Origin of the sequence: Stutzerimonas stutzeri, assembly GCF_024448955.1 — a bacterium.
GTDB classification, from domain to species: Bacteria; Pseudomonadota; Gammaproteobacteria; order Pseudomonadales; family Pseudomonadaceae; genus Stutzerimonas; species Stutzerimonas stutzeri_AQ.
Genome location: NZ_JAMOIH010000019.1, coordinates 1 through 57,010 on the forward strand (window position 1 = coordinate 1; position 57,010 = coordinate 57,010).

The 57,010-nt window shown below is 61.3% G+C and carries 52 protein-coding genes (1 of these 52 cut by a window edge); 30 read left to right on the plus strand and 22 right to left on the minus strand.

What is annotated here, in order from left to right; translation table 11 throughout:
• Window positions 1–36: 36 nt before the first annotated feature.
• A complete protein-coding gene (locus NA645_RS18025; protein ID WP_256050109.1) occupies window positions 37–375 on the minus strand; it encodes a GNAT family N-acetyltransferase in 339 nt (112 codons plus the stop codon).
• Window positions 376–518: 143 nt separating this feature from the next.
• Here NA645_RS18025 and NA645_RS18030 point away from each other — a divergent pair, with 143 nt between their 5' ends.
• Both NA645_RS18030 and NA645_RS18035 read left to right on the plus strand, forming a co-directional pair.
• Entirely contained in the window at window positions 519–2,459 is a 1,941-nt protein-coding gene (locus NA645_RS18030) for a sodium:solute symporter family protein (protein WP_256050110.1), read from the plus strand.
• 259 nt (window positions 2,460–2,718) lie between these two features.
• A complete protein-coding gene (locus NA645_RS18035; RefSeq protein ID WP_256050111.1) occupies window positions 2,719–3,234 on the plus strand; it encodes a hypothetical protein in 516 nt (171 codons plus the stop codon).
• An 87-nt stretch (window positions 3,235–3,321) separates the two neighbouring features.
• Here the strand turns inward: NA645_RS18035 and NA645_RS18040 are convergent, their stop codons facing one another.
• From NA645_RS18040 to NA645_RS18050, 3 genes are all read right to left on the minus strand, one after another.
• A complete protein-coding gene (locus NA645_RS18040; RefSeq protein ID WP_131648275.1) occupies window positions 3,322–4,113 on the minus strand; it encodes an SIR2 family protein in 792 nt (263 codons plus the stop codon).
• Window positions 4,114–4,122: 9 nt separating this feature from the next.
• On the minus strand, window positions 4,123–4,671 hold the full coding sequence (locus tag NA645_RS18045) for a non-canonical purine NTP pyrophosphatase (RefSeq protein WP_131648276.1): 549 nt from the start codon (window positions 4,669–4,671) through the stop codon (window positions 4,123–4,125).
• Between the two features lie 112 nt (window positions 4,672–4,783).
• Window positions 4,784–5,233, minus strand: coding sequence for a group II truncated hemoglobin (locus NA645_RS18050; protein WP_256050112.1), 450 nt, complete (start codon window positions 5,231–5,233; stop codon window positions 4,784–4,786).
• Between the two features lie 128 nt (window positions 5,234–5,361).
• Here NA645_RS18050 and NA645_RS18055 point away from each other — a divergent pair, with 128 nt between their 5' ends.
• Window positions 5,362–5,793: a universal stress protein gene (locus NA645_RS18055; protein ID WP_256050113.1), complete on the plus strand. Its 432-nt coding sequence runs from the start codon at window positions 5,362–5,364 to the stop codon at window positions 5,791–5,793.
• A 70-nt stretch (window positions 5,794–5,863) separates the two neighbouring features.
• Here the strand turns inward: NA645_RS18055 and NA645_RS18060 are convergent, their stop codons facing one another.
• Both NA645_RS18060 and NA645_RS18065 read right to left on the minus strand, forming a co-directional pair.
• The gene (locus tag NA645_RS18060) at window positions 5,864–6,208 is read right to left on the minus strand and encodes a YajD family HNH nuclease (RefSeq protein WP_131648279.1); all 345 of its coding nucleotides are present in this window, start codon (window positions 6,206–6,208) and stop codon (window positions 5,864–5,866) included.
• 31 nt (window positions 6,209–6,239) lie between these two features.
• The gene (locus NA645_RS18065; protein WP_256050114.1) at window positions 6,240–6,944 is read right to left on the minus strand and encodes a YebC/PmpR family DNA-binding transcriptional regulator; all 705 of its coding nucleotides are present in this window, start codon (window positions 6,942–6,944) and stop codon (window positions 6,240–6,242) included.
• A gap of 215 nt (window positions 6,945–7,159) precedes the next feature.
• Here NA645_RS18065 and NA645_RS18070 point away from each other — a divergent pair, with 215 nt between their 5' ends.
• Entirely contained in the window at window positions 7,160–8,056 is an 897-nt protein-coding gene (locus tag NA645_RS18070; protein WP_256050115.1) for an EamA family transporter, read from the plus strand.
• A 50-nt stretch (window positions 8,057–8,106) separates the two neighbouring features.
• Here NA645_RS18070 and NA645_RS18075 read toward each other — a convergent pair whose 3' ends face one another.
• Together NA645_RS18075 and NA645_RS18080 are read right to left on the minus strand one after the other, a co-directional pair.
• Window positions 8,107–10,029: a methyl-accepting chemotaxis protein gene (locus NA645_RS18075; protein ID WP_256050116.1), complete on the minus strand. Its 1,923-nt coding sequence runs from the start codon at window positions 10,027–10,029 to the stop codon at window positions 8,107–8,109.
• Between the two features lie 175 nt (window positions 10,030–10,204).
• On the minus strand, window positions 10,205–10,393 hold the full coding sequence (locus NA645_RS18080; protein ID WP_256050117.1) for a hypothetical protein: 189 nt from the start codon (window positions 10,391–10,393) through the stop codon (window positions 10,205–10,207).
• 120 nt (window positions 10,394–10,513) lie between these two features.
• Between NA645_RS18080 and dgt the strand changes: the two genes are divergently transcribed.
• A complete protein-coding gene (gene dgt, locus NA645_RS18085; protein ID WP_256050118.1) occupies window positions 10,514–12,010 on the plus strand; it encodes a dGTPase in 1,497 nt (498 codons plus the stop codon).
• A gap of 52 nt (window positions 12,011–12,062) precedes the next feature.
• On the opposite strand, the gene NA645_RS18090 is transcribed toward dgt, so the two are convergent.
• A complete protein-coding gene (locus NA645_RS18090) occupies window positions 12,063–12,725 on the minus strand; it encodes a TetR/AcrR family transcriptional regulator (RefSeq protein WP_256050119.1) in 663 nt (220 codons plus the stop codon).
• Window positions 12,726–12,820: 95 nt separating this feature from the next.
• Between NA645_RS18090 and NA645_RS18095 the strand changes: the two genes are divergently transcribed.
• Together NA645_RS18095 and NA645_RS18100 are read left to right on the plus strand one after the other, a co-directional pair.
• Window positions 12,821–13,918 (plus strand): efflux RND transporter periplasmic adaptor subunit, encoded by a 1,098-nt coding sequence (locus NA645_RS18095; RefSeq protein ID WP_256050120.1) that lies wholly within the window; start codon window positions 12,821–12,823, stop codon window positions 13,916–13,918.
• Window positions 13,919–13,923: 5 nt separating this feature from the next.
• A complete protein-coding gene (locus NA645_RS18100) occupies window positions 13,924–16,998 on the plus strand; it encodes an efflux RND transporter permease subunit (protein WP_256050121.1) in 3,075 nt (1,024 codons plus the stop codon).
• Between the two features lie 21 nt (window positions 16,999–17,019).
• On the opposite strand, the gene NA645_RS18105 is transcribed toward NA645_RS18100, so the two are convergent.
• A complete protein-coding gene (locus NA645_RS18105; protein ID WP_256050122.1) occupies window positions 17,020–17,580 on the minus strand; it encodes a TetR/AcrR family transcriptional regulator in 561 nt (186 codons plus the stop codon).
• 150 nt (window positions 17,581–17,730) lie between these two features.
• Here NA645_RS18105 and NA645_RS18110 point away from each other — a divergent pair, with 150 nt between their 5' ends.
• The 5 genes from NA645_RS18110 (at window position 17,731) to NA645_RS18130 (ending at window position 24,180) form a co-directional block, all read left to right on the plus strand.
• The gene (locus tag NA645_RS18110) at window positions 17,731–18,330 is read left to right on the plus strand and encodes a glutathione S-transferase family protein (RefSeq protein WP_256050123.1); all 600 of its coding nucleotides are present in this window, start codon (window positions 17,731–17,733) and stop codon (window positions 18,328–18,330) included.
• A gap of 11 nt (window positions 18,331–18,341) precedes the next feature.
• Window positions 18,342–19,271: a pyridoxamine 5'-phosphate oxidase family protein gene (locus tag NA645_RS18115; RefSeq protein ID WP_256050124.1), complete on the plus strand. Its 930-nt coding sequence runs from the start codon at window positions 18,342–18,344 to the stop codon at window positions 19,269–19,271.
• A 3-nt stretch (window positions 19,272–19,274) separates the two neighbouring features.
• Window positions 19,275–20,024 carry a Zn-dependent hydrolase gene (locus tag NA645_RS18120; RefSeq protein ID WP_256050125.1) on the plus strand — a complete coding sequence of 250 codons (750 nt, stop codon included), beginning with the start codon at window positions 19,275–19,277 and terminating at the stop codon, window positions 20,022–20,024.
• A 226-nt stretch (window positions 20,025–20,250) separates the two neighbouring features.
• Window positions 20,251–23,265: a transglycosylase domain-containing protein gene (locus NA645_RS18125; protein ID WP_256050126.1), complete on the plus strand. Its 3,015-nt coding sequence runs from the start codon at window positions 20,251–20,253 to the stop codon at window positions 23,263–23,265.
• Between the two features lie 135 nt (window positions 23,266–23,400).
• Window positions 23,401–24,180 carry a PhzF family phenazine biosynthesis protein gene (locus tag NA645_RS18130; RefSeq protein ID WP_336605278.1) on the plus strand — a complete coding sequence of 260 codons (780 nt, stop codon included), beginning with the start codon at window positions 23,401–23,403 and terminating at the stop codon, window positions 24,178–24,180.
• 32 nt (window positions 24,181–24,212) lie between these two features.
• On the opposite strand, the gene mapR is transcribed toward NA645_RS18130, so the two are convergent.
• Window positions 24,213–25,622 (minus strand): GntR family transcriptional regulator MpaR, encoded by a 1,410-nt coding sequence (gene mapR, locus NA645_RS18135; protein WP_256050128.1) that lies wholly within the window; start codon window positions 25,620–25,622, stop codon window positions 24,213–24,215.
• Between the two features lie 87 nt (window positions 25,623–25,709).
• Window positions 25,710–27,125, minus strand: a complete 1,416-nt coding sequence (ccoG, locus tag NA645_RS18140; protein WP_256050129.1) for a cytochrome c oxidase accessory protein CcoG — start codon at window positions 27,123–27,125, stop codon at window positions 25,710–25,712.
• A gap of 401 nt (window positions 27,126–27,526) precedes the next feature.
• Between ccoG and NA645_RS18145 the strand changes: the two genes are divergently transcribed.
• The 9 genes from NA645_RS18145 to mdoH all read left to right on the plus strand — a co-directional run bounded on the left by NA645_RS18145 (window position 27,527) and on the right by mdoH (window position 38,515).
• Entirely contained in the window at window positions 27,527–27,892 is a 366-nt protein-coding gene (locus tag NA645_RS18145; protein ID WP_256050130.1) for a CidA/LrgA family protein, read from the plus strand.
• Window positions 27,889–28,599 carry an LrgB family protein gene (locus NA645_RS18150; RefSeq protein ID WP_256050131.1) on the plus strand — a complete coding sequence of 237 codons (711 nt, stop codon included), beginning with the start codon at window positions 27,889–27,891 and terminating at the stop codon, window positions 28,597–28,599. Before NA645_RS18145 ends, NA645_RS18150 begins: the two co-directional genes overlap by 4 nt.
• Window positions 28,600–28,664: 65 nt before the next feature.
• Window positions 28,665–29,540 carry an alpha/beta fold hydrolase gene (locus NA645_RS18155; protein WP_256050132.1) on the plus strand — a complete coding sequence of 292 codons (876 nt, stop codon included), beginning with the start codon at window positions 28,665–28,667 and terminating at the stop codon, window positions 29,538–29,540.
• A 129-nt stretch (window positions 29,541–29,669) separates the two neighbouring features.
• On the plus strand, window positions 29,670–30,368 hold the full coding sequence (locus NA645_RS18160; RefSeq protein ID WP_256050133.1) for a pirin family protein: 699 nt from the start codon (window positions 29,670–29,672) through the stop codon (window positions 30,366–30,368).
• A 63-nt stretch (window positions 30,369–30,431) separates the two neighbouring features.
• The gene (gene wrbA, locus NA645_RS18165) at window positions 30,432–31,031 is read left to right on the plus strand and encodes an NAD(P)H:quinone oxidoreductase (RefSeq protein WP_256050134.1); all 600 of its coding nucleotides are present in this window, start codon (window positions 30,432–30,434) and stop codon (window positions 31,029–31,031) included.
• A 240-nt stretch (window positions 31,032–31,271) separates the two neighbouring features.
• The gene (locus NA645_RS18170; RefSeq protein ID WP_256050135.1) at window positions 31,272–31,811 is read left to right on the plus strand and encodes a DUF3087 domain-containing protein; all 540 of its coding nucleotides are present in this window, start codon (window positions 31,272–31,274) and stop codon (window positions 31,809–31,811) included.
• A gap of 209 nt (window positions 31,812–32,020) precedes the next feature.
• Window positions 32,021–34,312, plus strand: coding sequence for a beta-glucosidase BglX (gene bglX / locus NA645_RS18175; RefSeq protein WP_256050136.1), 2,292 nt, complete (start codon window positions 32,021–32,023; stop codon window positions 34,310–34,312).
• Between the two features lie 134 nt (window positions 34,313–34,446).
• Window positions 34,447–35,991, plus strand: a complete 1,545-nt coding sequence (locus NA645_RS18180) for a glucan biosynthesis protein G (protein ID WP_272892140.1) — start codon at window positions 34,447–34,449, stop codon at window positions 35,989–35,991.
• Window positions 35,984–38,515 (plus strand): glucans biosynthesis glucosyltransferase MdoH, encoded by a 2,532-nt coding sequence (gene mdoH, locus NA645_RS18185; protein ID WP_256050137.1) that lies wholly within the window; start codon window positions 35,984–35,986, stop codon window positions 38,513–38,515. The genes NA645_RS18180 and mdoH overlap by 8 nt, the downstream gene beginning before the upstream one ends.
• Before the next feature lie 230 nt (window positions 38,516–38,745).
• Here the strand turns inward: mdoH and NA645_RS18190 are convergent, their stop codons facing one another.
• The 6 genes from NA645_RS18190 to NA645_RS18215 form a co-directional block, all read right to left on the minus strand.
• The gene (locus tag NA645_RS18190; protein WP_256050138.1) at window positions 38,746–40,695 is read right to left on the minus strand and encodes a DNA topoisomerase III; all 1,950 of its coding nucleotides are present in this window, start codon (window positions 40,693–40,695) and stop codon (window positions 38,746–38,748) included.
• A 154-nt stretch (window positions 40,696–40,849) separates the two neighbouring features.
• Window positions 40,850–43,339, minus strand: coding sequence for a glycerol-3-phosphate 1-O-acyltransferase PlsB (plsB, locus tag NA645_RS18195; protein ID WP_256050139.1), 2,490 nt, complete (start codon window positions 43,337–43,339; stop codon window positions 40,850–40,852).
• A 174-nt stretch (window positions 43,340–43,513) separates the two neighbouring features.
• Window positions 43,514–43,921, minus strand: coding sequence for an ester cyclase (locus NA645_RS18200; RefSeq protein WP_256050140.1), 408 nt, complete (start codon window positions 43,919–43,921; stop codon window positions 43,514–43,516).
• Between the two features lie 116 nt (window positions 43,922–44,037).
• A complete protein-coding gene (locus NA645_RS18205) occupies window positions 44,038–44,370 on the minus strand; it encodes a hypothetical protein (RefSeq protein ID WP_256050141.1) in 333 nt (110 codons plus the stop codon).
• Window positions 44,367–45,077, minus strand: coding sequence for a class I SAM-dependent methyltransferase (locus tag NA645_RS18210; RefSeq protein ID WP_256050142.1), 711 nt, complete (start codon window positions 45,075–45,077; stop codon window positions 44,367–44,369). The genes NA645_RS18205 and NA645_RS18210 overlap by 4 nt, the downstream gene beginning before the upstream one ends.
• Window positions 45,078–45,141: 64 nt before the next feature.
• Window positions 45,142–45,402: a hypothetical protein gene (locus tag NA645_RS18215; protein WP_256050143.1), complete on the minus strand. Its 261-nt coding sequence runs from the start codon at window positions 45,400–45,402 to the stop codon at window positions 45,142–45,144.
• A gap of 171 nt (window positions 45,403–45,573) precedes the next feature.
• Between NA645_RS18215 and NA645_RS18220 the strand changes: the two genes are divergently transcribed.
• The 8 genes from NA645_RS18220 (at window position 45,574) to NA645_RS18250 (ending at window position 50,971) form a co-directional block, all read left to right on the plus strand.
• Entirely contained in the window at window positions 45,574–45,984 is a 411-nt protein-coding gene (locus NA645_RS18220; RefSeq protein ID WP_256050144.1) for an SRPBCC family protein, read from the plus strand.
• Between the two features lie 137 nt (window positions 45,985–46,121).
• Entirely contained in the window at window positions 46,122–46,274 is a 153-nt protein-coding gene (locus tag NA645_RS20170; RefSeq protein WP_336605277.1) for a type II toxin-antitoxin system CcdA family antitoxin, read from the plus strand.
• Window positions 46,275–46,302: 28 nt separating this feature from the next.
• The gene (locus NA645_RS20175; RefSeq protein ID WP_336605279.1) at window positions 46,303–46,368 is read left to right on the plus strand and encodes a type II toxin-antitoxin system CcdA family antitoxin; all 66 of its coding nucleotides are present in this window, start codon (window positions 46,303–46,305) and stop codon (window positions 46,366–46,368) included.
• 69 nt (window positions 46,369–46,437) lie between these two features.
• Complete coding sequence (locus NA645_RS18230; RefSeq protein WP_256050179.1) at window positions 46,438–46,686, plus strand: CcdB family protein; 249 nt, start codon at window positions 46,438–46,440, stop codon at window positions 46,684–46,686.
• 387 nt (window positions 46,687–47,073) lie between these two features.
• A complete protein-coding gene (locus NA645_RS18235) occupies window positions 47,074–47,997 on the plus strand; it encodes an ABC transporter ATP-binding protein (RefSeq protein WP_256050145.1) in 924 nt (307 codons plus the stop codon).
• A complete protein-coding gene (locus NA645_RS18240) occupies window positions 47,994–48,725 on the plus strand; it encodes an ABC transporter permease subunit (protein WP_131648321.1) in 732 nt (243 codons plus the stop codon). The genes NA645_RS18235 and NA645_RS18240 overlap by 4 nt, the downstream gene beginning before the upstream one ends.
• A 10-nt stretch (window positions 48,726–48,735) precedes the next feature.
• Window positions 48,736–50,571: a GldG family protein gene (locus tag NA645_RS18245; protein ID WP_256050147.1), complete on the plus strand. Its 1,836-nt coding sequence runs from the start codon at window positions 48,736–48,738 to the stop codon at window positions 50,569–50,571.
• A gap of 190 nt (window positions 50,572–50,761) precedes the next feature.
• The gene (locus tag NA645_RS18250) at window positions 50,762–50,971 is read left to right on the plus strand and encodes a cold-shock protein (RefSeq protein ID WP_256050148.1); all 210 of its coding nucleotides are present in this window, start codon (window positions 50,762–50,764) and stop codon (window positions 50,969–50,971) included.
• 343 nt (window positions 50,972–51,314) lie between these two features.
• Here the strand turns inward: NA645_RS18250 and NA645_RS18255 are convergent, their stop codons facing one another.
• The 4 genes from NA645_RS18255 to NA645_RS18270 all read right to left on the minus strand — a co-directional run bounded on the left by NA645_RS18255 (window position 51,315) and on the right by NA645_RS18270 (window position 55,241).
• A complete protein-coding gene (locus NA645_RS18255; protein WP_256050149.1) occupies window positions 51,315–51,686 on the minus strand; it encodes a hypothetical protein in 372 nt (123 codons plus the stop codon).
• A 98-nt stretch (window positions 51,687–51,784) separates the two neighbouring features.
• Window positions 51,785–52,591 carry a putative RNA methyltransferase gene (locus NA645_RS18260; protein ID WP_256050150.1) on the minus strand — a complete coding sequence of 269 codons (807 nt, stop codon included), beginning with the start codon at window positions 52,589–52,591 and terminating at the stop codon, window positions 51,785–51,787.
• Window positions 52,585–53,733 carry a succinyl-diaminopimelate desuccinylase gene (dapE, locus tag NA645_RS18265; RefSeq protein WP_256050151.1) on the minus strand — a complete coding sequence of 383 codons (1,149 nt, stop codon included), beginning with the start codon at window positions 53,731–53,733 and terminating at the stop codon, window positions 52,585–52,587. Before dapE ends, NA645_RS18260 begins: the two co-directional genes overlap by 7 nt.
• Before the next feature lie 164 nt (window positions 53,734–53,897).
• Window positions 53,898–55,241 (minus strand): DUF2254 domain-containing protein, encoded by a 1,344-nt coding sequence (locus tag NA645_RS18270; protein WP_256050152.1) that lies wholly within the window; start codon window positions 55,239–55,241, stop codon window positions 53,898–53,900.
• Window positions 55,242–55,490: 249 nt separating this feature from the next.
• On the opposite strand from NA645_RS18270, the gene acs reads away from it, so the two are divergent.
• Window positions 55,491–57,010 carry the 5' portion of an acetate--CoA ligase gene (gene acs, locus NA645_RS18275; protein WP_256050153.1) on the plus strand. Its footprint extends 436 nt past the window's final position, so only the first 1,520 of its 1,956 coding nucleotides appear in the window; its start codon is at window positions 55,491–55,493; its stop codon lies beyond the right edge, outside the window.

Below are 57,010 nucleotides of genomic sequence, written 5' to 3' on the forward strand. Positions count from 1 at the left end.
GCAAAAACAGGCTCCGGCACGGCCGCGAACGAAACGTCAACAGACCCTAGCCTCGCTGAAGTTCAGCTGTCGGTAGAAGGCAATCACCTTGGGCTCACAAAACAGCCAGACAGGTCCGTCATTTGCGGCCAGTGCCTGGGTTATCAACCGCGTCGCCAGACCCTGGTTGCGCTGACTCGGGGCGACCAGCAATCCGGTCAACCAGTGACCACCGGCAATGCCGCTCAAGCAGAGACCGGCAACGAAATCGGTGTGCCCGACGACCCAGCAATGCGCACCGGCCGGTACTCGCATGTGGCTGCGATGGGCTCGGTAGAACTTGTCGAGTAGCGGCTGACATTCGGCGGGTAGCTGACGCGGTTGGAGTCCGAGCATGAGTGGTATCCGATGACGCAGCGCATGGTACCCGATGAGCGCCGTAACCTGCGCTAGCCGGCCCGTCCGATCCGTTTATCCGATGGCCGCAATTTTCGCTGTAGTGCAGGCTCTGAAGAGAACTACTCCACAGGGCCATAACAATGATAGATCTCCTGATAGTGGTGGTTTTCATCCTGTACGGTCTGGGTTCGGGCCTCCGTGCGCGCGGAAAGGCTTCTCAGAGCCTCGATGAGTATTTTCTCGCCGGCAAGACGATCAAGGGTTGGAAGGCCGGCTTCTCCATGGGGGCGACTCAGTTCGCCGCCGATACGCCGCTGCTCGTTACCGGCCTCGTTGCGACGGCTGGCATCTTCGCGCTTTGGCGATTGTGGATTTACGGCCTTGCGTTTCTGCTCATGGCTTTCGTGTTCGCGGTTGGCTGGCGTAGGGCGGGCGTGTTGACCGATGCAGAGCTGACCCGAGTGCGATACAGCGGCAAGGGTGTCACTCCGCTACGTTTGCTCAAGGCGATCTACTACGGCACGGTGATCAATTGCGTGGTGCTGGCAATGGTGCTGGTGGCTGCCATTCGTATCGCCGAGGTGTTCTTGCCATGGCACCTGTGGCTGCCCTCCGGAGTTTACGAGCCCATCGTGGATTTCATCGCTACTACAGGCATACAGCTCGGCGAGAGTATTACCGGGCTGGAGCCGGCAATGATGAGCGCCAATAACCTGATATCGATTCTGCTGATACTTGCGTTCACCGCGATGTATTCGATAACCGGGGGGCTGCGCGCTGTGGTCCAGACCGACGTGGTGCAATTCAGCCTGGCGATGATCGGCACGCTGCTTTATGCCTGGTTCGTCGTCGATGCCGCCGGTGGGTTGGGCGGATTGACGGATCGCATTGTGGAAATCTACGGAGCCGAGCAGGCGAGCAGGATGTTGTCCTTCGCCCCTCCAGCCGATGCGGGTGAGGCGCTGATGCCGTTCCTGGTCATCATCGGTCTGCAGTGGTTCTTCCAGATGAACTCCGACGGTACTGGCTATCTTGCGCAGCGAAGCATGGCGTGCCCGACCGACCGTGACGCTCGAATCGCCGGTCTGGTGTTCGCCTGGCTACAGATTTTTCTGCGCAGCCTGTTCTGGCTCGCGATCGCGGTTGGGCTGCTGGTGCTATACCCGTTCACTCCAGCCGAAATGGCCGGCGATGGTTTCACGGCTGGGCGAGAAGCACTGTTCGTGCAAGGTATCGAGGATTTGTTACCGCCCGGTGTGCGCGGCCTGATGCTGGTCGGATTGCTGGCCGCGTTGGCTTCTACCGTCGATACACACCTCAACTGGGGCGCGTCTTATTGGAGCAACGACGTCTATGGCGGCGTATTCGCACCACATGTGCTCAAGCGCAAGCCAAGGGATCGCGAGTTAGTGCTGGTGGCGCGGTTGTCCAACGTGCTGATTCTGGTGATCGCGATGATCATCATGGCCAATCTCGGTTCGATCCAGACTGCCTGGTTTATTTCGCTACTGTTTGGCGCGGGGATGGGTTCGGTGCTAGTGCTGCGTTGGCTCTGGGAACGAATCAATCTGTACTCGGAGCTGACCGCCATGGCGGTATCGCTGATTACGGCGCCTTTGCTCCTCTATTATTTGGGCACCGATCCGGAGCGCGAATGGATACGCCTCGGAATCATGGCCTTGACCACTACATCCGCCGCGATCCTGGTTACCTTCATCACTCCGGCGACCGACGACGCCACGCTCAAACGCTTCTATCGCCGTGTTCGCCCCTTCGGCTTCTGGCGGCACGCAGCGATGCTCAACGGCGTTGGGGCTGCGGTGTCGGTCAAGGCGTTGGGGACTCGGCTGTTCGCCGTGGTGGTAACCGCCGTTTCGCTTTTTTCATTGCTGGTCGGTGTTGGTCGCCTGATGTTCCCGCCGCCGCAGGGCAGCTCCCTTATTAGTTGGCTGTGTCTGGCGGTTGGGTTATTGCTGATACCGGTCTGGCTGCGAATCGCCATGGGGCGACAGTTCGATAAGGATCCAGAAGATGAACCATTGCCGGAAGATGTATCGGCGCGAAAAAGTGGCTCGGCGTGATTGGACATCCATTCTTGGGTCGGGCTTCATGTCGGCTGATCGGGTTGTATAGTTCGCTCCGTTTGTTGTTTGGCGAACTCAGCCCGATTAGGCGATAATTAGCGCAGCGGCGAAACAAATTAAATAATCAATAAAAATAACGGCTTACTTGATATACCTAAAATAAAATGAACAGTAGTTGTACTCCTCTTGTCATTAAAATACGCATCGCGTGAGCGTTACTGCGTATCCGCCATAGTAAGAACAAGAGGGTGTTGTCATGAAACGACTTTTCAAAACTTCTCTCCTGGTAGCCGCCATGCTTCCCGCTATCGCAGTTGCCGCTCCGGTGGCAGGTGATCGTGAAGTTACCTTGAGCGGTGCGGGAAGTAGCGATAAGGACTTCGACGATACGGTATTCTCGGTACAGGGTAGTTGGGGTACTTATCTTGATGAGCGATCCATGTGGGGCATTCGGCAAACGGTTAACGCCCGCGATTCTGAAGGTGAAAGCGTGCAGTTCGATGGCTCCACCCGAGTGTTTTATGACTATCACTTCGGTAGTGGAAACACTCGCCCATTCATTGGCCTGAGCGTGGGTGGAGTCTACGGCGAAGAAGTGGACGAGACCTTCATGGGTGGACCGGAACTCGGCATCAAATACTGGGTTCAGGACAAGACGTTCATCACTGCGATGGCTGAATATCAGTTTCTGTTCAAGAGCGGAAGCGATGCGCGAGATCGTTATGACGATGGAGCGTTCTTCTATAGCGTCGGTATTGGTTACAACTATTGATGCATGCGAGTGCGATGCCCGACGGCATCGCACTTTTATCGCTTCGTTTGTTTATTCTTTCGCTTCGCTTGATATAACCAAGGTCCGTTAGCCTTCAACCAGATTCCGCAAAAAATTCTGCAAGGCTAACCCCGGTTCGTCATCTTCCGAAGTGATCATCTGAATTCCCCATTGGCTGAGAATTTCTTCCTGCACCGGGTTGGGTTTGTGCGAGAAGACATAGGATATCGGCCGGACGCCAAGGGTTTCGTGTTCGTTCCAGATCTTCGATAGTTTGTAGAACAATAATCGAATGTTGGTATCCGAAAGGCTGTAGCCAATAAACAGAACGGCTTTGCTCAATGTGTCGGCGCGTAACTTGATATCCAGCGGCGTTTCGAATTGCAGGCGCTCGTAATAGCTCGTTTCGTCGAGCACGATCGAGTCATCGTCATCGAAGTCGCCGTGGAACTTGACGATTTGCCTGACGCCATCGCGGGCCTTTACCAGGTCACTGGCATTGGCGATCTTGATGTAACCAACGCCATGAGCATCATGGGCGTTCTCCAACCAGCGGTCGTAGTTGGTCGTGTAGATCGCTGGAAACCGACCTTGAACGATCAGCCGGTGAATCTCCGAATCGCGGATCTCGATGCTCTTGTGCCACTCCCGGTCCATCCAGCTGCGCAGTGGCCCGATGTTGCCTTTCCTGATGCGGTAGTACTCGGCAAGCGAGAGGAAGTTTCCATAGGTATCGAAGACATCGGGGTCGTAATCGAGTTGCTGGGCAATTTCGTTGATCAGGTCGCGCCAGGGCGGTAATCCGATATTGGCCGACACGCCGGAGCCTACGAACAGAATCAGGCGGTTATGCCGGTACGCCTCCAGAAGCTTCTGCATCTATACCTCTCAGACCCGGCGCAAGTGATTGATGAAGGCGTCCAACGCCCGCTTGCGCATGGAAAGCTCGTTATGGACGCCACCCAACTCGGCGAAGGTGCAGGAGTAGCCGTCGGGAATGAACACGTTGTCCCACTCGAAGCCCTCTGCACCCGCTGGTTCGCGGGAAATCCTGCCGGTAACTTCACCCTCGAAGAAATGCCGCTTGCGGCCGTCGCAGTAGCCGATCAGCGAACGTGCCACCGCGGAAGGATCGTCCAGATTGCCGATCAGTTCGGAGAAGCGCACGGCGTGCAAACGATCCCAGAACGTCTGGGTCAGGCCGCCGGGAAAGCCGTTCAGGCTATTGATGAACAGGCCCGAGTGCTCGACGAAGACCGGTTTGCCAATCATTTTGAAGGCGTCCATCAGCTTGTCACTGACTAACTGATGCAGATCTTCGGTTTGCTGTTCCACGATGCGCACCGGGAAGCTGATGATCTCGATACCGCTCTGCTCGAGAAATTCCCGTGCGTCGCGAATTTTCTGCTCGTTGACCGAGGCAAAGCGGATCTTCATCTAATCACCCTGACTGCTGTTCGAAGCTGCGGATGCCGCATCCGAGCATCGTTATCCCACAGAGTTATGACGCAGCGATGTGCCCAGGGTTCGGCCTGTCGATCCGCGTCGGTTATGGCAGGGGCGAGTGCGGGTGCGCCGGGCACGACTGTTGTCCGGCTTGGAGGATGCGTTCCGCCGGTACCCGCAACTGCACCAACAGGTAGTCGGCGAAGTCCGCTGAATAGTCCTGCTTGGCAATGGCGAGCGCCATGCATTCGAGCCAGGCGTCCCGCTCGGTTTCGCCCACCGTCCAGCGTCTGTGGAATTGCGGGATGCTGATGCTGCCGAACTTCTCGGCGTAACGGCGCGGTCCGCCCAGCCAGCCACAGAGAAACGCCGCCAAACGTTCGCGCGACTCACTCAGGTCCTGCGGATACAAACGGCGTACGCAATGGGCGGCTTCGTGCTCGTCCATGATCCGGTAGAAGTCCGCGACCAGCTGTTGGATGCCGGCTTCGCCGCCGGCTGCCTTGAAAGAGGCGTCGCCGATGCCGAACGGAGCGTTGGAGGTTGTACTCATCGATGTCTCGCAAAGGCGTTGATTGTTTCCGGTGCCGGGATTGATCCAGCGCAATGGATATGTTCCTGGCGCTAGGGGGCATTGGGCGGTGGTCTATGCTGTTCTCAAATGTTCAATGGAGACCCGCCATGCGCAATATTCTTTTAGCTTTCGACGGTTCGGACAACGCTAAACGGGCGCTGCGATACATCGTCGACTTCGCCGCCGATGCGCCTAAACCGCTTCAGGTGCACGTCCTGAATGCGCAGCAGGAACCGGTCATCTATGGCGAATTCGTCACCGCAAGTACGGTTGAAGACCTGAACAAGAGCTTTCTTGAAAAATCTCACCGTACTCTGGAGCAAGCCGCTACGGAGTTACAGGCCGCCGGCATACCGCATCAGACCCATGCCGTTCTAGGCGATGTCGCAGCGCAGGTGAATACGGCCGTGCAGCAATTCGGCTGCGACACCGTCGTCATGGGCACACGCGGACTAGGTAGCTTTACCGGCATGTTGCTGGGCTCGGTTGCCAACCGCGTGGTCCATGAGGTTTCGGTGCCGGTCCTGCTGGTCAAGTAACCGGGGCGTGTGAGCTGTTCCCGTTTCGTCGCGGCTCACGCGAAACGGGAACAGATTCGAGATCGCTGAATCAATCTGACTTGCCCTTGAGCAGGTCACCCAGGTTGGCGAAGGCCTTGAAGGTTTCCTTCGGGCCCAGATCGCTGCCGGGCCTGGCTTCGGCCTGGTACTGATTGTCCGTATAGCGTGAATGCTCGTTGTCGTGGCAGTACAGGCAGAGCAGTTCCCAGTTGGAGCCATCCTCGGGGTTGTTGTCGTGGTTGTGGTCCTTATGGTGGACCGTCAATTCGCTCAGCCGCTTGCCTGAGAACTCCCGCGCGCAACGTCCACAGACCCAGGGGTACATTTTCAGCGCCTTCTCGCGATAGCCCTGTTCGCGCTGGGCGTACGGCGTATTCGGTTTGTTCGTGCTCATGGTGTTTGCCCTCTACCGGAATCCAGACCCGTCAGCCCGCCAGGCCGACATAGACGTTCTGCACATCGTCATGGGCATCGATGGCCGCGAGGAAGGCTTCGACTTCTTCGAGCTCCGCATCGGAAAGCGTGGTGACGGGGTTCTTGGGTCGATAGCCGAGCTGTGCCGACTGTACGGTGAAGCCCTGTTCGGGCAGCGCACGGCAGACCACGTCCATGTCGCTGGGATCACTGATGAATAGCGTGGCCCCGTCTTCGGCGGCTTCGAAATCCTGCGCGCCGGCTTCGATGGCGGCCAGTTCCGGATCGGCATCAGCCGTGTCCGGCGCCGCTTCGATCAGGCCGCAGTGGTCGAAATCCCAAGCGACGGAGCCGGACGAACCGAGCTGACCCTTGCGGAACAGTACGCGGATTTCAGCGACGGTGCGGTTGACGTTGTCGGTCAGGCACTCGACGATCACCGGCACCTGATGCGGGGCGAAACCTTCATAGGTGGTGCGTTCGTAGTGGACGCTTTCACCGAGCAGGCCAGCGCCTTTCTTGATTGCGCGCTCCAGGGTTTCTCGCGGCATCGAGGCTTTCTTGGCCTGTTCCACCACCAGGCGCAAGCGGGGATTCATATCCGGATCGGCGCCGCTGCGGGCTGCGATCATGATCTCCTTCGACAGCTTGCCGAAGGTGCGTCCCTTGGCGTTGGCTGCCGCTTCTTTATGCTTCGCTTTCCACTGTGCGCCCATGCTTGTTCTCGTGCGGGTTGATTCGTTCGCTAGCGATTCTAGCTCTTTTGCAGCCGAAGCTGGCACGGAGTGCATGGCATCGACCCATGCCGGAAAGAGCCGTTCGCGGGGCAGGTTTACCGCGCTGCGACTGTATTGCCGAATCCTTTGCTCGCTGTATGAGTGCACGATTGCAAGAGAGGGCTTTAATGATTTTTTAACCCGGGAAGTGCGCCATGGTACCCAAAGACCTCCTGCTGGCCCTGGTGGTAATCATCGTCTGGGGCATGAACTTCGTGGTGATCAAGGTCGGTCTGGATGATATTCCGCCGATGCTACTGGGCGCGTTGCGTTTCCTGCTTGCAGCCTTCCCGGCGATTTTGTTCATCAAACGTCCGCAACTGCCGCTGCGCTGGCTGCTGGCCTATGGTGCGACCATCTCGCTTGGGCAGTTCGCCTTTCTGTTCTCGGCCATGAATGTCGGCATGCCGGCCGGGCTGGCTTCGTTGGTGCTGCAATCGCAGGCATTTTTCACGCTGTTCTTCGCCGCGCTGTTTCTTGGCGAGCGTCTGCGTGCGACCAATTTCATCGGCTTGTTGATCGCTGCGGGCGGGCTGCTGCTGATCGGCATGCAGGGCGATCGCAGCATGACCTTGGCCGGCTTCGTGCTGACCATCTGTGCGGCGTCGATGTGGGCGCTGGGCAATATCGTGACACGCAAGGTGGGCAAGGTGAACCTGGTCGGATTGGTGGTTTGGGGCAGCCTGATTCCACCAATCCCATTCTTTGCGCTTTCATGGATGCTGGAAGGCCCGCAAGTCATCGAAAGCGCATTGCGCGGCATCGGCTGGAGTTCGGTTCTGGTGCTTCTCTATCTGGCCTTCGGTGCGACCATCCTTGGCTACAGCCTGTGGAGCCGGTTGCTGTCGCGCTATCCGGCCAACACCGTGGCGCCTTTCTCGTTGCTGGTGCCGGTGGTGGGGCTGACGTCCGCCGCGTTGCTGCTCGATGAGCATCTTGGTGTGATGCAGGCGATCGGAGCGCTGCTGGTAATGCTGGGGCTGATGATCAACGTAGGCGGCGGTTGGCTGCTGGGCCGGGTGCGCATGGTGCTGGGCGGTTCGGCTGCCTAGAAGGAACCGGATCGCGACATCATGCCCGATCCGGTTCTGCAGATTTCATATCAGACCTTGAAGCGGCCAATCAGCGTCTGCAACTCGCTGCCCAGTTGAGCCAGTTGCGCCGTGGACGCTGCCGTTTCCTGCGCCGCTTCGGCGGATTGGTCGGCCACGTCGCGCACGTTGAGCACACTGCGATTGATCTCTTCGGCCACTGAACTTTGCTGCTCTGCCGCGGTGGCGATCTGCAGGTTCATCGCCTGAATGATCGATACCGTCTCGGTGATCGCCTGCAGTTCCGCACCGACATCACGTGCCAGACTGACCGTGTCCTTGGCGAGACTACTGCTGCTGTCCATCATCCCCGAGGCGGTACGCGCGCCTTTCTGCAGATTGCTGATCAGCTCTTCGATCTGCGCGGTGGATTGCTGGGTGCGCTGCGCCAAGCCGCGCACTTCGTCGGCAACCACGGCAAAACCACGACCCGCCTCACCCGCACGCGCCGCCTCGATGGCAGCGTTGAGCGCGAGCAGGTTGGTTTGTTCGGCGATGCCGTTGATCACCGTCAGTACGGTGCTGATGCCATCGGTTTCCTGGTTCAGCTGGGTCATGGCTTCGGCGGAAAGTGTGACTTCCGCGGACAATCGATCGACCTGCGCCAGCGCCCGTTGAACCACGGCGTTGCCCTTGGTTGCCTGTTGGTCCGCGCGCTTGGCAGCATCTGATGCTTCTTCGGCGTTGCGCGCCACTTCCTGCACCGTGGCGGTCATTTCATGCATGGCGGTGGCGACCTGATCGGTTTCCTGGCGTTGGCTGCTGACGCCAGCGCTGGCCTGGGCGGTGACTGCCGACAGTTCTTCCGAGGCGGCCGCCAGCTGCGTGGTGATACCGCCAATATGGCCGATGAGCGATTGCAGGTTGCTGCGGGTTTTGCCCAGCCCATCGAGCAGCTGACCGAACTCGTCGTGGCGTTTATCCACATCCTGTCCGGTCATATCGCCGGCGCCGATACGCTCGGCCATTCGCACCGCCTGATTCAGCGGCTGGGTAATCTGCCGAACGATCAAGGCGCTGATCAGAACCCCCAGGACGATAGCCAGCAAAGTGATGCCAATGACTTGCACCTTCTTGGCCTGGGCTTCCTCGGCGCGTTTGCTGGTTTGGCTGGCGATGATGGCCTGAGCCTGCTCATAGAGCCTGGCGAAGATCGCTTCCATGTCCTGGTGCGTCTGTTGCTGCATGGCGACGATGGGCGGTAGCTTCTTGACCAGCTCGACGTATTCGTTCGCGCTGGCCTTGAGCGTCTGCAGGCTTTTTGCCTGAGGCCCGATCAGCTCGCTTTCCAGGGCTGCAATGGCTGCGTTGAGGCTGTCGAACTGCTGATTGAGCGCCTGCAGGGCGGCCTCGGATTCTTCCATTAGGTAGCCACGCACCGTGTAGCGCAGCAGCCGGTTCTGCTTGGACAGTTCGCTGGTGAGCAGGGCGATATTGGCGGTATCGCTGGCTGGATGCAGTACCGGGTTGCCCTGGACGCCGTTCCAGCGTCGCTCCAGGTCGCCGATCAGTTTGTCAGTGTTGTTTCCAGTCTCGACCCAGTTGGCGCGGGTTTGCGTTTTCTGCGCGTGGAGGGCTACCAGTTTTTCGAACGCGTCCTGGTAATGGCGGGCTTCACTGGCGATGATTTCCAGATACTCAAGGTCTTGCGGCTCGGAGAAGCTGGCCCTTTCCCTTTCGATGATCTGAACGATGTTCGCCACCGAGTCCGTGACGCGAGCGACGTGGCTGGGATCGCTGCGCTCCTCGAAGCGCACCTGCGCGTAGCGAATTTCGTTGGCTTCGTTGAGCAGGTTTTCAGCCGTCTGTGCCTTGTCGCTGCGGGAGATCAGCGCGTCCATGCTGAGCACGCCGATAGCGGCAACGCAGACGGTCAACAGCAGTACGGCTGCGAAACCCAGAGCCAGCTTGTAGCTGACCTTCAGATTTTTCATTGTTGTTTCCTCAAGGCCGGATGCCACTGAAGTTAGTCGTAATATGACATCGGCAAAATCGGCCTTTACTTGAGCTTGTCGTCTGATGACTGCAAAGGTTTTCTGCTCACAGCGCCTCGCCTGCCGTTGAGGCGAGGCGATGGAGGTCTGGTTGAAGGCGTTGGCTGGCTGCGCCTCAGCCTTCGTTCAGGCGAGCCAGCGCACGGCGAACCATCGCCGCGTATTCCGGTGGGGTGAGTTGGTAGAGTTCCGAGGCGACCCAGGGTAGCCAGCGAGCTCCCAGTTCGGGTCGCTTGTCGAGCAGCCGCCGTGCTTCGGCGGTCGCCCGCTCGGCATGTTGGTGATGAAAATCCGCTCTGCTCATGATGCTTCGCTCCTGGCTGAGCGGGCGATTCTAGTCGAGCAGGGCTAGGGCGGGGCAGCGGTCTTGGTAAAGCCGTCATGCCGCGCTAGGCTCGGCTTTCTTATCTATCGAGTGCGATCCATGCCAGTGCCCCTGAACTTCAAGGACAAGATCACCCGCCAACGGCCCTACGGCCAGTTGGAGCCGGGGATGCGCGCCTCGGACGGCAATCTGCACGCGGTCATCGACCAGCTGGAAAGCGACCGCGGCCGCATCATAAATTCGGCGGCGGTGCGTCGCCTGCAGCAGAAAACGCAGGTGTTCCCGCTGGAGCGCAACGCGGCGGTGCGTAGCCGGCTGACGCATTCGTTGGAGGTCCAACAGACCGGTCGTTTCATCGTCCGTACGCTATATAAGCAGCTTGGCAACAAGGCCAGCCTGTATGGCCTCGATGATCTGGAAGGGGCGCTGGAAAGCCTGGTGGAGATGGCCTGCCTGATGCACGACATCGGCAATCCCCCGTTTGGGCACTTCGGTGAGTTCGCTATCAGTGAGTGGTTTGCACGTCACTTGGAGGCTCTTTTCGAAGCCGCCGACCCGGTGGGGCAGGGCGATGCCGAGCTGCGCGCACGTATGCTGCTCGATCTCAAACAGTTCGAAGGCAACGCTCAGGCGATTCGTCTGGTGGTCAGCCTGTTGCGGTTGAACCTGACCTATACCCAGACGGCCGGTCTGCTCAAGTACGTGCGGGCGGCCTACGCGCCCAAGCCTGACAAGGGCACGCCAGGCGCCTATCTGCACAAGAAGCCGGGCTTCTATCTATCCGAAGCGCCGTTCGTGGATGATTTGCGCACCGCGCTGGGTCTGCACCCCGGCACGCGTCATCCCGTTGCTTACATCATGGAAGCAGCGGACGACATCGCTTATTGCTTGGCCGATATCGAGGACTCGGTGGAGAAGGGCATCTTCACCATTGAACAGCTGGCGCAGCTGCTGGTAGCCAAGTTCGCTGAGCACGGGTCGCCGGACGAGCCGATCGCACCAACCGGGCGCAGCTTTCGCAGCATGGTCGCCTATGCCGAATCGCGGGCGCGCAAGGAGCCGATCAACAAGGTCGGCGAGTTCTTCATCTGGTTGCGCGTGAATATGGTCCATCCGCTGGTGCAGCATGCGGCTCAGCAGTTCGTCGACAACATCGAAGCGGTCTATCACGGCACGCTGGACCGTGCATTGTTGGAAGATGCCAGCCTGGCCAATGCCATCGTGCAAACCTTCAAAGACGTGGCGATGGATCGGGTGTTCTGCCACCGGGAAGTGGAAACTCTGCAATTGCAGGGCTATCGCATCCTGCAAGGCTTGCTCGACGCCTACGCACCGCTGTTGCGCGTCGCTCCGGAAACCTTCCAGGCATTGACCGAGGGCGGCTGCCGCCGTGAGCCGCATCTGCAAATGCTCGCGCGGCGGTTGCCCAGCCAGCTCATCAAGGCCTACCACGAAGCCATGAAAGCCCACCCTGTGGATTCGCCTGATCAGCCGTTGTGGGAGTTCTACTACCGCTGCCGAATGCTGCAGGATTTCGTCAGCGGCATGACCGATCAGCTCGCGCAGGATGAATACCGGACCCTTTCCGCCTTGTAGCCGTTCGCAGCGCGGCGATTCTCCTCGTAGCGCAAAACTATCGAGTCGGTTCCTATGCCGGCTCCTGCGATCCGGGTTTCACGCTTCCATAAGCGCGCATGAACAAGGCGACGCAGTCCTGCACATGTTTATCGGCTTCTTCCTGGTCAGGCAACTCCGAGTAGCCGATCAACAAGCGGAAATGCGCCGCGCCCTTTATCAGTGAGCAGAAGTGTTCGGCGGCGCGCATGGGCTCGTTCGCATGTAGCAGTCCGCGCTGGTTGGCTTGAATCACGAGCTGTTCCAGATCCACCAGCAAACGCTGCGGTCCCGCGTCGAAGAACATGCGCGACAGCGCGGAATTCTGCGTGGCCAACGCGACCATGACACGGTGCAGTCCGATGGACTCCGGGCTGTTGACCAAGGCATGGAATGCATGACCCAGCTCCAGCAACACCTGGCTGATCGAGCAATCGTGCTCGAGGACGAACAGCGTGCGTGGCAGGCGCGTCTCGCAAGTGGTCTTTATCGCCTCGCCAAACAACGCCTCCTTGTCCTTGAAGTGGCTGTATAGCGTGAGCTTCGAGACGCCCGCCTCAGCGGCGATGGCGTCCATGCTGCTGCCTTCGTAGCCGTTGCTGAGAAACAGCACCTGAGCCGCTGCGAGTATCGCGTCACGCTTGGCCGGATCTTTCGGACGGCCCGGGCCAGAGGGCACGGATTGGTTTTCTGTCATAGCTGTTTTAATACTGGACTGGTGAGTTCGGTATTTTTACTATACCGCGCAGTACAAGTATTAGAACCCACCTTGCGACAGAGAGAGAACCGATCGTGTTCCGACATGCCCTGCCTTTCCTTGGTGTCATTGGTCTCGCCTTGCTGGCCGGTTGCGGCAATGGCGAGCCCGAGCAGCTCTCGGCAAGGCCGGTCATGGTGGTTCAACCGCAGCCGGCCAGCGAGGCGGTCGAAAGCTATCCGGGCGAGGTGCACGCGCGTTACGAGCCTGAATTGTCGTTCCGAATCGGCGGAAAGGTGACCGAGCGACTGGTCGAAGCCGGCGAGCGGGTGCGCAAGGATCAGCCCTTGGCCAAGCTCGATCCGCGGGACGTGCAATTGCAACTGGAAGGCCTGCGCGCCCAGGTTGCAGCCGCGGAGGCCAATCTTCGCGTCGCTCGCGCCGAGCACGAGCGCTACAAGACGCTCATGAACCGCCAATTGGTCAGCCGCTCGCAGTTCGATTCTTCCGAAAATGCCTATCGCTCGGCCCAGGCGCGTCTGCAGCAAGCGCGCGCGGAATTCGATGTGGCGCGCAACCAGGTGGACTATGCCGTTTTGCGGGCGACCCGCGACGGGGTGATCGCCCAGCGTCGGGTCGAGGTCGGCCAAGTGGTCGCGGCAGGGCAGACCGCGTTCGTGCTGGCCGCCGACGGCGAGCGCGAGGTGGCGATCAATTTGCCGGAGCAGGCGCTGGATCGTTATGCGGTAGGCCAAAAGGTTTCGGTGGAAATCTGGTCGCACCCGGGCACGCAGCACCCGGGGCACATTCGTGAATTATCGCCGGCGGCCGATCAGCAAACGCGTACCTACTCGGCGCGCGTCGCGTTCGATGATGCCGATGTGCCGGCCGAGCTGGGTCAGAGCGCCCTGGTGTCGATCCGCAACAATGGCGAGGTGCCGCTGGCCGTACCGCTTTCGGCTGTCACGGCCGAGCAGGGCAAGGCCTATGTCTGGCGAGTGAAGGGTGGCGCCACGCTGGAACGAGTCGCCGTACGCACCGGTGCCTTCGGCGAAGCTCTGGTACCCATACTGGAGGGTTTGCAAGCTGACGATTGGGTCGTGCTGGCCGGCGTGCAGATGCTGCACGAAAACCAGGAGGTGAGGGCAGTCGACCGCGACAACCGACCGGTCGTGCTGGCGGCGCAGGAGTAATCGCGATGCGCTTCAATCTCTCTGCCTGGGCGCTGGGTAACCGGCAGATCGTGATCTATCTGATGCTGCTGGTGGCTGTCGTCGGGGTGCTTTCCTACAGCAAGCTCGGCCAGAGCGAAGACCCACCCTTCACCTTCAAAGCGATGGTGATCCAGACCCAGTGGCCCGGCGCCACGGCCGAGGAAGTCTCTCGTCAGGTCACCGAGCGCATCGAGAAGAAGCTGATGGAGACGGGCGAATACGAACGCATCGTGTCCTTCTCGCGGCCGGGTGAATCCAACGTGACCTTCATGGCGCGTGATTCTCTGCGCTCCGAGCAGATTCCTGAACTGTGGTATCAGATTCGCAAAAAGATCGGCGACATTCGCCACACCTTGCCGGCTGGTGTGCAGGGTCCGTTCTTCAATGACGAGTTTGGCACCACCTTCGGCAATATCTATGCGCTGACCGGCAAGGGCTTCGACTATGCAGTGCTCAAGGATTATGCCGATCGCATCCAGCTGCAGCTGCAGCGCGTAAAGAACGTCGGCAAGGTAGAGCTGATTGGCCTGCAGGACGAAAAGATCTGGATTGAGCTTTCCAACGTCAAGCTGGCCAACCTGGGAGTACCGCTGGAAGCCGTGCAGCAGGCGCTCGAAGCGCAGAATGCGGTGATGTCGGCGGGCTTCGTCGAGACGCCGAGCGACCGTGTCCAGCTGCGTGTCACCGGCAGCTTCGAAACGGTGAAGGAAATTCGTGATTTTCCCATCCGGGTCGCCGGTAGCACCTTCCGTATCGGTGATGTGGCCGAGGTCTACCGCGGCTTCAACGACCCACCAGCCCCGCGTATGCGTTTCATGGGCGAGCCGGCGATCGGTCTGGCGGTGTCGATGAAGGACGGTGGCGACATCCTTATGCTGGGCGAGGCACTGCAGGGCGAATTCGCGCGATTGCAGCAGGAATTGCCGGCCGGCATGGAGCTGCGCAAGGTGTCCGACCAACCGGCGGCGGTGAAAACCGGTGTCGGCGAGTTCGTTCAGGTGCTCATCGAGGCGCTGGTGATCGTACTGCTGGTGAGCTTCTTCTCGCTCGGCGTGCGCACCGGTCTGGTGGTCGCGCTATCGATTCCGCTGGTGCTGGCGATGACCTTTGCCACCATGCATTACCTCGACATCGGTCTGCACAAGATTTCGCTCGGCGCACTGGTGTTGGCGCTCGGGCTGATGGTGGACGACGCGATCATCGCCGTGGAGATGATGGCGATCAAGATGGAGCAGGGCTTCGACCGGCTCAAGGCTGCGAGTTACGCCTGGACCAGCACGGCTTTTCCGATGCTCACCGGAACCCTGATCACTGCGGCCGGTTTTCTGCCGATTGCCACGGCGCAATCGAGTACCGGTGAGTACACCCGTTCGATTTTTCAGGTGGTGACCATCGCGCTGGTGGCCTCGTGGATCGCCGCGGTGATGTTCGTCCCATTATTGGGCGCCAAGTTGCTGCCTGATCTGGCCAAGCGTCACGCGCGGAAACACGGTGGCAGCGATGCAGGACACGATCCCTATGCGACGCCGTTCTATCAGCGCGTGAGGCGGATCATTCACTTCTGCGTGCGTCGACGCAAAACGGTGATCGTACTGACACTGTTGCTCTTCGCCGGCTCGATTGCCCTGTTCCGTGTCGTTCCACAGCAATTCTTCCCGGTATCGGGACGTCTGGAGCTGATGGTCGATCTCAAACTGACCGAAGGCGCTTCGCTCAAGGCCACCGAATCCGAGGTGCGCCGCCTCGAAGAACTGCTCCAGGACCGTGCCGGTATCGACAACTACGTCGCCTATGTCGGCAACGGCTCGCCACGTTTTTATCTGCCGCTCGATCAGCAGCTGCCTGCTACCAGCTTCGCCCAGATTGTGGTGCTGGCTAAGAGTATCGAGGAGCGCGAAGCCCTTCGCAGCTGGCTGATCGAGCGCCTGCGTGAAGATTTTCCGACGTTGCGCGGACGCGTCAGCCGTCTGGAAAACGGTCCGCCGGTAGGCTATCCGGTCCAGTTCCGGGTAACCGGCGAGCATATCGATGTGGCTCGCAAGCTGGCGCGCCAGGTCGCCGCCAAGGTGCGTGAAAATCCGTATGTCGCTAATGTTCACCTGGACTGGCAAGAGCCGAGCAAGGTGGTCTGGCTGAATGTCGATCAGGATCGCGCCCGCGCGCTAGGGGTGAGCACCGTCGAGCTGTCGAGCTTCCTCAAACGTACCTTCACCGGCACCACGGCCGGACAGTTCCGCGAGGACAACGAGCTGATCGAGATCCTGCTGCGCGGCACCGAGCGCGAGCGCGAAATGTTGTCGATGCTGCCCAGCCTGGCGATTCCTACCGCCAGCGGTCTCAGCGTGCCCTTGTCGCAAGTCGCCACGCTGGAATATGGCTTCGAGGAGGGCGTGATCTGGCATCGCAATCGCCTGCCGACGGTGACGGTGCGTGCCGATATCTATGGCGAACAACAACCGGCTTCGTTGGTGCAGCAGATCGAGCCGACGCTGAGCGAGATTCGCGATGCGCTACCCAGCGGCTATCTGCTGGAGGTTGGCGGGACGGTGGAAGACTCCAGCCGCGGACAGGCGTCGGTGAATGCCGGTATGCCGTTGTTCATCATTGTCGTGGTCAGCCTGTTGATGATCCAGCTCAAAAGCTTCTCGCGCTCGGCGATAGTCTTTCTCACAGCGCCGCTGGGGCTGATCGGCGTTGCGCTGTTCCTGCTGTTGTTCGGCAAACCGTTCGGCTTCGTCGCGATGCTCGGCACCATCGCGCTGTCGGGGATGATCATGCGCAACTCGGTGATTCTGGTGGACCAGATCGAGCAGGACATCGGCGCCGGTCAGGATCGCTTCAACGCCATCATCGACGCCACGGTGCGCCGGTTCCGGCCCATCGTGTTGACCGCGCTGGCCTCGGTGCTGGCAATGATTCCGCTGTCGCGTAGCGTGTTCTTCGGGCCGATGGCGGTGGCGATCATGGGCGGTTTGATCGTCGCGACCGCACTGACGCTGCTATTCCTGCCGGCGCTTTACGCCGCCTGGTTCCGCGTGAAGGAAGAGCGCCCGGCATAAGGGCGCATCGCCGGCGTTTATTCAGACGCCGGCCGCCTGCAGCAACTGCTCAGCCGCCGCCTTGGCCAGCAGCGCCTGATCGGCGGGACCTTCGATGTGCGCCATGCTCAGCGCGCCCTCGATCAGAAACTGCAGTTGTCGCGCTAGCTGCTCTGGCTGCGGTGCGTCGAGCGCCTCGAGCAGTTCGCGCAGATGCGTCTGAAACTGAGCCTTGTACGTCGCCGAGCGCTGATGAATCGGATGATCGCGGTCCTGATATTCGGCCGCGGCGTTGATGAACAGGCAGCCACAAAACGTGCTCGGGCTGTGAATCATATTGTTCAACCCATCGAAAACGCCGAGCAGCGCCTTGCGTGGCGGCAGGGTGTCGCGCGCTTCGCGCAGGCGCTCGAGCATTGGCAGCTGACGGGCGTCGAGCACCGCCAAGATCAGCTCTTCCTTCGACTTGAAGTGCTTGTACAGCGTCATCTTCGCCACGCCAGACTCGCTGAGAATCCGGTCGATGCCCGTGGCGTGGTAGCCCTCTGTGTAGAACAGCCGCTCGGCAGTGCTGAGCAATAGGTCGCGCTTGTTCGTTGCCATATCGGTCTCCTCGGGCGGCCATTATGCGGGAGCGATTCTTTTCCCTCCAATCGTCATCCTCGTGAACATTGTGCTTGAAGTGTACAGACAGGTCTGTCTATTATCCAGTCGTGCCTTTTACCTCCCCCCATCTTGCGAAGGAGCGACACGATGAAACTGTACGATCTGACCCTGTCCGGTAACTGCTACAAAGCGCGCCTGTTTCTCAGCCTGATCGGCCAGCCGGTTGAGCTGGTGCCGGTGAATCTGCTGCAAGGCGAGCACAAGCAACCGTCGTTTCTCACTATCAACCCGCGCGGGCAGGTGCCGGTTCTGGAGGATGGCGATATCCGCGTGGTCGACTCCCAGGCCATCCTCGTCTATCTGGCACGGCGCTACGCCGACGAAGTCTGGTATCCGCAGGATGCGCTCACTCAGGCGCGCGTCGTTGGCTGGCTGAGTTTCGCCGCCAACGAGATGCATCACGGCCCGGCGACGGCTCGGGTAGGGCGCTTGTTCCGCCGCCCGATCGACGAACCCTTGACCACCAGCCGTGCTATTGCTGCTTTGCAGCTGGTCGAGCAGCAGCTCACCGAACATGCCTGGCTGGCCGAAACCGCTGCGCCAACCATCGCCGATCTCGCGGTATATCCCTATGCGGCACTGGCTGGCGAAGGCGGTATCGATCTCGGTCCGTACCCGGCAATCCGTGCCTGGTGCTCGCGCATCCGTGAGCTACCGGGCTACATCGGCATGCCTGGCCTGGAATAGGAGGTATCGCGATGAGCAGTCCGTTCCACGTCGGCGAGCAGTTGGTTCAGACCCGCGCTGGCGTTCGCGAAAAAGCTGAGCAGATAGGCAGTCGCGTGATCCGCCCATTCATGCCTGAGCAGCATCGGGAATTCTTCGCGCAATTGCCGGCGTTGTTAGTGGCGGCAGTGGACAGCGAAGGGCAGCCTCATGCATCGGTACTCTGCGGTGAGGCCGGGTTCGCCTGGTCGCCGCATCCGGCCCTGCTTTGTGTCGGCGCCAAGCCTCAAATCGACGACTCGATCACGTCATTGCTGCAGCCGCGCGCCGCGGTCGGTTTGCTCGGGCTCGAGTGGCCGACCCGCAGACGCAACCGGATGAATGGGCGAGTCGTTGAAAGAGACGAGCGAGGCTTCAGCGTTGCGGTCGCGCAGTCGTTCGGCAATTGCCCGAAGTACATCCAGGCGCGTGATTGGCAGGTGATTCCGCGCCCGCCGGGTTTAATGCTCGAAGGCGATGGCCTGGACCAGCAGTGGCTGGCGCTGGTGACGGACGCGGACACGCTATTCATAGCCAGCCAGAGTTCGGATCCGCAGGGCGGCGGGGTGGATATTTCGCATCGTGGCGGCCCGGCCGGTTTTATCGAAGTCGGCCGGGACGGTCGGCTCTGGATGCCGGACTACAGCGGCAACCGGCTATTCAACACGCTCGGCAATTTGCTTCGCGAGCCGCGCTGCGGGCTGTTGCTGATCGATTTCAGCAGCGGCGATCTGCTGCACCTGCAAGCACGGGCCGAGCTGGTCTGGCCTGAGCAATACGAGGCGTTGGGTGTCACACCGCCGCCCGGCGCGGAGCGAATGCTCGCGCTGACGCCGGGGCGTTGGACGCTAAGACGCTCGCGTCTGCCGTTGACGTTCGCTTCACCCCAGTTTTCGCCATTCCTTCCCGAGTCAGGAGTGTGAGCCATGCGCAGCCTGACTATTATCGGTCTGTCATTGATGCTGTTGGCCGGGACGCTGAACGCAGCGGAACTGCGCTTCAGCTTGGTTCGCACTGCGCAGACCACGTCCAGCGGTGAGTTCGCTTGGCGTGACGGTGGCTGGATAGCGCCGCCAGTGGTCAACCACATCGCCGTTCTGATCGAACATCAGGGCCGTCGGCTGTTATTCGGCACGGGCCTTGGCCGGCAGATCGATGCGCAGCTGAACAGCGCGGTTCCCTGGCGGGAAAAGCGCTACAGGGCCGTACAGCCTGCGCGTGATCAGCTTGATCGCGATGGCATCAGCGTCGACCGGGTCGTGCTGGGGTGTGCCCGTTGGGAGTACGCGTCCGGGCTGGCCGACTTCGCCGATCTGCCGGTCCTGGCCAATCCGGAAAGCATTCACTACGCCCGCACCGCAACGCCGCCCGCGGTGATCCCAGCGCAGTACGCCCATGGGGTCGATTGGCAGCCGCTGCGCTTCGAACGGCGTTCTTTTTATGGATTCGAGGATAGCCTCGACCTGTTCGGCGACGGGCGGCTGATAGTGGTGGAACTGCCCGGGCATGGCGCGCTAGGGCTGTTTCTCACCCTGGATGATGGGCAGCGCTACTTCTTTCATGGCGATGCCGTCGGCAGTGAAGGCGCGCAAAAGCCGCTACCTGCAGAGGTCTTGCAGGTGCGAGATGCTCAGCTGCAAGCGCGGCTCGGTTTTTATCCAACCTGGATCGAATAAGGGGCTCTGCCAAGGCCGTTCTTGAGCGGCTCCGTTCGTCTGCTTGAATACGTGAACGAAACGCCAACAGCTAAGCTTAAGCCTGTGATTTTCCTAGGAAGCCAGGCCGGAATATATGGGCGCAGTATGGCGGAGCGATACCTCCCGGGCGGCTGGTGGCAAGCGCGCATCGAAGGCCAGCAAAACCGGTAGACCAACCACGCACGGCAGCCGTCTGGCTCGCCGCATGACGCTGTTGCTGGGCATCTCGCTGCTGGCAGGCGGCGGCTATGCGGCCTGGCATGAGATGCACACCTCAAAGCTGCAGGCGCTCTGGCTGAGCCGTTATGCCGAGAATCTCGACTATCGGGTCGAGCCCGGCGCGAGTACCAGTATCCGCTTCCCCGAGGCCGGGCCTTTCGATCGGCGTCTGGGCTATGCAGCGCTGCCGACATTTCTCGAGCGACTGACCGAGCGCGGTTTCGATATCCAGCAGCAGGTGCGTTTTTCGCCGGCCTTGCAACGCTACGCCAGCCACGGCTTCTTCCTGCCCTATCCGGAGAAATCGCAGGCGGGTCTAACGATAGACGATTGCCGTGGCGAGCCCCTATACGCCAACAGCTACCCACATCAGTACTACGAAACCTTCGAAGACGTGCCGCCCATCATCGCGATGAGCCTGCTGTTCATCGAGGATCGTGGGCTGCTCAATGCCGAGCGACCCCGCGCCAACCCGGCGGTGGACTGGCCGCGTTTCACCATGGCGGCTGTGAGCCAGGTCGAAAAGAAGCTCGGCCTGCCGGTGCAGGCGGCTGGCGGCAGTACGCTCGCGACCCAGGTGGAGAAATACCGCCACTCGCCAGAAGGTCGAACCGGAAGCGTCGAAGAAAAGATTCGGCAGATGATATCGGCGAGCGTGCGCACCTACCGCGAAGGTCAGCAAACCTTGACCACGCGCAAGCGCATCGTGCGCGACTACCTCAACAGCGTGCCGCTGTCGGCGGCGTACGGTCACGGCGAAGTGCATGGCATCGCCGATGGGCTGCGCCTCTGGTTCGGCGCGGATTTCGCCGAGGTCAACCGTGCGCTGGACTCGCGCCGCAATGCCGATGTCAGTTATGAGGCGCGGGGCCTGGCGCTGCGCCAGGTGTTGTCGTTGCTGATCGCTCAGCGGCGCCCGTCCTATTACCTGTTCGCCGGGCGCGATGACATGGCGGCGCTCACCGACAGCCACATCCGGCTGCTGGCCAACGGTGGGGTGATTGGCACCCGGCTGCGCAATGCGGCGCTGCAGCAGAAGGTGGTGTTCCGTGATCTACGCCGCGAGCCGGGCATCCGCGAGGTGCCGACCAGTAAGGGCATCACCGCCGCGCGCATGCGCCTGAGCAGTCTGCTCGGCGTGTCGCTGTACGAACTGGATCGACTCGATCTGGCTGCCACCACGCCGTTGCACGGCGAATTGCAGAAGCAGGTCAGCGATTATCTGCTGCGCCTGGCGGAGCCGGAGTTTGCTGGTGAAGTAGGGCTGTTCGGCGAACGCATGTTGTCGCCGGAGCGCACCGCGGACGTCCGCTACAGCTTCACGCTGTTCGAGCGCGGTGAGCAGGGCTTCCGCGTGCGGGTACAGACCGACAACACCAACCAGCCGTTCGACATCAATGAAGGCAGCAAACTGGAGCTGGGCTCCACGGCCAAGCTGCGCGTGCTGACTACCTATCTCGAAGTGATTGCCGAGTTGCATGATCGCTACGCGCAAAGCGAGATCAGCGAGTTGCGCAAAGCCGAGGCGGTCGATCCGCTGACACGCTGGGCCGTGGGTTATCTGATCGAGAATAAGGATCGCAACCTGCCGGCGATGCTCGATGCGGCGCTGGAGCGCCGTTACTCGGCCAGCCCCGCCGAGCGCTTCTTCACGGGCGCCGGCATGCATCGATTCGGTAATTTCCGTCGGGAAGATGACGGGCGTTTGCCCACCATGCGCGAGGCTCTGCGAGAGTCGATCAACCTGCCGTTTGTGCGTCTGATGCGTGATCTGGTGAGGTACAGTACTTACCAGACATCCAATGGCTCCGAGCTGTTGAAGAGCGACGATAACCCCGAGCGGCGCGAATACCTGCGACGCTTCGCCGACCGCGAGGGCTCGGTGTTCCTTCAGCGCTTTTGGAAGAAATACCGCGGCAAGACCGCCGACGAACGCATCGAAGTGCTGCTCGATGGCATGCGCCCGACGCCGCCCCGGCTCGCCGCGGTGCACCGCTACCTGATGCCGGAAGCCGATCGCGCCGCCTTTGATCGCTTCCTCAAGCAGGCCCTGCCGGGCGTCGAACTTAACGACGAGAAACTCGATTCGCTGTACACCCGTTACGGCCCCGGTGCCTATAGCCTGCCGGATCAGGGTTACATCGCCAGAGTGCATCCGCTGGATCTGTGGTTGCTGGGCTATCTGATCAAGCACCCGGACGCGGGAATCTCCGAGGTAATCGCTGCCAGCACCGCTGAGCGGCAGGAGGTCTACGGCTGGCTGTTCCGCAGTCGGCACAAGAGTGCGCGCGACAGTCGTATCCGCATCATGTTGGAAGTGGAAGCCTTCACCGATATTCATCGCCGCTGGCAGCGCCTGGGTTATCCCTTCGAACACTTAGTGCCGTCGCTCGCCACCGCGCTGGGCAGCTCCGGCGATCGCCCGGCCGCGCTGGCGGAGTTGATGGGCATCATCGTCAATGACGGCGTAAGGCTGCCCAGTGTGCGTATCGACAGCCTACATTTTGCCAGCGACACGCCGTATGAAACGCGCGTGGGCATCAGGCCGAATACGGGTGTCAGGGTGCTGCACAGCGAAGTGGCCGCGGCTTTACGCGAAGCGCTCGCCAATGTCGTCGAGGGCGGTACGGCGCGGCGTCTGCGTGGCAGCTTTATGCAGGCTGACGGCGAACCGCTGCGTGTTGGGGGCAAGACCGGAACGGGCGACAACCGCATCCAGACCATCGGCGCGGGTGGCCGGCTGATCAGTTCGTTGGCGATCAACCGGACCGCCACCTTCGTGTTCTTTCTCGGCCCGAATCATTTCGGCACCTTGACTGCTTATGTTCCGGGGCGTGGCGCGGACAGCTTCCGCTTCACCTCGGCGCTGCCGGTGCAGGTGCTCAAGGGCATGGCGCCGATTCTTCAACCCTATCTGCAGGTTGGCGCGCAGACGCAATGCCAGCCGCCGACAGAGCCGATCAAGCCCACATTGACCGCCAGCATGGTGTCGGGCTCCTGACTCAGCAGGTGATCGTCGCCAGCCACACGTCACTCAGGAAGATTGCCGGGCGCCTCCCGCTCGGCGAGACTGGCTCGATCAGCGCGCCCGATGGCGGGCGCCGAGCAGGGATGAGGGCCGAGCATGAAACTGCCGATCTATCAGGTCGACGCATTCACCGATGAGCTGTTCAAGGGCAACTCCGCTGCGGTGGTGCCGCTGGAGCAGTGGCTGAGCGATGCGCAGATGCAGTCGATCGCCATCGAGAACAATCTTTCGGAAACCGCTTTTCTGGTCCGCGAGCCGGACGGTGCCTTTCACATTCGTTGGTTCTCGCCGTTGACCGAAATCGATTTCTGCGGCCACGCGACGCTGGCTAGCGCCTTCGTGCTGCTCCGTCAGGAAATGGCGACGGCGCCACTGACCTTTCGTGCAGCAGCGGTGGGCAACATCAGCGTCGCGCAGCTGGACGGCGGCCTGTTGGAGATGAACTTCCCCAACCGCGAACCCGAGCGCGTGGATAACCCGCCGGCGGAATTGTTCAACGGCCTCGGCGTCGTTCCGCAAGTTGTGCTGAGGAATAGTCAGGCCTGGTTCGCCGTATATGAGGACGAGGCTCAAGTTCGCAGCTTGACGCCGCACCTCGCCGCGCTCAAAACGCTCGCGCCCCTTGATGTGGTGATCACCGCGCCGGGGCGTGAGCAGGACTTCGTCTCGCGCTACTTCTGGCCCGCCAATGGTGGAGATGAGGACCCAGTCACCGGCTCGATTCATGCTGGCCTCGCGCCGTATTGGGCCGGACGTCTTGGCAAATCGTCGCTGGTCGCGCTGCAGGCCTCGCGTCGTAGCGGGCTGCTGTATTGCCGGGTGGAAGGGGAGCGCGTATTCGTCGCCGGGCGGGCAGTGCAGTACCTGCATGGAACCATCGAGGTTTAGCGTCGTGCGTGGCTTACTGCCGAGGCTTCGATTCAGAACGATTTGATCATTCGTCCAAGCAATTCCATCGCCTTCTCGCTGCGTGCATCCCAAGGGTAGCCATGGTTCAACCGCGCGCAGTTTCGGAATCGTTGAGTGGCCGAGAATATCGGACCGGGGACGAGGCTGATGCCTTGGGCGAGCGCAAGCTGCAATAGCTGCAGGGAGTCGACCTGCTCCGGAAACTCGAACCACAGGAAGTAACCGCCGCTGGGCCGTGTGACCCGCGTAGTCGCCGGGAAATGCCGGGCGGCGGAGGCGAGCATGGCGCCCTGTTGCATCTCCAGGGCGTGGCGCAGTTTGCGTAAATGACGATCGTAGCCGCCGTGTTGCAGATAATCGGCGATGGCAGCCTGGGCCGGGACGGAAGGCGAAATGGTGGTCATTAGTTTGAGTCGGCTGATCTGCTCGGCGTACCGCCCGCCGGCGACCCAGCCGACTCGATAACCCGGCGCGAGACTTTTGGAGAATGAGCCGCAGTGCATCACCAGACCCTGACGGTCATGGCTTTTGACGGGTTTAGGTGGTTCCTGAGTGAAGTAGAGCTCGGCGTAGACGTCGTCTTCGATCAGCGGCACCTGATGACGCTGCAGCAGTTCGTAGAGCTGCAGTTTCTTCGGCTCACCCATGCTCGCGCCCAGCGGATTCTGCAGGCTGCTCATAAACCAGCACGCCTTGATCGGAAGCTTGGCGAGGCTGTCGGCGAGCGTTTCCAGATCGATGCCCTCGCGCGGATGCACGGGGATTTCCACCGCCTTGAGCTTGAGCCGTTCCAGTACCTGCAGCGTGGCGTAGAAGGCGGGCGCTTCGATGGCGACCAGATCACCCGGCTCGGTCACGACCTGCAGGCACAGATTCAGCGCCTCCATGGCGCCAGTGGTGATCACCAGTTCGTCCATCGGCAGCATCACGCCGCTGACCATGTAGCGCAGGGCGAGCTGCCGGCGCAGATCCGGATTGCCAGCCGTCATCTCGGCGACTACTGCGCTGGTCGGCATGTCGCGTACGCACTGTGCCATGGAGCGTGCCAGGCGTTGCAGCGGGAACAGCTCAGGACTGGGAAAGGCTGAGCCGAAGGGCACGGTGTCAGGATCACGCAGCGAGGCGAGCACCGAGAACACCAGATCGCTGACATCGACCTCGGTGGTTTCGGCCAGTCGTGGGCCGATCTCCGGTTCGTGCAGCGGGCGCTTGGCATGTTCGCGAACGAAGTAGCCCGAACGCGCCCGGGCCTGAATCAGGCCGCGGTCTTCCAATAGGTAGTAGGCCTGGAAGACAGTCGACGGGCTGACCCCATAGGTACGGCTGGCGTGGCGCACCGATGGCACCCTTTCGCCGGGCGCCAGTACGCCGGTGCGGATCAGTTCGGCTATCTCGTCAGCGAATTTTTCGTAGCGCTTCATGTGTCTGGCTCACCTTCGGCAATGCCGGGTGACGATACTGCACGACGCGGGGATGGTGCGTCTCGTGTTGCGCGGATCATGACGCACTCACGGATTGGCCGGCGCAACGAAGGTGCTGTGAGTACTGACGGCACTGTGCGGATCGTCCAGGTCCCGAACCTCGAACTGCAGCCTACGGCTCAGTGCACGGCTGTGGCTGGCGTCGGTGAGCGCCACGCTGACCGGCTGATCGGCGATCTCCCCCGGTGCCAGGCTGATTTCGCGTCGACCGTGCAGCTCGAACGGCCCCTCGCCGAGCGATATCGCGTACTGCCGGTGCTGCTGGGTCTTGTTGATGACCTTGAGGCTGTACATGTTTTCGATCTGGCCCTGCGTATTTTCGCGATACAGGGTGCGGTCCTTGGTGACGTCCAGCGAAAGCATCGGCCGGGCATCCAATGCCCAGACGAAGGCCCCGATCATCACCAGCATTGCCGCGGCGTAGCCGACCAGACGTGGGCGAAACAGACGCGTCCTGCCGCCCTGCAATGCGCGCTCGGATGTGAAGCGGACCAGTCCGCGCGCATAGCCCATCTTGTCCATCACGCTGTCGCAAGCATCGACGCAGGCGCCGCAGCTGATGCAGTCCAGTTGCAGGCCGTCGCGGATGTCGATTCCGGTGGGGCAGACCTGCACGCAGAGGGTGCAGTCGATGCAATCTCCGAGGCCCAGCGTGCGCGGATCATTGTCCTTGCGCCGCGCACCGCGACTTTCGCCACGGGCCGCATCGTAAGAAACCAGCAGGGTGTCAGCATCGAACATCACCGCCTGGAAGCGCGAGTAGGGGCACATGTGCAGGCATACCTTTTCCCGCAGCCATCCAGCGTTGAGGTAGGTCGCGGCGGTGAAGAAAAACAGCCAGAAGCCGGTGGACAGCCCGAGCTCGAAGGTGAACAGGTCTTGTACCAGTTCACGTACCGGCGTGAAGTAGCCGACGAAGGCGAGCGCCGTTGCGAGACTGACCACCAGCCAGATCGCGTGTTTGGCAGTGCGGCGTAGCAGCTTCGCGGCCGACCAGGGCGCGGCGTCGAGCTTGATCCGCTGGCCACGGTCGCCCTCGGTAACCTTTTCCGCCCACATGAAAATCCAGGTCCAGGTGCTCTGCGGGCAGGCGGAGCCGCACCATACGCGGCCGGCCAGCACCGTGATGAAGAACAGGCCAAAGGCCGCGATGATCAGCAATGCCGACAGCAGGATGAAGTCCTGCGGCCAGAAGGTGGCACCGAAGATGTGGAACTGCTGTTTGCCTAGATCCCAGAGCACCGCCTGGCGGCCGTCCCAGTTCAGCCACTGGGTGCCGAAGTAGAGCAACAACAACAGACCGCCGCCCAGCAGGCGCAGATTGCGAAACAGGCCGGAGAAGCTGCGGGTATGGATCGGTTCGCCCGTCTGGGCGGGCGTCAGGCGTATTGGTTTGCTCGGATCAACAGTGGCGATGATCGTGGCGGGAATTCGTTCGGTCATTTCATGCGCCCCATCAGGCATTCAGGCGGGACGAATGATCGAGCGGAGCAGCGATGCAGAACAGTCTCAGATCTGGAGCAGGAATACGGATCAGATGGTGAGCGGAGAAACTCGCATTGTGGGTGCATCAGTCCGGAAGGCTGGCTACGCATGGGCTCGTGATCGGTATCCTCTGCAGAAAAGACGACAAACTGCTCAGGCCCTGCGACGTCGCGTCACAGGCGAATCAGGATGAAGCTCACGAACAACTGATCCGGTTTTTTTGCCTCTATCTGCACCTGTTTCGCCCCCACCACAGCGGGCGATAGTCCCGAGCTTGCATCGGTTGCGAGCGCATGCTGCTATCGATCCCCGGCTTAGCCTCTCTGCGTACCGTTCTGCTGTTGACTCAAGGAATTCCAATGATCCTCAAAGGCCTGACCTGGCTGGTAGTGCTGCAATTGCTTGGCAGCGTCATCAATCTCTTGCTGATCCCTGCGCTGCCGGGGCCGATCATCGGCATGGTGCTGCTGTTCGGCCTGCTGTTGCTGCGCCGCGGCATCCCCGAACCACTCGAGAAAACCGCGGCGCTGCTGTTGCAATATCTGCCGCTGCTGCTGATCGTGCCGGCCGCGGGAATCATGACTAGCAGCGATGCCTTGCTGGCCGACCTGCCTGCCATCGCGGCTGGTCTGGTGCTTTCGCTGATGGTGACCGTGCCGTTCTGTGGCTGGCTGATGCAGTACCTCATTCGGCGGGCGGAACGCCGCAAGGAGCATCAGGCATGAGCCGTCTGGAATGGAGCCAGGTCTGGGCGATGACGATGGATCATCCGCTGTTTTCCGTGGCGTTGACGCTGATTGCGTTCCAGCTCGCGCTGGCGCTCTACCGACGCAGCGGCTGGCTGGTGCTGCAGCCGGTGATGATTGGCATGCTGCTGGTGGTCGGAACGCTCTACCTGTGCGGCATCGATTATGCGAACTACCGCGAAGGCGCCTCGATGATCGCCGTGCTGGTCGGCCCCGCAACGGTGGCTTTGGCAGTGCCGCTGTATCGTCATATCAAGCGCATCCAGCAGCTGTTCTGGCCGATCCTCATCACCTTGGTGAGCGGCGGCGTGCTGGGCGTCGTCCTGACGTTGGTGATCGCCAGCGCTTTGGGGGCGGATCTGTCCGTGCTGATGAGCCTATCGCCCAAGGCCGCCACCATGCCGATTGCCATGTTGGTGGCTGAGCAGATTGGCGGCCTCGCTTCCCTGGCGGCGGTATTCGTGATGCTTACAGGCGTCATCGGCACGGCGCTGGGTCCGTGGCTGCTGGGCTGGGCGGGTGTCGAACATCCCGCTGCCCGGGGCCTGAGCTACGGCATCAACGCCCACGCCATCGGCACGGCCCGCGCGCTGGAGGAGAGCGACGAATGCGGCGCCTTCGCTGCGTTGGGAATGAGCCTGCTGGGCATTCTCATCGCGCTGTTTCTGCCGCTGGCACTGGGTTGAGCGACGCTGTTGCGCTTGAGCGATCTACGCCTAATCTTAAGGTCCTAACTCCAGGAGCAGGTCCCATGTTCGAGCAGTTCCAGCGTGACGAGTGTGAGGTCAATGGCGTACGGATCGCCTATCGCAAAGGCGGCTCCGGGCCGCCCCTGCTGCTGCTTCATGGCTATCCGCAGACCCACGTCATGTGGCACGAGGTCGCCGATCAGTTGGCCGAACGGTTCACCGTCGTGGCGGCGGATTTGCGCGGCTACGGCGACAGCAGCAAGCCCGAAGGCGGCGAGGATCACGTCGCCTACAGCAAGCGCGAGATGGCCCGTGATCAGGTGGAGTTGATGCGCACGCTGGGCTTCGAGCGCTTCGACATTCTTGCCCACGACCGCGGCGCGCGAGTCAGCCATCGACTGGCTATGGATCACCCGCAGGCGGTACGCCGGCTGATTCTGCTGGACATCGCACCGACCCTGGCGATGTACAGCCAGACCGACGAAACCTTCGCGCGCGCCTACTGGCACTGGTTCTTTCTGATCCGTCCGGCGCCGCTGCCGGAAACGCTAATGGAGGCCGCACCCGAGTTGGTGTTGAAGACCGCCGTGGCGACTCGCGCCGACCATCATCATCCATTCACCGCTACCGCCTACGCCGAATACCTGCGCTGCATGAAACTGCCCGGCACCATTCACGCGTTCTGTGAGGATTATCGCGCCAGTGCCGGCATCGATTTGCAGCACGACCGGGAAGACCGTGCCGCTGGCCGGCGTATCGAGGCGCCCCTGCTGGTGCTATGGGGAAGCAAGGGCGTCGTCGAGCGTTGCTTCGATCCACTCAAGGAGTGGCGTGAGGTAGCGGCAAGCGCGCAAGGCAAGGCGCTGCCGGCCGGCCATTACATCGCCGAAGAGGTTCCGCAATTGCTGTTGGACGAGGTTCTAGAGTTCCTGTCGTAAACGTGAAATATCGAATAGATGGATAGGTTTTACCGAGAATATCCGCTATTCGCTTAATCAATTGAATGGAAAATGGCGGCCATAGCGCTCGACATGGTGTCGAGCTGATCGACCCGGAGGCTGCCATCGATGATCGAAATCCGCCCGCGCGCCGAGCTTGGCGCCGCACACCATGGCTGGTTGCATGCCCGCCATCATTTTTCATTTGCCGATTATCACGACCCGCTGCGCATGCACTGGGGCCGCTTGCGGGTTTGGAATGACGACACCATCGCTCCGAACTCGGGCTTCCCGACCCATACGCACCGCGACATGGAAATCATCACCTATGTACGCAAGGGCGCCATCAGCCATGAAGACAGCCTCGGTAACCGCGGTCGTACGGCTGCCGGCGACGTGCAGGTAATGAGTGCAGGCACCGGAATTGCCCATAGCGAATACAACCTCGAAAGCGAGCCCGCCGAGATTTTCCAGATATGGATCTACCCGGACCAGACCGGGCTGCCGCCAAGCTGGGGCACGCGGCCTTTCCCTACAGCGGAGCGCGCGGGTGCATTTGTCACGCTGGCCAGCGGCATGACCGATGACAGCGATGCGCTGCCGATTCGGGCCGATGCGCGCCTGGCCGCAGCTGCACTTTCATCAGGTCAGGTTGCCCAATACCGAATTGGCGAGGGTCGCAAGGTCTATCTGGTGCCCGCCAGTGGGCGTATCGAGGTGGCCGGTCTCGTCGCTGGGGTGGGTGACGGCGTGGCGGTACGTGATGAAACGCTGCTCACCATCAAGGCGTTGGAAGACAGCGAAGTGGTGCTGGTGGACGTTCGCTGAGCGATTTCGGCGACAGCGTAGATAGAAACAGAGTCGAAACATAACCCAGAAGAGGAAACGAAAATGGCGAAGATTCTCGTGCTGTATCACTCGATGTATGGCCACATCGAAACCATGGCTAACGCGGTCGCCGAAGGTGCGCGCCGTGTTCAAGGCGCTGAAGTGACCATCAAGCGTGTGCCGGAAACCATGCCGCAGGATGTTTTCAAGAATGCAGGCGGCAAGACCGATCAGGCTGCAGACATCGCCACTCCGGCCGAGCTGCCCGATTACGATGCGATCATCTTCGGCACGCCGACGCGCTTCGGCAACATGTCCGGGCAGATGCGCAACTTCCTCGACCAGACCGGCGGTCTGTGGGCCAAGGGCTCGCTGCATGGCAAGGTCGCGAGCGTGTTCACCTCGACCGGTACCGGCGGCGGCCAGGAGATGACCATCACTTCTACCTGGACTACGTTGGCCCACCACGGAATGATCATCGTGCCGACCGGCTACGGCATCGGCGAGTTCTTCGACATTTCCGAAACCAACGGCGGCACGCCCTACGGCGCCTCGACCATCGCCGGCGGCGACGGCTCGCGCCAGCCGTCCAACAAGGAGCTGACCATTGCGCGCTACCAGGGCGAGCTGGTCGCGAAAACCACGGTCAAGCTCAAAGGCTGAGCATGACAAAGCGGCGGCGCCCGGCGTCGCTTGCCTGAGTAGGGTGGGCCGGGCGGTGCTTCGCTTCAGCCCACCAAGGCATACCCCGCTGGTGGGCTGAAGCGAAGCACCACCGGCCCACCCCTACCTATCTATACGTTCATTGGCGACGCGTTGAGATCCCAGATTTGCACCTGGTATCAGCGTCATGGCTCGTTTGCAGTGATAATGCACAGCTCGACCAATACCAGAGCAACGCTAATGTCGGAATTCGAAATCAAGCCCGTCAATCCCGAAACCTACCGCCAGCAGACGCGGCGTAGCACACTCTTCGTCGCGGCGACCTTTCTCGTACTGGCGATGGGTTGGTCCACGGCTGTGGTCACCGTTTTCGGCGAGCCGGGTGGGGACAATCTGCGACTGAACCTGGCTGGTGTCGCGTTGGGGTTTGCCTTGACCATATTGCTGGTGCGGACGGTTTACTGGCACAAGCCGTGGATGGCCTCCGCTGTTTACGGCTGGCGCCTCAAGCGCAGCCTGATGAGCGTCACCAACGTCATGCATCACGTCACGGCAGGGGTGGCGATCAAAAATCCGGCGGCCATGAAGCTGCTACGTTTCTATCATCTGGGCCTGACTCAGATGCACCAGCTGGACGCCAACAGCAGCTCGCTGCTAGAGGTCAGGGCAGAAATCGAACGCCATCGGGAAGCCATGCAAGCGCAGGGATTAGACCTGGACCAACAGCGCCTTGAGCCAGCCTGGATCGGCGCTGTAAAAAAGATCGACGCCGTGAAATAAACACGGTGTAATCGCCGCCTCGTAACACCGATGACTTGTATCGCCCGCGTACCAAGGCGCGACGAATTAATCCCATCAGATTCGATTAACCCAGAGGCGTTCTGCTTGTGGGTCGCACTTCGGTGCGAGTGATTCAGCAATTCCACTACTCAGTGATCGGGGGCTAAGCCGCGGTGTGCTCGAAAAGACGTGCCAGCAGGAAATCAATAATGAAACAGCGGTGTCTGCTCGGCTTGATCGCCGTTTCGATGGCAGTTCCAGCTCTGGCAGGGAAGATGCCCATTGTGCTGGACGACAAACCGGCCTTCATCGAACGGCTGGTTGAGCGCATGACGCTGCAGGAAAAAGTCGGCCAGTTGCGCTTGATCAGCATCGGCGCAGACATGCCCAGGGAACGACTGGCCGAGGAACTGGCCGCAGGCAATATCGGCGGCACCTTCAATTCGGTCACCCGGCGAGACAATCGCCCCCTGCAGGATGCCGCGCTGCGCAGCCGGCTGCAGATCCCGATCTTCTTCGCCTACGACGTGGTGCATGGACATCGCACCATTTTCCCCATCGGCCTCGGCCTGGCATCGACCTGGGACATGCAGGCGGTCGCCACGGCGGGGCGTGTGTCGGCCATCGAGGCCAGCGCCGACGGGCTCGATATGACCTTCGCACCCATGGTCGACATCGCCCGCGACCCTCGCTGGGGACGGACCTCGGAAGGCTTCGGCGAGGATCCCTATCTGGTGTCAGAGATTGCCCGCACCATGGTCCAGGCCTATCAGGGTGAGTCGCTGCGTGAGCCCGACAGCCTGATGGCCAGCGTCAAGCATTTCGCCCTCTATGGCGCGGTCGAAGGCGGGCGCGATTACAACGTGGTGGACATGAGCTCGCTGCGCATGCACCAGGATTATCTGCCGCCGTACCGTGCGGCCATCGATGCGGGCGCAGGCGCAGTAATGGTGGCGCTGAACACCATCAATGGCGTGCCGGCCAGCGCCAACCGTTGGTTGCTGCGGGATTTGCTGCGCGACGACTGGGGATTTTCCGGCGTGACCATCAGCGACCACGGCACGATCAGTGAACTGCTCCGCCATGGCGTGGCCGCCGATGGACGCGAGGCGGCGAAGCTCGCGATCGAAGCGGGGCTCGACATGAGCATGGCGGACTCGCTCTATGGTCAACATCTAGCTGAGCTGGTGCAGGCGGGCGACGTGCCGATGCAGGTCGTCGACCAGGCCGTGCGCGAAGTGCTGGGTGCCAAGTACGATCTGGGCCTGTTCCACGATCCTTACCGGCGCATCGGCCAAGCCAGCGAAGATCCACCTGAGGTCAACGCCGAAAGCCGCCTGCACCGCCAGGCCGCGCGGGACGTGGCGCGCCAGTCGCTGGTGCTGCTGGAAAACCGCAACGCCGTGCTACCGCTCGAAAAGACCGGCACCGTTGCGCTGGTCGGGCCGCTGGCCGATTCGCACATCGATATGCTCGGCAGCTGGTCGGCTGGCGGTGTGGCGACACAGACGGTGACGCTGCGCCAGGCGATGCAACACGCGCTCGGGGATCAGGGCCGGCTGATCCATGCGCGCGGCGCCAATATCACGGACGACGCGCAGATGGTCGAATATCTGAACTTCCTCAACTGGGACAACCCCGAGGTGGTGCAGGACCCGCGCCCGGCCGACGAGATGATCGCCGAGGCGGTCGCCGCGGCCGTACAGGCGGACGTTATCGTCGCCGCCGTAGGCGAATCGCGCGGCATGTCCCATGAATCCTCCAGTCGCACCACGTTGCAGATTCCTGCCAGCCAGCAAGCGTTGCTGCGCGCCTTGAAGGAAACCGGCAAGCCGCTGGTGTTGGTGCTGATGAATGGCCGGCCATTGAATCTCGGCTGGGCGCAGGCCAACGCCGACGCGATCCTAGAAACCTGGTTCAGCGGAACCGAAGGCGGGCATGCCATCGCCGATGTGCTGTTCGGCGACTACAACCCCTCCGGCAAACTACCGATCTCATTTCCGCGTTCAGTGGGTCAGATTCCCACCTATTACAACCATCCGCGCCTGGGCCGGCCTTTCGTCGAAGGCAACCCAGGCAACTACACCTCGCAATATTTCGAAGAAAAGAATGGCCCCCTGTATCCGTTCGGCTACGGCCTGAGCTACACGAAATTCAGCCTGTCGGCGCCACAGCTGTCGCGTGCCAGCCTGGCGCGCGGCGAGAGCCTGGACGTCAGTGTGACGCTGAAGAATGTCGGCGAACACGAGGGAGCAACCGTCGTGCAGCTGTACATCAGTGATTTGTCCGCCTCGGTGGTGCGACCGGTCAAGCAACTCAAGGCATTCCGCAAGATCCGGCTTGCAGCTGGAGAGCAGCGGCAGGTAGGTTTTCGCATCGATGAAAACGACTTGAAATTCTTCAATGCTCAACTGCAGCAGGTGGCCGAGGCGGGGGCATTCGAGGTCCAGGTAGGTCTTGATTCGCAGGCCGTGCAGACGCAGCGTTTCGAGTTGCGCTGAGGGCCGGCCGTTTCGGTTGCCGGGGAATCATTTGTGTATGCAGTAGACCAACGAACGCGAGCAGGCATTGATCCGCTCGCCCTTTTCACCGCTCAGGAGGCTTCGTGTTAACCACTCTTTTTCAAGGACCGGACATGCGCGCTAGTGGCAAGACGCTGGGCAATCTGCTCAGCCTGTGCATGGCATTCGTCGTCGGCAGCGGCTGGGCATTCAGCCTCGACGACGTAGCGCAAAAGGCTGAGAAACTCGCGGCGGAGCGTTATGCCGCGCCGCAAAGCAACCTGCCTCCCGTGTTTCGCAACATGGCATTCGGCGATTACCAGCAACTGCGTTTTCGCGGCGACAAGGCGCTCTGGCATGAAGCGGAGACGCCGTTCGAGTTGCAGTTCTATCATCAGGGTATGCATTTCGACGTGCCGGTGAGGATCAACGAAGTCACCGCCACGGGTGTCAATGAGGTCCGCTACGAGCCGGAGATGTTCGATTTCGGCAAGGTGCAGATCGACCCCGCAGCGCTGGAAAATCTAGGCTTCGCTGGTTTCAAGGTCCTCTATCCGCTGAACAAGGCGGACAAGCAGGACGAACTCATCACGTTGCTGGGCGCCAGCTATTTCCGCGTGGTGGGTAAGGATCAGGTCTATGGTCTGTCGGCACGCGGGCTGGCCATCGACACCGCGTTGCCGAGCGGCGAGGAATTTCCCCGTTTCCGCGAATTCTGGGTCGAGCGCCCGCAAGCTGATCGGCGCAATCTGGTGATCTACGCGCTGCTGGATTCGCCCCGCGCCACCGGTGCCTATCGGATGGTGGTGACGCCCGGCAAGGACAGCACCGTCGACGTGCAAGCGCGTGTCTACCTGCGCGAACCCGTGGAAAAGCTGGGCATCGGCGCGCTCACCAGCATGTATCTGTTCGGGGCCAATCAGCCCAGCAATCTGCTCAATTACCGTCCGCAACTGCATGACTCGGAAGGCCTGGCGATCCATACCGGTAATGACGAGTGGATCTGGCGGCCGCTGAACAATCCCAAGCGGCTTTCGATCAGCAGTTACAGCGTTGAGAACCCGCGTGGCTTCGGACTGCTCCAGCGTACCCGCGATTTCGGTCGTTACGAGGATCTGGACGATCGCTACGAGCTGCGGCCTAGCGGCTGGATCGAACCGGTTGGTGATTGGGGCAAAGGCCACGTCGAGCTGATCGAGATTCCCACCCCGGACGAAACCAACGACAACATCGTCGCCTTCTGGGTGCCCGAGCAGCGACCCGAGCCCGGCGAGTCGCTGAATTTCGAATATCGCCTGCACTTCACCATGGACGAGCCGGCGCTGCACGATCCCAAGCTCGCCTGGGTCAAGCAGACGCGCCTGTCGGCTGGCGACGTGAAGCAGTCCAACCTGATTCGTCAGCCCGATGGCAGCACAGCGCTGATCGTCGATTTCGTCGGGCCGAACCTGGCCAAGCTGCCGGCGGATGCGCCGGTCAGCACCCAGGTCAGTGTCGATGACAACGTCGAGCTGGTGGAAAACAACCTCCGCCATAACCCGGTCAGCAAAGGCTGGCGGCTGACGCTGCGGCTGCGGGTCAAGGACCCGGCGCGTCCGGTGGAGTTGCGCGCTGCGTTGGTGGACGGCGAGACCACGCTGTCCGAAACCTGGAGCTATCAGATACCTGTCCATGACTGAACACGCGCAACAATCGCTCGCCCAGCAATATCTCGCCGAGCTTCCCCTCGATGCCGAGCAACGCCAGGCGCTGGCCGAGCAGATGGATCGACAAAGAGGCGAGCTGGCCGACGCCCATCAGGCATTGGCGCAGGGCACGTCCGACGGGAATGAATCGCCGAGCGATCCGCTCGGCTCGGTTGCGGCGCGGCTGAAGCTTGCCTGGGGTGACCTTTTCGAGCGCGGTGGGGTGCTGACCAAGGATCATCAGGGCCGCACTTGCATCCAGTCGACGCCGCCGATCGTGCGCACCCGGATGGTGCCGGAACCCTGGCATACCAGCGTGCTGCGCCTGAGCTGGTGGCGCCTGCTGTTCAAAAAGAACCGCACGGTGGAGCAGCCTAACGCACCGCAGCCCATCGACAGGTCGGGCTGGCGCCGGGTTGCCGCTTACCGGCGTGCCGCGCTGCTGATCCTGATGCTGGCGCAGACGGCTATCGCCACCTGGCACATGAAGGCCGTGTTGCCTTATCAGGGTTGGGCACTGGTCAGTCTGCAGGAGGTTTTTCTGCAGCCCTGGCAGGAGTCGGCGCGGCAAATCCTGCCGTACGTGGTGCAGACCAGTATCCTGCTGCTGTTCGCGCTGCTGTTCTGCTGGGTGTCGGTGGGATTCTGGACGGCGCTGATGGGCTTCTTCCAATTGCTCAAGGGGCGCGACCGCTACAACATCTCCGCCACCAGCACGGGCAACGAACCGATTCCGGCCGAGGCGCGCACGGCGCTGGTAATGCCCATCGCCAACGAGGACGTGCCGCGGGTGTTCGCCGGACTGCGGGCGACCTACGAATCGCTGCTGGCCACGGGTGAGATCGAGCACTTCGATATCTTCGTGCTCAGCGACAGCAACGACCCCGACACCTGCGTGGCAGAGCAGAAGGCCTGGCTGGAGCTGTGCCGCGAGGTCGACGGTTTCGGCCATATCTTCTATCGCCGCCGTCGACGCCGGGTGAAGCGCAAGAGCGGCAACATCGACGACTTCTGCCGGCGCTGGGGCAGCAGTTACCGCTACATGGTGGTGCTGGACGCCGACAGCGTGATGAGCGGCGACTGCCTCACCAGCCTGGTGCGGCTGATGGAGGCCAACCCTGGCGCCGGCATCATCCAGACCGGGCCCAAGGCCTCCGGGATGGATACGCTCTACGCGCGCATGCAGCAGTTCGCCACGCGGGTCTACGGGCCGCTGTTTACCGCCGGGCTCAATTTCTGGCAGCTGGGCGAGTCGCATTACTGGGGCCATAACGCGATCATCCGGGTCAAACCCTTCATCGAGCACTGCGCCTTGGCGCCGCTGCCGGGCAAGGGCTCCTTCGCCGGTGACATCCTTTCCCACGACTTCGTCGAGGCGGCCCTGATGCGCCGCGCCGGCTGGGGCGTATGGATCGCCTACGACCTGCCAGGCAGTTACGAAGAGCTGCCGCCGAACCTGCTCGACGAGCTCAAGCGCGACCGCCGCTGGTGCCACGGCAACCTGATGAACTTCCGGCTGTTCCTGGTCAAGGGCATGCACACGGTGCATCGCTTCGTGTTCCTCACCGGGGTGATGTCCTACCTGTCGGCGCCGCTGTGGTTCACCTTCCTGGCGCTGTCTACCGGACTGCTGGCGATTCATACGCTGATGGTTCCGGAGTATTTCCTGCAGCCCAACCAGCTGTATCCGCTGTGGCCGCAGTGGCATCCCGAGGAAGCGATCGCACTGTTCTCCGCGACGCTGACGCTGCTGTTCCTGCCCAAGCTGCTCAGCGTGCTGCTGATCCTGAATCAGGGCGCGAAGGAATACGGCGGCGGGGTACGGCTGGTGCTGTCGATGATCTTGGAGACGCTGTTCTCGATGCTGCTGGCGCCGGTGCGCATGCTGTTTCACACAGTGTTCGTCACCGCCGCGTTTCTCGGCTGGTCGGTGCAATGGAAGTCACCACAACGTGCCGACAACGCCACGCCCTGGGGCGAGGCCCTGCGTCGCCATGGTTCGCAGATGCTGCTGGGCGTGCTCTGGACGGCGCTGGTGGCCTGGCTCGATCCGGCATTCCTCTGGTGGCTGGCACCCATCGTGGTGTCGCTGATCCTCTCGGCGCCGGTCTCGGTGCTCACCAGCCGTACGGGGCCTGGATTGGCGGCGTTCCGGCGCAAGCTGTTCCTGATTCCCGAGGAGTACGACCCGCCCGCCGAGCTGGCTGCCACGGATCGCTACAATCAGCAGAACCAGGCCAACGCGCTGCACAACGGCTTCCTAGCCGCCACGGTGGACCCGCTCTACAACGCCCTGGTCTGCGCCATGGGGCGCGCGCGGCATGCCAAGGTGGTGCCGGCCGCCGAAGTGTTGCGCGAGCAGCGCATGAAGGAAATCCTTGCCGCCGGCCCCGATGGCCCCGCCGAAGCGACCCGCTGGCGATTGCTCAACGACCCGGACGGCATGGCCCGCCTGCACCACAGCATCTGGCAGGACGAGCAGCATCAAGCCTGGCGCGAGGCGTACTACCGACGGTAACCCGTCAAACAAGGCTGCTTTCCGAAAGCAGCCTCGTCTGATTGCGAGGCCTGGCTGTGTAAACCCGGTCGCTTGTCTTCTGTGGGAGCGAGCTTGCTCGCGAAGCTTTAGCGTGATGCCACTCTTCGCGAGCAAGCTCGCTCCTACAGGTCGGGATCGGCGTGATGCTTTTGTGGGCCAGCTTGCTGGCGAAGCCTGTTGGGGCTCGATGGCATTTTCGCGGGCAAGCTTTACGCCTCGACTGACGCCTTGCGTGACTTCCGTTTTCCAGCGCTGGCAGCCTTGCGCGGTGTCGCCTTGCGTTTCTTCTTCCAGGGCGCAGCGTTACCGGCCGGGCTTGCCGGTCCGGTGATGGTCAGGCTCAGCCCGCGGCAGCGTTCCACCTGTTTGCGCATCCAAGCCGATTGCTTGGCGACGAATTCCTCCAGACTCATCTCGCCGCTCTGCACCATGTCCAGCGCCTGTTCCCAGATCGCCGTGGTGCCAGGGTCGGCAATCGCCCGCGGCACGGCATCGATCAGGCTGAAGGCAGCCGGGCTGGCCGACAGCGCCTTGCCTTGCTTGGTCAGATAGCCGCGGTCCAGCAGCCCTTGAATGATGCCGGCGCGCGTCGCTTCGGTGCCGATGCCGGTAGTGTCCTTGAGCTTCTGCTTGAGGCGGGGGTCGTCCACCAGCTTGGCGACGTTCTTCATCGCTTTGATCAGATCGCCCTCGGTGAAGGGCTTGGGCGGCTGGGTCCAGAGGTCCTTGAGGTTTACGCTCATGACATTGCAGTGCTGGCCTTCGCTCAACACCGGCAGTGCCTGGGCAGGTGCCGGCTCGCGACCCTTGACGGGCGTCAGCGCCTCGGGCAGCGCGCGGCGCCAGCCGGGTTCGACGATCACCTTGCCCACCGCCCGCAGCGCCTGCCCGGCGCAGTCGAAATCCGCCTGGGTGCGGTCGTATTCGTGATTCGGCAGGAACTGCGCCAGGTAGCGGGCGCGAATCAGCGTATAGACCGCGCGTTGCTTGCCGACCAGACGTGACAGGTCGGTAACGGCGGCGGTGGGGATGATGCCATGGTGGGCGCTGACCTTGGCGTCGTTCCAAGCGCGGGAGCGGCGTTGCGGCTGTACGTGGGTGAGCAGTTCGGACAGCGGCGGATCGCTGCGGCCAAGGGCGGCGATGATCGCCGGGGCCTCGCCGTGCTGGCTCAGCGGCAGGTAGCCGCAATCGCTGCGCGGGTAGGTGATTAGCTTGTGGGTTTCGTAGAGCGCCTGGGCGATATCCAGGGTTTCCTGGGCACCGAGGCCGAGTTTCTTCGAGCAGACTTCCTGCAGGGTGCCGAGGTCGAAGAGCAGTGGTGGCGCTTCACGCATGCGCTCGGTGCGTACCTTCAGCACCTGCGCCTGCTCAGCGCTTTCGATGGCGGTAGCTGCCTGGCGCGCATGTTCCGGGTCGAGGCAACGGCCCTGGTCGTCGCAGCGATCCTCGGCGGCGCGCCATTGTGCGGTGAAGGGCATGCCGTCGGCCCGCAGCGCGACCTCAATGCTCCAGTAAGGCACCGGCACGAAGCCGGCGATGCTGCGGTCGCGATCCACCACCAGGCGCAGCGTTGGCGTCTGCACCCGGCCCACCGGCAGCACGCCCTGATAGCCGGACTGACGGCCTAGCAAGGTGAACAATCGGCTCATATTCATTCCGATCAACCAGTCGGCCCGCGAGCGGCCCAGTGCCGAATGATAGAGGCTGAAGGTTTCGGCGCCGGGCTTGAGTGTGGCCAGCGCCTTGCGGATCGAGGCATCGTCCAGCGCCGACAGCCAGAGCCGCTGGATAGGGCCGCGATAACGACAGTGTTCCACCAACTCACGGGCGATCATCTCGCCTTCGCGGTCGGCGTCGGTGGCGATCACCAATTCGCTGGCCTCGCCGAGCAGCCGCTTGACGGCCTTGAACTGGCTGGCGGTTTTTGGCTTGACTTGCATCTTCCAGCGCTCGGGAATGATCGGCAGATCGCCCAGCACCCAGCGCTTGAAGCGGGCGTCGTAGGCATCCGGCGGTGCGGTTTCCAGTAGATGGCCGATGCACCAGGTCACGGTCACGCCGGGGCCGAGCAAACAGCCGTCGCCACGTCGATTGGCGCCGAGCACCTTGGCGATGTCCTTGGCCTGGGAGGGTTTTTCGCAGAGAAACAGCCGCATCGCCGTCATCTATCCATTTTTCACAATGGGCATAGCATGAGCAGCGGAGCGACTTCAGGCAATCTTTATCTGTATGGATATACAGGTTTTGTCATCTGCATCGGATCCTCGACCGTGCTGGTTGCCATCTGCCGGGTTCCGACGCGAGGGGCTTTTAGCCCTGGTCGACCGCAACGTCTTCCTCGTGCCGTTCCAGCGCCACCTGATGGATCGACAGGCGAATCTCGGCGGGCAAAACCCGTTTGGCTACGCCTTCGGCCAGCTCGCCGAGCTTGTCGTGGTAAGCGAGTTTGCCGGCCTCGTCCTGACGCAGCACGTCTTGCTCCTGAAGGCTCTCGATGAAATGGCGGAACAGACTCTTGTCGAAGAATTCCGGTGCGTTCAACCCATGCAGGATCGACAGCCGCTGAGCCATCACCGTGCAGAGCGTCTCCAACTCTTGGGCGGTGAGGCTGTGCTGGCCGCTGTTGAGCAGCAGCGAGATCGCCATGTAGAAGCGCTGCAGTGTCTGCACGATTACCCGCGCCAGTAGCGTAAGCAGCACGAACTGACGGGAACTAGGCGCCGGACGGACATAGATTTCGCCATCGAGTTTGAGCAGACCCTGCTCGACGAAGGCCGCCAGCCACTGGTCGATCACCGCCTCCAGTTCTTCCGGCTCCCAGCGTATGAACAGCTCGGCTCGCAGGTAGGGATACAGCGCCAGGGTGAAGCGCAGGATCTGCTTGCGGCTGATCCGTGAACTGCTCTGGAAGAAGCTCGCCAGTAGCGCCGGCAGGGCGAAGATGTGCATTACGTTGTTGCGGTAATAGGTCATCAGGACGGCGTTCTGCTCGTCGAGATAGAGGATGTTGCCCAGCGCGTCCTTCTGTTCGGCAAGCAGGCCAAGGGCTTTCACGTAGTCGATCAGCACCTCGCCATTGCCGTCCGGCAGCGTTGTATGAGGCGAGTAGGGCACTGCGCGCAACAGGCGCTGATAGAGATCGAGGATGCGTGCCAACGAACGATGATCCAACGCTTGACGGCTGGTGGACAGCATCGCCAGCGCCACCAGGTTGACCGGATTGACCGCCGCCGCTTCGTTGAGCCTCTGGGCGATGCGCTCGGCGAGGCGATTGGTCGTGCCGCTGAGCCATTCCGGACGGTCGCTCGGTGCCAGGCTTTGCTGGCGCCAGCCGGGTTGCTCCCGGTCGAGAAATTCGTTGAGCCGGAGCGGTTCGCCGAAATTCACCCAGACCTGGCCGAAACGCTGTTTGAGCGCGCCGATGACCTTGAAGATGTCGAAGATCGATTCCTTTTTCTTCTGCGCGCCGCGCAACTCGCCCAGGTAAGTGCGACCTTCCAGCACGCGCTCATAGCCGATGTACACCGGCACGAAGAGGATCGGCAATCGCGGCGAGCGCAGGTAGCTGCGAAGCGTGATCGCCAGCATGCCGGTTTTTGGCTGCAGCATGCGCCCGGTGCGCGAGCGACCGCCCTCGACGAAGTACTCCACCGGGAAACCGCGGGTGAAGAGGGTATGCAGGTATTCGTTGAATACCGCGGTGTAGAGTGGGTTCCCTTTGAACGAGCGGCGCATGAAGAATGCGCCGCCACGGCGCAGCAGCCCGCCGACTATCGGCATGTTGAGATTGATGCCGGCGGCGATGTGCGGCGGCGTCAGCCCGTTGCGGAACAGCAGGTAGGACAGCAGCAGGTAGTCGATATGGCTGCGGTGGCAGGGCACGTAGATGACCTCGTGGCCGCGCACCGCCTCCTGCAGTGGCTCGATGTGATTGACCCGGATGCCGTCGTAGATCTTGTTCCAGAACCAGGACAGCACCACCTCGAGAAAGCGCACCGCCGTATAGGCATAGTCCGACGCGATCTCGTTGCCGTAGCGCAGCGCTTTGGCCTCGGCCTTCTCCACGGAAATATTCTCGCGCTCGGCCTCGTCGCGGATCGCCTGACGCACCGCGGGGGCGTGCACTAGCCCCTTGACCAGGTTGCGCCGGTGCGAAAGGTCCGGGCCGATCACCGAGGTTTTCTGCTGACGGAAGTGTACCCGCAGCATGCGATGGACCATGCGCAGGGTGCGCTCGTGCCCCTTGTTCATCGCCACCAGTTCGTCGAGCTGGATCGGCGTGGAGAACTGCACACGCGTCTTGCGCCCGAGGATCAGGATGCTCAGCAGCTTGCGCAGCCGCCCGGTCACCGCCCAGCTATCGGCGAACAGCAGCTTCCAGGGACTCGTTTCGCGATCCGGCGACTGGCCCCAGAACACGCTCACCGGGACGATCTGCGCGTTATCCACGGCATTCTGTTCCAGCGCGCCGACCAGACGAACGAGCGGCGCCGGAGGCACGACTCGTGTACGCCGGCCGAACCAGCTCGCCGCAGGGCTGAGGAAGATGAATGCCGCCGGCTCGATATGGCTACCCACAGCGACCTCCGCCACCGGACGCGGCAAACCGGCCTTGCCGCACTCTTGATCGAGCACCGCCAGATCGCTCAGCGAGGCGCGTTGCAACACATAAAACACCGGCCTGCTGCGGTCCAGCTTGAGGTTGAAAGCTGACTGGTTGATGGTTTCCGAGCGCACCCAGAAATACAGCACGCGGCGCAAGATGGAGAAGAGCAGACGACGGATCGGCGAGCGGGTCATACGAAGATTCGGCTAAAAAGGGGCAGGGCCCTCGAAGGCGGCAAGTGTGCCGCAAGCGCAGGCAGCGGACAAAAAAATTGATGCTCGATGTGTGTGTAGGGTGGAAACCGCGCAGCGTATTCCACCGCAGGTATGCCTGCCTGCTGACTCGAGCCGAGGTGTGCCGGCGAAGGGTCAAGTGCCCTCGGTCCGAGTCGACAGCTGTGCCTCGATGGCGGCTTTGTCGATGACGGAGCGGACCTCGACGATCTGCCCGTCCTTGAACGCATAGAAGACGTTCTCCGCGAACGAAACCTTCCGCCCGTCGACATCCAGCTCCAGAAACCGGGCTTTTGGCGAACAGTTGAATTGTAGCCGGCTCGCGACATAAGGGGGCTCGGCAACCAGCAATTCGATGTTGAAGTGCAGATCGGGAATGCTGGCGTAGTCGTTCTCCAGCATTTGGCGATAACCGGCCAGGCCGATCCGCTTGCCGTTATGACTCACCTCGTCGTGCACGAAGCGTCCCAGGTTCGACCAATCCCTGTCATTCAGGCAGGCGATGTACTGTCGATAGATGCTGGCCAGGTCGGCTGGGGTCATCGTCGGTTCTCCGTTGCGCGAGTCGTATTGTCGGACTTGAAACACTAGTTCAACTTCGCGCAATGCGTGCTGGCTATGCGAGCTTCGGAAACCGACAGCGGCAACGGTGGATGCCTTCAGCGCGTCCGAACGCGGGCACCGGCACAGGCACCGACCAGCAACAGCAGTGACCACACCAACAGGAACACCAGGCCTACCGCCATCAAGGGGCTGGGCGGCAAGAACAGCAACAGGTACAGCGCCTGCCCGACTATGCCACCCAGATAGTGCGCCCAGAGCGGCTTCGGCACCGCAACGCCCGAGAGCAATCCTGCTGCCAACAGCGCGCCGCTGTAGTACAGGCCTACGTCCCAGGGTTCAGCCCGACCGGTGATCCAGGGCGACAACGCCCAGATAGCCGCCCCTGCAAGCGCTGCGATCAGGAAGGGCAGGGGCCATGTCCGGCTCATGGCGCCTCGCCTGATGCACGTCTCGCGAACCAGGCATGGATCAACCCGGCCTGGTAGAACAGAATGGGCTCATCGAAGCCACCAGCCTTGAGGATAGATGCGATCTCCGAGGTAGGAAGTATCGCGACGTCCTTGGCGTAAGCCGCACGCATCTGCTCCAGGCCTGCAGCAGGAATATCCGCCTTCTGCATCATCTTCAACCATGCATCGAGAAGGGCATCGTATTCGCTGGAAGTCGTATCCGATGCCAGATCAGAACTTGCCAATATCGCGCCGGGGCGAAGCCTTGCGGCTATGGTTCGGAAAAAGTCGGCTCGGGCTTCCCGTTCCAGAATGAACTGGGAAACCAGAAAACAGGTTGCTGCATCGAAGGTATCTCCGCCAGGCAGCGATTCCAGATATCCCTCATGGAAATCACAGCGGGAGACGAACCCTCCCTTCACCGCCTTGTTGCGACACACATCGAGCATGGCGCCGGAGGGCTCCACGGCGGTAAAGGTCCACAGGGGATAACGCCTGGCGAGATAATCGATCTCTTCGCCCGTGCCAGCACCAACACAAAGAATTCGCGCATCGGCCGGCAGCTCGGCAAGCACCGCTTCCAGCAGCAAATGCAATGCGCTTCGAATCGGCGCTGTCTTGGCCCAGCGCTCGTCGTAACTCGAAGCCTGTTGATCGAATATGGCTTTGATTTCATCGCTCTGCATCGTGGGCTCCATCGCAGTGGAAGTCGGGCTTGCAAGCTCAGGTAACGGTTATGCGCTTCGGGCCTCAGACATCACGTCTCAGCACCAGCGCCGCTACACCATAGCTCACACCAGCGGTGGCCAATCCCCATACATAGGAGACAGGAACGGCAATCGCCGCCCACATGCGTGCTTCCGGGTCCGCAGGGTAGATGAAGGATGTGAACGCCACCAATGCCGGCAAAACCAGCCCGACGCCGGCAATCGCTACCAATGCTTTAACACGGCGCCAACGCAAATAGCCCGCCAAGAGTAGCGTTGCCATAAGGCCTGTCACGAATGCCATCGATGCCTCCTTAACATGTTGGACTGAAAGCGAGGAATAGGCGGGCAGGTCACTTGCCGGTTCGCTACCGCACCAGAGGATTGCATATCTGCCGTGACAACTACCGTGTCGAATTTCCACTTCACCGTTCGACCACAGGGCAGGGCAACCGCAAATCGAAAGGAGACAGCTATGAAAATCACCGTAGAGACTCGCGTAAAGGCCGAGCTAGGCAAGGTCTGGGATGCCTACAACAATCCCGCAGACATCAAGCAATGGAATGCGGCTCAGGATGATTGGCACACGACCAGGAGCACCGTCGATCTGCGCGAAGGCGGCACGTTCATGTCGCGCATGGAAGCGAAGGATGGCAGCCTGGGATTCGACTTCGAAGGCACCTACACTCGCGTCGTACCGAAGAAGCTCATCGAATACCGGATGGGCGATGGCCGTGAGGCCGAGATCGAGTTTGCCGAGCGCCCTGACGGCGTTCTCGTGACCGTCAGGTTCGATGCGGAGACCGCAAACCCGCCCGAACTCCAGCGCCAGGGTTGGCAGGCCATTCTGGACAACTTCGGTCGGCATGTGGAGGACAGGAGCTGAGACGGGGCGCTGAAAGGGGTGGCGTTTGCCCATCCAGTAAGCGAAGCGAACGGTTGCGTCTGTTGTCGGATGCGCCTTTGACGGAGCGCCGGCATGCGCACAATATCTGCGCATGCAATAGCCAAGGAGTGAAGACCGTGCTCGCGGCTTATGACCCACATGTCCCAAAGCGGGCTGCTAACCTCAGTGTTAACGGTGACTTACTTCATAAATCCAAAGACTTGAATATCAACCTCTCCGCGACATTGGAACAGGCTCTGGTCGAGACCCTGAAGAAAAAAACAGCGTGAGCAATGGCTGGCAGAGAACAGCAAAGCCATCGATGCCTATAACGAATACGTGGAAGCCCAGGGCATGTTCAGCGATGAGCTGCGGAGCTTTTGATGCCTCAGTTTGCCGTTTACAAAGAACACAAACTCAGCCACCAAGGCTGCCGTACCCTTCCTGCTCGATGTGCAAAGCGATTTAATCGCCGAGCTGGGTACGCGAGTTGTGGTGCCTCTCCTCACGGCTTCTGCCATGAAAGGAAAAATCCTCAGGACCCTCACGCCAACCTTTGAAATCGAAGGCAGGCAGTACGTGATGGTAACTCCGCAACTGGCCGGTATCGCCAAGAAGCACCTTGGCACCCAAGTTGCGGAACTCTCCGCACAACGCGATGAAATCATTGCTGCTCTTGATTTGCTTATCACCGAAATTTGATAGGTGTATCTAACGCTTGATGAATTGTTAGACATTCTTAGTGGCCGGCATCGAGCAATTTAACGATTCAGCGCGGAACCCTAAAAGTGCACTGCCAGTAGCGTCGATGCCAGATGACGCTGGACGATATCGAGTGCCTGCGACAGCTGTGCCGAATTTCCTCAGGTACTGAAATAGCCATGATGTTTAACGATTAAGAGGCGAGCAGAAGCGTAGCTTTGCGAGAGTCTAGTGAGCGAGGCGAACGATGCAATCTCCGGTAAATCTCCCAACCGCTTTGTCCGTTGCATTCGCCGCGCCCATCTTCATATAGTTCCGCCGGCATTTTTGCAGGCCGGGTGCGTGGTGCATGCGTGGCGCCGGCCTTGATCCATGGATGAGAGGCCAATGATCGAGTTAAAGAATCTGACCAAACGATTTGCCCAGCACACGGCGGTCGATGCGCTGTCGTTCAGCGTCCAGCCTGGTGAGGTGCTGGGTTTTCTCGGCCCCAATGGCGCCGGCAAGTCCACCACCATGAAGATGCTGACCGGTTTTCTCGCGCCGACTTCTGGCACGGCCAGCATTTTCAGTTGCGACATCCAGACCCAGACGCTGCAGGCTCAGCGGCAGATCGGCTATCTGCCGGAAGGCGCGCCGTGTTACGGCGACATGACGGTACGCGGCTTTCTCGAATTCATCGCTGAGGTGCGCGGCTATCGCGGCGCGGACAAGCGCGTACGGGTCGATACCGCGGCGGGGCAGGTGGAGTTGGAAGCGGTGCTCGGCCAGGCGATCGAGACGCTGTCCAAGGGCTTCAAGCGGCGCGTCGGGCTGGCGCAGGCGATCCTGCACGACCCGCGCGTGCTGATCCTCGACGAGCCCACCGATGGCCTGGATCCGAACCAGAAGCATCAGGTGCGCGGGCTGATCCAAGGGCTGGCGCAGGACAAGATCGTCATCATCTCCACGCATATTCTCGAAGAGGTCACTGCGGTGTGTACGCGCGCGGTGGTGATCGCCAGCGGTCGCCTGGTGGCCGATGGCACGCCGTTCGAGCTGGAGAGTCGTTCGAAGTATCACCAGGCGGTGACGCTGGTCAGCGACGGTCCGCTGGATGAGATTGCATTGGCAGCCATGCCGGGCGTGGCGGGGGTCGAGCACAACGAGCCGGAACACAGCGTCACGGTGCTGGCCAAGCCGGGTGAGGTGATCTTCCCGCAAATCAACGCCTTGATCGGCCAGCAGGGTTGGCCGGTGAAGGAGCTGAACGTGGAGCGTGGGCGGCTGGACGAGGTGTTCCGTACATTGACCCGCGGGGAGGCGCTATGAGCCAGTTGCCGGTGATCTTCAAGCGCGAGCTGGGCAGTTATTTCGCCACGCCGCTCGCCTATGTGTTCATTCTGATTTTCCTGGTGCTGTCCGGGGTGTTCACCTTTTATCTGGGCGGCTTCTACGAACGAGGCCAGGCGGATCTGGTGCCATTCTTCGGCTTCCATACCTGGTTGTACCTGTTCCTTATCCCCGCCATCGCGATGCGCTTATGGGCGGAGGAGCGTAAATCCGGCTCCATCGAATTGTTGATGACGCTACCGATCAGCCTGTTCGAGGCAGTCACCGGCAAGTTTCTCGCCGCCTGGGTGTTCGCTGGCATGGCGCTACTGCTGACCTTTCCGATGGTCATCACCGTCAACTACCTCGGCGAGCCGGACAACGGCGCGATCGCCGCCGGTTACTTCGGCAGCTGGCTGCTGGCGGGTGCCTTCCTGGCGATAGGTTCGTGCATGTCGGCGCTGGCGAAGAATCAGGTGATCGCCTTCATTCTTGCCGTCAGCGTGTGCTTTCTATTCATCGTCAGCGGCCTGCCGATGGTGCTCGACGCCTTTGCCTGGGCACCGCAGTGGCTGGTGGATGCGGTGGCATCCCTGAGTTTCCTAATCCGTTTCGACTCGCTCAGCAAGGGCGTGATCGATCTGCGCGACCTGCTGTATTTCGTCACGCTGATCATCGCCTGGCTGGCGGCCACCGCCGTGGTCGTCGATCTGAAGAAAGCGGCATAAGGGAGCCCACATGAAACGAGTGATTTATTCAGGCGCCGGGCTGCTGCTGATCGCGCTGGCGTTTCTGGCGTTCAACATCTTCTCCAGTCTGCTGTTCACCGGTGCCCGGCTGGACCTGACCGAGCAGAAGCTCTACACCATTTCCGAAGGCACCGAGACCATCCTCGATGAACTCAAAGAGCCCATTGAACTGCATTTTTTCTATTCCGACCATGCGGTGAAAGACCTGGTAGCGCTGCGTAACTACGCCCGGCGCGTCGAGGAAATGCTGCGCGCCTACGAGCGCGAGGCGGGAGGCAAGATCAAGCTGCACGTGATTGACCCGCTGCCGTTCTCGGAAGAGGAAGATCGCGCCGCCGAGCTGGGCCTGCAAGCGGTGCCGTTGAACCAGAGCGGCGACACGATCTACTTCGGCCTTGCTGGTACCAACGCCGAAGGCCAGACGCAGGGCATTCCGTTCTTCCCGCTGGATCAGGAGGAGTTTCTGGAATACGAGATCAGCCGCCTGGTGCAAACGCTTGCGGCGCCGCAGATGCCCGTCGTGGGCGTACTGTCCGGGTTGCAGATCAATGGCGGTTTCGACATGCGTACTCAGCAGGCGACGCAGCCCTGGATGGTGCTGGAGAACATCCGCCAGGTTTTCCATATCGAGAGTCTCAAGCGCGACGTCGACATGATCCCGGCCAGCGTGTCGGTGCTGATGCTGGTGCACCCCAAGGATCTTCCCGAGCAGACGCTCTACGCCATCGACCAGTTCGTCATGCGTGGCGGCAAGCTGCTGGTGTTCGTAGATCCTTACAGCGAAGCCGATCTTGGCATGGGCATCGGCCCGGGCGAGTTCGGCGAGAACAAGGCGTCCGATCTGGAGCCGCTGTTCAAGGCCTGGGGCGTGCGCATGGATGCCGAGCAGGTGGTGGCGGATGCGTCCTACGCGATGTCCGTCGGTGTTGGCGCCGAACGCCGGTCGGTCCGCCATCCGGGCTGGTTGAACCTACCGCAAGGCACCATGGATGCCGAGGACGTCACCATTGCCTCGCTGGAAAGCCTGACGGTGGCCACGGCTGGTTTCCTCGAGCCGCTGGAGGATGCAACGACCCGCTTCACGCCGCTGATCCAGAGCTCAAGCTACGCCATGCCATTCGAGGCGGTGCGCTTCGCCACCCTGGACAATCCGGAAGTGCTGCTACGCGAGCTGGAGCCGACCGGCGAGCGCTACACCCTGGCCGCGCGCATTCAGGGGCCGGCGCTATCGGCCTATCCGGACGGGATCGAAGGGCGTACAGACGGCCTCAAGAAAGCGGCTCACATCAATGTCATCGCTGTTGCGGATACCGATCTGCTAGCCGACCGTATGTGGGTGCAGGTGCAGGATTTCTTCGGCCAGCGCCTGCCGCAGCCCTGGGCTGACAACGGCACCTTCGTGGTCAACGCGCTGGACAACCTCGCCGGTACCGATGCATTGATCAGCATTCGTTCGCGCGGCCGCTTTGCCCGGCCTTTCGTGGTTGTCGAGGAATTGCAGCGTCAGGCCGAAAACCGTTTCCGCGAGACGGAAAACGTCCTACAGCAGCGCTTGGCCGCGACGGAAGCGAAGCTGTCCGAGTTGCAGAGCCCGGACCCTGGACAGGCACTGGAACTGAGCGCCGAGCAGGAGGCGGCATTGCACAACTTCATGCAGGAGAAGCTGAGCATCCGCAAAGAGCTGCGCGAGGTGCGCTACCAGCTCAACGCTGACATCGAGGCGCTGGGCCGCACGCTGAAGTTCGTCAATATCGCCCTGATACCGCTGCTGCTGACTTTGGGTGTGCTGCTGGCGTGGTTGTGGCGCAGGTGCAGGATTGGCTGAGGTCGCGTTCAACGGCTGCAAAACAACCGAAGCCGAGAGTTTCGTGTTTATACTCAGCCGGCGAACGGCCTGGAAACGCACCTGTCATGTCTGTTCCGTAGATTGTCGGGCGGACGGCTTGCTGCAGCCGGGCCGGATCGTTCCATCCCCACGGTGGGGAATAACAAGAATCGAGTTGGAGAAAGTTAGGATGGCTGAGCGCGAGACCGGAACCGTCAAGTGGTTCAACGATGCCAAGGGTTATGGATTCATCCAGCGTGGTAGTGGTCCGGATGTGTTTGTTCACTATCAGGCGATTCGTGGCGAAGGCCACCGCTCTCTGGCTGAAGGTCAGCAGGTGGAATTCTCGGTTATCCAGGGCCAGAAGGGCTTGCAGGCCGAGGACGTAGCGGGGTTCTGACCCTTACTGCGGCAATGAAGAGGCCCGTCGCTCGATGGCCTACATTGATGACAAACCCTGCTAACCAGCGGGGTTTGTTTTTGATGAAGTCGTTTCTAGGCAGTTTGCTGGAACGAGCTGGAGCAGTAGATCCAGCTTCCTTGCAAGGCGCGCCTCCAGATTCGGTGCGCACCTAGCTGCTTTTGTGGGAGGCCGGCCCTCCGGGCGAAGCTTTGACTTTTTTGGGCGGGCTTCAGCCCACCTCAGTGACGCCCATGGTGGTTTTCGGCCGAATGAATTCGGCCCCACGGATGTGCGCTTCCAAAATGGAACAAGCCACCAAGGATCCGTTCCGAGGCCCCATTCAATCCGTACGCCAGACGATTTCTTCTTCACCGCGTTCGCTGATGCTGATCCAGCGATCGGCATCTTCCACTGATTCTTCTTCCTGCCAGCCGCCGGGCGCGCAGCGGATTTCCACCCCCAACGCCTGGTACGCCGCACGCGCGCAGGCGACATCGTCCTCCCAGGGCGTTGCGTCGCTTTCGAGCAGCAGGCTATGCCATTTGCCGACCGCCTTCGGCAGCCAGGTGATCGGGACGTGTCCAGCGCGGCACTTGAACGTCTTACCTTTGGGTTGCCACGCAGAGCAGGGCCCGACGGCCAGGTTCAGCCAGTCGGTGACGGCGTCCTGGCTGGCATCCCTGAGGTAGATCTCGATGTCCGGTTGACGCATGGGCGGCTGCCTTGTTGGGTGATGTGTCAGTTGATTCTGTGGTCGGTCGGTTTCTGTAGGCCCGCTTGCGACGAGGCGTCTGCAAGATGGCCGCAACACTAGGCGTCGAGCTGAATCCAGTCGTAGCGTATCGCAACCCGCACACGCAGTGGCGCCTCGATCACCGCGGCGCGGCGTTCGGCGCTGGCGCGCCAGCCGTGTGGGGTCATCGCCAGCAAGTCGGCACGGTCGTCGGCGCTGTCCAGCTGTAGTTCGAAGGTCAGCGTTTCGCTGTGAGCGAGGTGCATGCCTTCGGGAATCAGCGACAGGTGCTTTTCGTCATCATAGTCACGTACTTCGTCATACAGCAGACCGCGCAATTCCCATAGATGCTCGCGGGTCGGGCCCATGCGCAACAGGCCTCCACCGGGTGCGAGCAGGCGCCGGGTTTCGGACCAATCCAGTGGGCTGAATACGCTGGCGAGCAAGTCGCAGCTGGCATCTGCCAGCGGTACTCGGGCCATGCTCGCCACCAGCCATTCAAGCTGCGGCGCACGTTTGCAGGCGCGCTTGACCGCCTCGCGGGAAATATCCAGTGCATAGCCTTCAGCATTCGGCAACGCCTGGGCGATCTGTGCGGTGTAATAACCCTCGCCACAACCGATATCCAACCAGCGACCAGGCGCACGCTCAGCCGCCAGCTGCGCCAACCGTGCGGCCAGCGGCGCATAGTGCCCGCCATCGAGAAAGCGCCGCCGTGCCTCGACCATCGCCTGGTTGTCGCCGGGGTCGCGGCTGTTCTTGTGCTGCACCGGCAGCAGATTGAGATAACCCTGACGGGCACGATCGAAACGGTGATTGGCCGGGCAAGCGACGCCATTGTCGACTGCGTTGAGCCCGGCGCGGCAGATGGGGCAGATCAGCATGCGAGCAGATTGACCAGCGTTTGGTAGTAGATCTCGGTCAGCAGATCGAGATCGCTGGCCAGGATATGTTCGTCCACTTGATGAATCGTTGCGTTGACCGGGCCCAGCTCGACCACTTGGGTTCCCAGGGTAGCGATGAAGCGACCATCCGACGTGCCACCGCTGGTGGAAGGCGTCGTTTCGCGACCGGTCACGCTGCGGATCGCCGCGGCCACGCCGTCGAGCAGTTCGCCCGGCTCGGTGAGGAAGGGCTGGCCCGACAACGCCCAATCGACGCTCCAGTCCAGCCCATGCTTGTCGAGAATCGCCGCGGTGCGTTGCTGCAAGCCTTCGACGGTGGATTCGGTGGAAAAACGGAAGTTGAACACAGCCTCCAGCGCGCCGGGGATGACATTGGTCGCGCCGGTCCCGGAATTCAGGTTGGATATCTGGAAGCTGGTCGGCGGGAAGAAGGCGTTGCCATCGTCCCAGTGTTCGGCGGCCAGTTCGGCCAGCGCTGGCGCGGCCAGGTGAATCGGGTTCTTCGCCAGGTGCGGATAGGCCACGTGACCTTGCTGACCGCGTACGGTCAGGGTGCCGCCGAGCGAGCCGCGGCGGCCATTCTTCACTACATCACCCACCAGCGTGGTGCTTGACGGCTCGCCGACAATGCACCAGTCCAGGCGCTGACCGCGTTCGCGCAGACGCTCGACCACAGCCTTGGTGCCGTGGTGCGCGGGGCCCTCTTCGTCGCTGGTAATAAGGAAGGCGATTTGCCCTTTGTGATTCGGATGATCGGCGGTGAAGCGCTCCACCGCGATGATCATCGAGGCCAGGCTACCTTTCATGTCCGCCGCGCCTCGGCCGTGGAGCATGCCATGCTCGTCGATGTGCGCCCTGAATGGTGGGTTATGCCACGCCTGCACCGGCCCGGTCGGGACTACGTCGGTATGGCCGGCGAAACACAGAACCGGCCCTTCGTTGCCGCGAACTGCCCAGAAGTTCTCGACATCCTCGATGTGCATCGGCTCGATGGCGAAACCGCAGGCGGCAAGACGCTCGCTCATTAGTTGCTGGCAACCTTCGTCCAGCGGGGTCACCGATGGACGATTGATCAGCTCGCAGGCGAGTTCGACAGTCGGGGAGAGGGCTGCGGCGGTCATTACGGCTCCGGTACGGCGAAAGGTGGCCATATTAAATTAAAAAGCACGCCAGCAGAGCGCTGGCAACGGGGCGAAAGAACGGCATTCGCCATGCTTGTTGGAACCGCTTGCAAACGACTGGCGCGAACCATGGACGCTCGAGTACGTCTGGCATGGTCCAGGGGCTAGGTTGACGCCTTTGGTTGGTTTACTCCGTTGACGGGAAGAGGCGCTATGGTCAGAGACCCGCGTTCGAGTTCGGCCAGGCGCTCGAGTGCCTCGTTCACTGTTCGGCGGTCCTGCTGGTTCTGTACTTTCGCGTCGGCTTCTTCACGCAATGCACGCAGCTCGCCGTGAAGCGCCTCCAGCTGCGTTTCGCTCGGATTACCGTGCATGGCATTTTTCAGACACTGCAGCAGCGTGGTCAGAACTTGTGGGTCGTGGCTGCCGTAAACGCGGATAGGGGCTACGACGGTTTGCAGCAGGCGCTGCATGCCTACTTGCGGATAGAAGAGGCGCGGCTGGCCCTTGTCAAAACAGCCAGCGTCGAGGGGTGGCATACCGCCGAGCCGTTTCAACAATACGCCGAGTAAGTTGGTTGCCCGCATCGCCGTTCCGGGGTCGTTGATGGCCGGGCTTATAGCCTTGACTGCTATCTCGGAAATCTGCCGCATGCCGTTAGAGACGTTGTCACCGGCGAATTCGTTGTCATGGAAGTCGAAGCAATCCAATACTTCGCCGGCATCTTCGTCGCTTAGTGGCTTGCTGAGCTTGATCAGCGGATGGCCCTCAATGAGGAAGAAGCCCGGCTCTACCTGAATCATGGCGATAAGGCCCCTTTTGCGTAGCAGCTTGCCCAGGCGCCTTTCGTTCACCTCGCGCAGGTAACCCGGTTGGGCTGCGGACAGGCACCACCAATCGCCAGCATCGGGAAATTCGGCGACCTGGGCGATACGCCGCTTGCGCTTGCCGAGATTGGCCGACGCGCCGTTGTAAAGCTGGCTGAGAACCCAGTCGACCTGAATCGATTGCGAAACCGAGCGAATGAACACGACGAACAAAGCCATGCAGAACATCCCGAACAGCACAGCCAGCAGCAGGCCGAGCACCGGAACGCTTTGCGGGTCGCTCGTGTTGATGCTGGTAATCAGCAGCAGATAGTAGACGATGCTTCCCAGGTAAATGCCGAGAATCACCTGATTGCGTCGGTCGCTGATCAGTCCGGGCAGCACGCGTGGTGACAGACGGGAAGCCGCTCCGTTCAGCACCACCATCACCATCGAGAAGCTGAAGACCACAAGAGAAATGATGCCGGTGATAAGCGTGCCAAGCACCTCGCGGCTGTTGTCGGCATCGATCAGGCCTGGAGGCAGTTCGTCGCGTAGCGTCGCGGCGGTATCTGTCGATTCGAATGCGAAGACCAGGAGGGCCACCACGACATAGAGCGCGGGGATCAGGACCGGATACAAAGCGATGCTTTCAGTAACGCGTCTAACGACGCGAAAGTACAGGTTGGCTGGGTCTGACATCCATCGAACCTCGGCGTTAGCGGGCGGATAGCCTCATCCCTACGACCGCGAAGAACGGCGAAGTACGCCGTGGCCGAACCGTCTATGCTTCAAGGGACGGCGTTTTGCCACGGCTTGCAGCCAGCGGAACGCTTTGAGCCCGCATAGCTCGAACGTGAAGTCGCCCAGGCGCCTGGTTTGATGCATATGGTTCGCCTGAGACAGGGTTATTCGAAACGATAACAAGACCGACGAGTGAGGTATTTACCCATGAGTGCTGAGTCCCTGTATCCCGTAAATCCAGACGTTGCGGCTCGGTCGCTGACCGACGAAGCCACTTACAAAGCCATGTATCAACAGTCGGTGGTCAACCCTGACGGCTTCTGGCGCGAGCAGGCGGAGCGTATTGACTGGATCAAACCGTTCACACGCGTCAAGCAGACATCCTTCGATGATCATCACGTCGACATCAAGTGGTTTGCCGATGGCACCTTGAACGTCTCGGCCAACTGTCTGGATCGCCATCTGGACACGCGTGGCGATGAGATCGCGATCATCTGGGAGGGCGATGCTCCCTCGGAGCAGCGCAAGATCACTTACCGTGAGTTGCATCAGGAGGTCAGCAAGTTCGCCAACGCTCTGCGTGGGCAAGATGTGCACCGAGGGGATGTCGTCACTATCTATATGCCGATGATTCCCGAGGTCGCCGTGGCGATGCTGGCCTGCGCACGCATCGGCGCCATCCATTCGGTCGTGTTCGGCGGTTTTTCACCGGAGGCGCTGGCCGGACGAATCATCGACGGCAATTCGAAGGTCGTGATCACGGCCGACGAAGGGCTGCGCGGCGGCAAGGCCATACCGCTGAAGGCTAACGTCGACGAGGCATTGACTAACCCGAAAACCCGCTGCGTGCAGAAGATCATCGTGGTGCGGCGTACCGGCGGCAACATCAAATGGAATCAGCATCGCGACATCTGGTACGAGGATTTGATGCGCGTTGCGGGAGAAGTCTGCGCGCCCAAGGAAATGGGAGCGGAGGAGCCGCTGTTCATTCTTTATACCTCCGGCTCAACCGGAAAACCCAAAGGCGTGATGCATACCACGGGCGGCTATCTGCTCTATGCCGCGCTGACCCACGAGCGGGTCTTCGACTATCGACCCGGCGAGATCTACTGGTGTACCGCCGACGTGGGCTGGATCACCGGACACAGCTACATCATCTACGGGCCGCTGGCCAATGGCGCGACCACCTTGATGTTCGAAGGTGTACCCAATTATCCCGATGTGACGCGGATCGCGCAGATCATCGACAAGCACAAGGTCAACATTCTCTATACCGCGCCCACGGCGATCCGCTCGATGATGGCCGAAGGCAGCGCGGCGATGGAGGGTGCCGATGGGTCGAGCCTGCGGTTGCTCGGTACGGTGGGTGAGCCGATCAATCCGGAAGCCTGGCACTGGTATTACGAGACGGTTGGGCGATCACACTGCCCGATCGTCGATACCTGGTGGCAAACCGAGACCGGCGGCATCCTCATCAGCCCGCTGCCGGGTGCAACCGCACTGAAGCCAGGTTCTGCGACGCGGCCTTTCTTCGGCATAGTACCGGGGTTGGTGGATAACCTCGGTAACCTCTTGGAAGGCGCGACCGACGGCAATCTGGTGATCCTCGACTCCTGGCCAGGGCAGATGCGCAGCATCTATCGTGACCATGACCGCTTCGTCGATACCTACTTCAAAACCTTTCGCGGCATGTATTTCACCGGAGACGGCGCGCGCCGCGACGAGGA

Coding starts and splice junctions, on each gene's coding strand:
- NA645_RS18040 (WP_131648275.1), bottom strand. CDS start 4,113: ATGCAGAAGCTTCTGGAGGCGTACCGGCATAACCGCCTGATTCTGTTC.
- NA645_RS18205 (WP_256050141.1), bottom strand. CDS start 44,370: ATGAGCCGGACATGGCCCCTGCCCTTCCTGATCGCAGCGCTTGCAGGG.
- NA645_RS18120 (WP_256050125.1), top strand. CDS start 19,275: ATGCGCAGCCTGACTATTATCGGTCTGTCATTGATGCTGTTGGCCGGG.
- NA645_RS18220 (WP_256050144.1), top strand. CDS start 45,574: ATGAAAATCACCGTAGAGACTCGCGTAAAGGCCGAGCTAGGCAAGGTC.
- NA645_RS18160 (WP_256050133.1), top strand. CDS start 29,670: ATGATCGAAATCCGCCCGCGCGCCGAGCTTGGCGCCGCACACCATGGC.
- NA645_RS18125 (WP_256050126.1), top strand. CDS start 20,251: ATGACGCTGTTGCTGGGCATCTCGCTGCTGGCAGGCGGCGGCTATGCG.
- NA645_RS18060 (WP_131648279.1), bottom strand. CDS start 6,208: ATGAGCACGAACAAACCGAATACGCCGTACGCCCAGCGCGAACAGGGC.
- NA645_RS18180 (WP_272892140.1), top strand. CDS start 34,447: ATGCGCGCTAGTGGCAAGACGCTGGGCAATCTGCTCAGCCTGTGCATG.
- ccoG (WP_256050129.1), bottom strand. CDS start 27,125: ATGACCGAACGAATTCCCGCCACGATCATCGCCACTGTTGATCCGAGC.
- NA645_RS18025 (WP_256050109.1), bottom strand. CDS start 375: ATGCTCGGACTCCAACCGCGTCAGCTACCCGCCGAATGTCAGCCGCTA.
- NA645_RS18110 (WP_256050123.1), top strand. CDS start 17,731: ATGAAACTGTACGATCTGACCCTGTCCGGTAACTGCTACAAAGCGCGC.
- NA645_RS18255 (WP_256050149.1), bottom strand. CDS start 51,686: ATGCGTCAACCGGACATCGAGATCTACCTCAGGGATGCCAGCCAGGAC.
- NA645_RS18260 (WP_256050150.1), bottom strand. CDS start 52,591: ATGCTGATCTGCCCCATCTGCCGCGCCGGGCTCAACGCAGTCGACAAT.
- NA645_RS18235 (WP_256050145.1), top strand. CDS start 47,074: ATGATCGAGTTAAAGAATCTGACCAAACGATTTGCCCAGCACACGGCG.
- NA645_RS18030 (WP_256050110.1), top strand. CDS start 519: ATGATAGATCTCCTGATAGTGGTGGTTTTCATCCTGTACGGTCTGGGT.
- NA645_RS18080 (WP_256050117.1), bottom strand. CDS start 10,393: ATGAGCAGAGCGGATTTTCATCACCAACATGCCGAGCGGGCGACCGCC.
- NA645_RS18075 (WP_256050116.1), bottom strand. CDS start 10,029: ATGAAAAATCTGAAGGTCAGCTACAAGCTGGCTCTGGGTTTCGCAGCC.
- NA645_RS18210 (WP_256050142.1), bottom strand. CDS start 45,077: ATGCAGAGCGATGAAATCAAAGCCATATTCGATCAACAGGCTTCGAGT.
- NA645_RS18215 (WP_256050143.1), bottom strand. CDS start 45,402: ATGGCATTCGTGACAGGCCTTATGGCAACGCTACTCTTGGCGGGCTAT.
- bglX (WP_256050136.1), top strand. CDS start 32,021: ATGAAACAGCGGTGTCTGCTCGGCTTGATCGCCGTTTCGATGGCAGTT.
- NA645_RS18070 (WP_256050115.1), top strand. CDS start 7,160: ATGGTACCCAAAGACCTCCTGCTGGCCCTGGTGGTAATCATCGTCTGG.
- NA645_RS18170 (WP_256050135.1), top strand. CDS start 31,272: ATGTCGGAATTCGAAATCAAGCCCGTCAATCCCGAAACCTACCGCCAG.
- NA645_RS18270 (WP_256050152.1), bottom strand. CDS start 55,241: ATGTCAGACCCAGCCAACCTGTACTTTCGCGTCGTTAGACGCGTTACT.
- mdoH (WP_256050137.1), top strand. CDS start 35,984: ATGACTGAACACGCGCAACAATCGCTCGCCCAGCAATATCTCGCCGAG.
- NA645_RS18100 (WP_256050121.1), top strand. CDS start 13,924: ATGCGCTTCAATCTCTCTGCCTGGGCGCTGGGTAACCGGCAGATCGTG.
- NA645_RS18035 (WP_256050111.1), top strand. CDS start 2,719: ATGAAACGACTTTTCAAAACTTCTCTCCTGGTAGCCGCCATGCTTCCC.
- NA645_RS18050 (WP_256050112.1), bottom strand. CDS start 5,233: ATGAGTACAACCTCCAACGCTCCGTTCGGCATCGGCGACGCCTCTTTC.
- NA645_RS18190 (WP_256050138.1), bottom strand. CDS start 40,695: ATGCGGCTGTTTCTCTGCGAAAAACCCTCCCAGGCCAAGGACATCGCC.
- wrbA (WP_256050134.1), top strand. CDS start 30,432: ATGGCGAAGATTCTCGTGCTGTATCACTCGATGTATGGCCACATCGAA.
- NA645_RS18200 (WP_256050140.1), bottom strand. CDS start 43,921: ATGACCCCAGCCGACCTGGCCAGCATCTATCGACAGTACATCGCCTGC.
- NA645_RS18150 (WP_256050131.1), top strand. CDS start 27,889: ATGAGCCGTCTGGAATGGAGCCAGGTCTGGGCGATGACGATGGATCAT.
- NA645_RS18145 (WP_256050130.1), top strand. CDS start 27,527: ATGATCCTCAAAGGCCTGACCTGGCTGGTAGTGCTGCAATTGCTTGGC.
- NA645_RS18065 (WP_256050114.1), bottom strand. CDS start 6,944: ATGGGCGCACAGTGGAAAGCGAAGCATAAAGAAGCGGCAGCCAACGCC.
- mapR (WP_256050128.1), bottom strand. CDS start 25,622: ATGAAGCGCTACGAAAAATTCGCTGACGAGATAGCCGAACTGATCCGC.
- dgt (WP_256050118.1), top strand. CDS start 10,514: ATGCCAGTGCCCCTGAACTTCAAGGACAAGATCACCCGCCAACGGCCC.
- NA645_RS18250 (WP_256050148.1), top strand. CDS start 50,762: ATGGCTGAGCGCGAGACCGGAACCGTCAAGTGGTTCAACGATGCCAAG.
- dapE (WP_256050151.1), bottom strand. CDS start 53,733: ATGACCGCCGCAGCCCTCTCCCCGACTGTCGAACTCGCCTGCGAGCTG.
- NA645_RS18105 (WP_256050122.1), bottom strand. CDS start 17,580: ATGGCAACGAACAAGCGCGACCTATTGCTCAGCACTGCCGAGCGGCTG.
- NA645_RS18045 (WP_131648276.1), bottom strand. CDS start 4,671: ATGAAGATCCGCTTTGCCTCGGTCAACGAGCAGAAAATTCGCGACGCA.
- plsB (WP_256050139.1), bottom strand. CDS start 43,339: ATGACCCGCTCGCCGATCCGTCGTCTGCTCTTCTCCATCTTGCGCCGC.
- NA645_RS18240 (WP_131648321.1), top strand. CDS start 47,994: ATGAGCCAGTTGCCGGTGATCTTCAAGCGCGAGCTGGGCAGTTATTTC.
- NA645_RS18115 (WP_256050124.1), top strand. CDS start 18,342: ATGAGCAGTCCGTTCCACGTCGGCGAGCAGTTGGTTCAGACCCGCGCT.
- NA645_RS18055 (WP_256050113.1), top strand. CDS start 5,362: ATGCGCAATATTCTTTTAGCTTTCGACGGTTCGGACAACGCTAAACGG.
- NA645_RS18155 (WP_256050132.1), top strand. CDS start 28,665: ATGTTCGAGCAGTTCCAGCGTGACGAGTGTGAGGTCAATGGCGTACGG.
- NA645_RS18245 (WP_256050147.1), top strand. CDS start 48,736: ATGAAACGAGTGATTTATTCAGGCGCCGGGCTGCTGCTGATCGCGCTG.
- NA645_RS18090 (WP_256050119.1), bottom strand. CDS start 12,725: ATGACAGAAAACCAATCCGTGCCCTCTGGCCCGGGCCGTCCGAAAGAT.